Here is a 57671-nt window from a genome sequence, read left to right on the forward strand (position 1 = left end):
TTGCTCTCTGTTAATTTAGATGAAAGTATCAAGATGGCTAACGGTTGACGATTACGCCCTGACATCAGACAATCAGCACCTCCTGTTAACAACCCGGATAACCAAGACAGCCGGAGCCGTGAAAGATCGACCTATTTTTGCCGAACCTACACTTTGCGAATCGGTATTGACCCGCATTCGCCAGCATGGGCTGCGCGTTGTGGGAGACGTGCATGGTGATCTCAACGCCTTTCGGCACGCCATCGCAACCCAACGTTATGTCTTACAATTGGGCGATCTTGTGGATCACGGCCCCGATAGCGCTGGCGTGCTTGAAGTCATGCTGGATCTTATTGAGACTCAACGAGGGATGTTCGTCCTTGGGAACCATGACCGCAAACTCGGCCGTGCTTTAGAGGGACGACGACTGAGACGTGATCCACCGCTTGAGGAAACACTTAGGCAAATTAGCCTTTCTGCTCAAGATGATCTCGCTCAACGTGCACACGAAGCTATTCGTCATGCACCGGCCTGGCAGCGATTAAATAATATTATTTTTGTACATGGTGGCTTTCACACAACCATGCTGTCATCGCCCCCTCCTCCGACAGGGTTGGACGACATGTCCCCCCCTCTGTCTCGTGCGCTGTTTGGTGAAACCACCAGTCGTATGCAACCTGATGGATACCCCGAGCGCCGCCTAAGCTGGATTAACCGTATCCCTGCAGGTATCACCGTCTATGTCGGTCATGACCGCCGTTCTTATGATGGAAGGCCGTGGCACCGTACCGGACGTCTGGGTGGGAAAGCAGTCTTTATGGATCTTGGTGCCGGAAAAGGTGGCCATTTAGCATGGATTGACCTCAATGACTTCTGAGACAGCTGACCTTGCTCTTCAGCAACTCCGCAATACGATTGATAATATCGACACAGCTCTTGTGTGCTTGTTGGCAGAGCGTTTTAAGACAACACAAACAGTTGGCGAGCTAAAAGCGCAGTACCAGCTTCCTGCATCTGATCCCGAGCGTGAGGCTCAACAAGTTGCCCGTCTTCGTCAGCTTGCTGAAAATGCCCAGCTTGATCCCGATTTTGCAGAACGTTTCTTTTCCTTTGTCGTGTCAGAAGTCATTGCTCACCATAAGCGCATCGCCAGCTCTTTAGAGACTGATTGATATGCTCATATTTTTGTGATCGTTCCTTCACGTAAACGTGTTGGATGATGGGTTTTTTTACTTTGTGACGCTCCCCTAATTGAAAGAATATTCTTCCAGTTAGGAGATTGTCTGTGATTTCTTCTTCTCCCTCCTCCCGATCCCGATGGAAGGTAGCTCCTGTTCTCATCGGAATACTTGCAGCCATTATTTTGGTCTTTGGCCTTTATTTCGTCATATTAGGGTCAGAACTCGCTTGGCTCGGCGGCTCTTGGTATTATGTGCTGTGCGGCATTCTCCTCACAGCTTCGGGTATTCTCATGCTCCGTCAACAAGCAATGGGCGGCTGGCTTTATCTGCTGGCATGGTTCTTAACGATCCCTTGGACAATTTACGAAGTTGGGTTCGATTTTTGGGGATGGCTCCCTCGCCTCTTAGGCCCCACTCTGATTGCCATCGCTGTCGCGTTCAGCCTTCTCGCACTATCTCGTATCCAGAAAGAAGCACGCCATGCGTAAGAACTTTTTTCTTGCAACACTTCTTGCAAGCAGCGCATCCATCTCCCTTTCAGCTTTTGCACAAATCCCACCGTCTTCTGAGCCCCCCAGCTTAGAACAGCAAGAATCTTCTCATAATCAGCCTTACCATTCCCTGTATCCTCCACCGTCTCCAACAACCCCCCAACCATTAAGCGTCAACCCCGCTCATCTACCTGATATCGGTGAAATACCCGCTAACCAACTGCCAACCATGGCTCCACAACAAGGAGCGCATCCCCAAGAAAGCGATTGGCCTGTTTACGGTCATGACGACCACCAAAGCCGGTTTTCGCCTCTTAAACAAATTACGCCTGAAAATGTCGCACAGCTGAAACGTGCTTTCGTCTATCATACAGGCAGTTTAGTGCCGAAGGGGAAAGCCAATAAATGGGCTCCCGAAACCACCCCAATTAAGGTTGGTTCCTCACTTTATTTATGCTCTGCTACAAATGACATGATGCGTGTTGACGCTACGAATGGGCAGGAAAAATGGCATTTTCATTCAGGCGAGAAATATGAAAGCATCCCTTACACAGCTGCCTGCAAAGGAGTAACCTATTTTACCTCCTCCCTCGTGCCCGAAGGTCAGCCCTGCCATAATCGTATTATGGAAGCGACACTTGATGAACGCTTGATTCAAGTTGATGCAGATACGGGGGCTCTCTGCCCAATGTTTGGCCATGACGGGCAAGTTAACCTCATGCAAGGCATCGGATGGTCTGTGCCCGGTTTTGTCGCCATGACAACACCACCTCCGGTGATCAATGGCGTTGCTGTCGTCAATCATGAAGTGCTTGACGGACAGCGCCGTTGGGCCCCGTCTGGTGTGATCCGCAGTTATGATGCAGAAAGCGGTCAGTTTGTCTGGGCATGGGATGTCAACAATCCCGACAATCATCACCAACCTGCACCCGGTAAGTTCTATAGTCGTGGCACACCCAACTCATGGGCCGCTATGACGGGTGATAATGAGCTTGGACTCGTTTACGTCCCCACCGGGAATTCAGCCGTTGATTATTACAGTGCCTTACGCACCGATGCTGAAAATAAGGTATCGTCCTCCATCGTTGCCCTTGATGTCAAAACGGGTTCCCCACGCTGGGTCTTCCAGACAGTTCATAAAGACGTATGGGACTATGACATTGGCTCTCAAGCAACACTTTTTGATGCACATGCGCCAGATGGCAGCATCATTCCTGCGCTGATTATGCCAACCAAACGTGGCCAGACATTCATCTTAGACAGACGCACCGGTAAACCTCTACCTGACTTCCCTGTCGTTGAAAAAGCAGCGCCTTCACCTGGTTTTGTACCTGATGATACACGCGCCCCAACACAACCATGGTCTGTTGCTGTGCCACGGCTAGGCTTCCCAAAGCTTAGAGAAGCTGACATGTGGGGCATGTCACCTTTAGATCAACTTTTTTGCCGCATTAAGTTCCGTCGGGCTGCTTATACGGGTGAGTTCACTCCACCTCGTCTTGGTAAACCCTGGATCGAATATCCCGGTTATAATGGCGGGAGTGACTGGGGCAGTATGGCTTATGATCCACAAAGCGGTATTCTTCTCGCTAATTGGAACAATTTGCCTATGTATGATGCGCTGGTTACACGCAAACAAGCGGATCATCTTGGCTTAGTTTCTATTGATTCCCCAGACTACAAACCTGGCGGCGGCGGCGCTGAAGGAAACGGAGCTCAAGCGGATACACCCTACGGTATTATTGTTTCACCATTTTGGAACCAATTCACCAAAATGATGTGCAATCAGCCTCCTTACGGAATGATCACAGCGATCAATCTCAAAACGCATTCCGTGCTATGGCAGCGGCCATTAGGAACGGCACGTGCTAATGGTCCTTGGGGCTTACCCACTGGCCTGCCCCTCACCATTGGTACACCCAATAATGGTGGCCCTATCATTACCGCCGGAGGGGTCGCCTTTGTCGCTGCGACCACAGATAATCTTCTGCATGCTATTGATATGAAATCCGGCAAAGAACTCTGGCATGATGCTCTTCCTGGGGGTGGTCAAGCAACCCCAATGACGTATGCCGTTAATGGACGCCAGTATGTTGCTATCATGGCAGGAGGACATCATTTCATGGGAACACCGATCTCGGACTCGCTTGTTGTATATGCTCTTCCTGAAACCATTCACTAAATAAATTCACTTTTCTGATATATTATTACGGTGGAGAGGAGCATTCCTTTCCACCATTTTTATTTTGCTTAAAAAATGAAAACATTTCATAGGCTATATTGTTCTCAATAAAAAATAGGGTTAGCTTTTTCTCTGCAATAGATCACAGGGATACCCAAAAGATGACGCACCAACATCCCGAACTCTCTCTTTCTGTATCTCTACCGACTGTTCAATCAACCATCGGTCCTGCTGGTTTTGATCAGCGCCATCTCACATCTCACTCTTCAACACTGGCTTTTGACCCTGGTTTTTCTTCTACAGCCTCATGTTGCAGTGGGATTACATACATCGATGGAGAAAAAGGCATTCTGCTCCATCGTGGATATCCGATTGAAGAACTCGCACTTAAAGCAGACTTCACCGAGCTCACCTATCTTCTGCTTTCAGGGCATCTCCCCACACGGCTTGAATACGTGTCTTTTTGCCATGAAATGGCTGAGCTTCGTATTCTTAATGAGCAAATTCGTAATTTCTTTAATGGGTTCCGTCGTGATACTCACCCAATGGCCATTTTATGTGGAACAGTAGCAGCACTTTCGACATTTTATACAGACGAGCTTGATACGAACAATCGTGATCACCGTGAATTCGCGGCCCGTCAGTTGGTCGCAAAAGTGCCAACAATTGCTGCTTGGGCTTATAAATATACGATCGGTGAACCTTTTATATATCCAGAAGAGGAACTCTCTTTTTCTGAAAATATTCTACACATGCTTTTTGCGCGGCCTGGACGCCGCTACAATGTTAACCCCGTTCTCGCACGAGCAATTGATCGCATCCTCATGCTTCATGCCGACCATGAGCAGAATGCATCAACGACTGCCGTGCGTTTAGTTGGCTCCACGGGGGCCAATCCATTCGCCTGTGTTTCTGCTGGGATTGCCGCCCTATGGGGGCCAGCCCATGGTGGCGCTAATGAAGCCGCCCTTGATATGTTCCATCAGATTGGATCCAAGGAGAATATCCCAGCCTTTCTCACTAAGGTGAAAGACAAAACATCGGGCATTCGCCTTATGGGGTTTGGACATCGTATTTACCGCAATGTGGATCCTCGCTCTAAGTTGCTGCGGACAAGCTTCCACGAAGTGATTGAAACGCTGGGTTTAGAACGTGATCCTCTGCTTGATCTCGCCATGGAACTTGAGCGCATCGCTACAGAAGATGAGTATTTTATCAAAAGAAAGCTTTATCCAAATGTCGATTTTTACTCTGGCCTTATTTTGAAAGCCTTGGGTATTCCGACATCCATGTTCACAGCATTGTTTGCCATCGCTCGTACAACAGGCTGGGTCAGCCAGTGGCTTGAGATGACAAGTAATCCCAACAACCGCATCATGCGCCCGCGCCAAATCTACACAGGCGAAGAGGCTCGGCCCGTTCCTTCTATGGACGAGCGATAAAACCATATCCCTGTTGATAGGCCTTTCGAATACAATCACTTCGATGGGTAATATGCCATTGAAAGCACGGGGACACGCAAACGCTCATCCCCGATCACTCAAACAATACTGGAATCATCAGTGTCTTTCGTGTCTTTATGATCGCTCGCCTCTTCCAATATCTCCACCTGCGCTATAGCGGCCTTAGCAGTTGCAGCCTCGGGTCGCGCCACGATCACGGCGCACAATATGGTGGTCAATCCACTCGGACACTAAAAGCCGGGCTTCTGGGATGGACGATTCAGGATGATGAATGCGGTAGAGTGTCGTACACGCTGAGAAAATCTGCATCTCACTTTGCCCCATTCCATGAAGCTCCTGATACGCCGTGATAACAGCACGTTCGCATTTGCGACCGATATGGCTAATTTCGAGTTCCATCTCTGAGCCTTACTCTCTCAGGTTAACTGGGTATCTCACAGAGAATGTGAGCTAGGGCGTTTCACCATATAGAAAAACTTATAACTGAAACAAGGTTTCTTTAACAGAAAGAGATGATGAAACCATCTTTCCTCTACCCCTCTTGCTTTGTAACCGCTAGATGTCTCAAAAGGAACCTCTTTATTTGGAGAAGATAATGACCGCATCCGGCACCTCCTCTCATAGCAGCCGCCACACACAGTGGGACCGTGACGCCGCCTTAACAACAGCTCGTATTCTTCTGGAAATTAAAGCGATTAATTTCCGCCCAGATGAGCCCTACACGCTCACATCTGGATGGAAGTCGCCCGTCTATATTGATTGTCGAAAAATTATCTTCTTCCCCCGTGCACGCGCCAAGTTGATGGAACTTGCTGTCGAAAAAATTGGACGCCATATCGGCTATGAAAGTCTTGATGCTGTTGTCGGTGGGGAAACAGCAGGCATCCCCTTCGCCGCCTGGATTGCTGACCGACTCATGACCCCTATGGCGTATGTACGTAAAAAGCCAAAAGGATTTGGCCGTAACGCGCAGATTGAAGGGGATGTGCCTGAAAATATGCGCACCCTTCTTGTCGAAGATCTAACAACAGATGGTGCATCCAAAATCCGTTTTGCCAATGCTCTTCGCCAAGCTGGTGCGATTGTCGATCATACGTTCGTTGTCTTCTACTATGGCGTTTTCCCAGGCGCTCAGAAGACCCTTTCAGATATGGGAATCTCCCTCCATTCTCTCTGCACTTGGTGGGATGTGTTAGAAGCATGCGCCAATGGTCAATATTTCTCCGACCAAGACAGCGCTGAAGTGCGCCGTTTTCTAGAAGACCCTTGCGGTTGGTCACGCGCTCATGGCGGCGTCGGCAGCGCAGAAGAAGCACTCGCTTTTAAAAAGAGCTAATTCGTCCCTCTAATCACGAAGGCCCCCATGTCTAACCATAGTCCACATATTCTTGTCTTTGACTCTGGCATTGGTGGCATGGGGGTCGTTCAAGCGTTGCGTAGCCTCGCTCCCTCTGTGCATGTAGACTATCTCGCTGATACGGCTCTGTTCCCTTATGGGGAACAGCCCGATGCTCCTTTGACAGAACACATTGTCGCGCTTCTTAAAGAGGCATGCCAGAAGCTATCTCCTGACTTGCTCATCATCGCCTGTAATACAGCAAGCACCCTTGCTTTGCCCGCCGTTAGAGCAACGCTCAGCCTTCCTGTTGTCGGCTGCGTCCCACCCATTCGTTGGGCTGGCCGAGTGTCAGTCAGCCGCACTATTGGCCTTCTTGTCACCACGGCCACGGCTCGTCGACCCTATCTGCGTGATCTTCATCAACGTTTTGCTGCTGATTGTCGTCTCATCGTGCATGGGTCCGCTCATCTTGCTCAACTGGCAGAACAAGCGTTCCGAGGCGAAAACCCTTCCTCAGAAGACGTTGCCTTTGAGCTGACGCACCTTTTCTCTCAAGAAGGCGGGGAAAAAATTGATACAATCGGGCTGGGATGCACGCATTATACCTTTCTCATGCCTATCTTCCGTCGCCTTAATGCAGCGTCCTCCATCATGTGGCTAGATCCGGCACCTGCCGTCGCTCAACATGCGCTTTCTCGTCTTTCGGAGCATTTTGATCTTATGAGCCAACCGGCTCAGCACACGGCCCCGCAGCGTTGCTTTGTCACCGCGTTCCCGAAAGAAAACGACAGCCTGACACAACATATCACATGGTTAGGTTTTAGCGACTGTGTGCTTTTCCCTTTTCCACGAAAAGCACAATTTTCTTAGTTAACGCGATTCACTGTATAAAGCACCGTCTTCACCAAAAGTGCCTTTAATTCACTCTCTGGGAAGATCTCTAATGCTTCAACTGCTTTATGCGCATAACGCTCTGCCCGTTTCAGCGTTGTCTTAATCGCATCTGTTCGAGCGATCATGTCTAAAGCGCGCGGCAAGTCTGCGTCAGTCTGCTCGTTATCCTCTATGACGCGCTTCCAGAAGACACGTTCTTCCTCAGTTCCAGAATCATAGGCCGCTAAAACAGGTAGGGTAATTTTGCCTTCACGAAGATCATCACCCACTGTTTTCCCCAACACCTGCTGGTCAGCCGCATAATCTAGCGCATCATCAACTAACTGGAAGGCCATACCAAGATTAGTGCCATACGCTTCTAGCGCCAACTCTTCCTTCTCGGACCGCCCGGCAACTACGGCACCAACACGACAAGCCGCTGCAAATAAGGCCGCTGTCTTTCCGTGAATAACCTCTAAATACCGTTCAATAGGCGTAGAAAGGTCATTCTGCGTCGACATCTGCAACACTTCACCCTCAGCAATCGTTGCCGATGCCTCAGACAAAATCGCCATGACCTTAAGTGAACCATCTGCCGTCATAAGCTGGAACGAACGCGCGAAAAGGAAGTCGCCAACCAGCACAGAAGATTTATTTCCAAACAGCGCATTAGCCGACGCCATGCCACGCCTTAACGTGCTTTCATCCACGACGTCATCATGAAGAAGTGTTGCCGTATGGATAAATTCAACACACGCTGCCAAACCAACATGACGCTGATTCTCAGCACTTGGCTGATAACCACACAAACGAGCCGAAGCGAGCGTCAATAATGGACGCAGGCGCTTCCCCCCCGCCGCAACAAGATGTGCCCCTAATTGTGGGATCAGTGGAACCGAGCTTTGCATTCTATCAATGATAGCCTGATTACATGCTCGCATATCATCAGCAAGGTAGGCGGACAAAGCCTTCAAAGCATCCTCTTCCCTTACATTTTCACGACTAGCAGCGGTGGAATGGCGCGTAGCAAGGGGATCTGACGAGGAAGAAACCAAGGGTCACAACTCCACTCCCTAACCCTCGCAATGAGGGTATTAGGGCACATACAAGGAGCCGTCCCATGTCTTTAATGGAGAAAAGACACTAGACGGCCATTTTAACAAAGACTTACGTCTACCATATGAGCAGACGAATAGACGGGGTCAAGATCATAGCTCTTATTCCCCGCTCTATTCGTGCGATTTTACCAACAAAACGTTAGTTGAAAACATCACTTTCGAATGCTTCTTCCCAACTCCCTTGGGTTGAGGCACGTGAGTATTCTGTAGCGCGATTTTCAAAGAAATTCGTGTGCTCAACAGCATTCAGCATATCATCAACCCACGGAAGCGGATTCTTATCAATGCCATAGATCGGGTCCAAACCAAGCTGTGTGAGGCGTCGATCCGCAATAAAGCGGATATAACGCTCAACCAATGCGGGATCCAATCCTTCCACGGGGCCCATCTCAAAAGCCAGCTCAATGAAAGCATCTTCATGTTTGACGGTCTGACGGCAAATCTCAACGAGCTCATCGCGGAAATCCTGCGTCCATAGCTCAGGATTCTCACGAATAAAGGTCCTAAAGAGCCGAATCATGGACAGGCAGTGCAATGTTTCATCACGCACAGACCATGAAACAATCTGCCCCATTCCTTTAAGCTTATTAAAGCGTGGAAAATTCAACAGAATGGCGAAAGATGCGAAGAGCTGAAGCCCTTCCATAAAGGCCCCAAAAGCAGCCATCGTTTTCGCAATATCGCGCTTACTGTTGATATTGAAGGATTGCATGAAGTCATACTTATCCTTCATCTCCTTGTATTTCAGGAAAGCAGAATACTCAGTTTCCGGGATGCCAATAGTATCCAGAAGATGTGAATAGGCCGCAATATGAATGGTTTCAATGTTCGAAAAACATGAAAGCATCATCAAGACTTCAGTCGGCTTAAAAACCTGACTGTAGTATTTCATATATGCAGAATTTACTTCCACATCAGCTTGCGTAAAGAAGCGGAAAATTTGCGTGACCAGATTACGCTCTACGTCGCTTAGCGTACGATGCCAATCCTTGACGTCTTCCGCCATAGGGACTTCCTCGGGAAGCCAATGCAAACGCTGCTGCGTCAACCATGCATCATAAGCCCAAGGGTAACGAAATGGCTTATAAACGGGGTTTTCAACAAGCAAGTTCGCTTCAATTTCTGATTCTGGTGCAGACGGAAGAGGTGCTTGATCTACCATCATTTAGTTCCTTCGCATTCCTACTAACTAACACTTATCGCTTACAAAGACCGCCTTATTGGCAAGACAAGCATTCTTCATAGCTACCCGCCCCTGTTTCATTATGGCGCGGCGTTGTTTGTGGCAGATGATCGTCATCACCTTCCATGATGTCTTTCTTCGACGCCATATTAGAAACCGTATCAGCCCGTTGAATGGACAAAGAACGGCAGTAATACAGAGATTTTACGCCCTTCTTCCATGCCTCGTAATGAATACGAACGAGATCACGCTTATGGACATCAGCCGGCAAGAACAGATTGACAGACTGTGCCTGGCAGATGAATGGCGCACGATCCGCTGCATGTTCCACCACCCAACGCTGATCCAGCTCAAAGGCCGTTTTAAAGACGTCTTTTTCATCCTGAGACAAGAAGTCCAGATGCTGCACAGACCCCTTCGTTAACGTGATAGAAGACCACACTTCCTCGTTATCACGACCATGTTTTTTCAACAGTTGAGCTAAATGGCGATTACGCACGGTAAAAGAACCAGAAAGCGTCTTCTGCAGAAAAACATTCGCACTAATGGGATCAATCCCAGGACTTGCATTCCCAGCGATGATGGAAATAGACGCCGTCGGCGCTACAGCCATCTTGTGGGAGAAGCGCTCCATAAACCCATACTCTTCAGCATCGGGGCATGCTCCACGCGTTTGTGCAAGATCCTTAGAGGCTTGATTGGCCTGCTCAGAAATATGCTTGAAGATTTTCTTATTCCAAACCTTTGCCATCACACTGCCAAACGGCACCATCTTGCTTTGCAAGAAGGAGTGGAAGCCCATCGCCCCCAATCCAACAGAGCGCTCACGCATCGCAGCATAACGAGCATGATCCATATGGTTGGGTGCGTTATCAATGAAGTCCTGCAAGACATTATCAAGGAAGAGCATCACGTCAGCGATAAATTGCGGCTCATCCTTCCACTCATCCCAATATTCGAGATTAAGGGAAGATAAGCAGCACACCGCTGTTCGATTTTTCCCATGATGATCAATCCCTGTGGGCAGAGTGATTTCTGCACACAGATTGGAGGTTTTAACCTCAAGCCCTGCTAAACGGTGATGTTCCGGTCGGGCACGATTCACCGTATCTGAATAGATAATATATGGCTCGCCCTGCTCCATCCGCGCTGTTAGAAGACGGATCCACAAGGCTCGTGCTGAGACCTTGCGAATCACGCTGTGGTCTTTAGGAGAAATCAGAGGCCATTCTTCATCCTGCGCAACAGCACGCATGAAGTCATCAGTCACCAATACGCCATGATGAAGATTCATCGCCTTACGGTTCGGATCCCCACCTGTGGGACGACGCATCTCAATAAATTCTTCAATTTCAGGATGCCAAATTGGCAGATACACCGCTGCTGAGCCACGGCGCAAACTCCCTTGGCTGATAGCCAGTGTCAGACTATCCATCACCCGAATAAAAGGAATCACACCCGACGTACGCCCATTACGCCCGATGCTCTCACCAATAGAGCGCAGATTACCCCAATAAGAGCCAATCCCGCCACCTTTAGCAGCAAGCCATACATTCTCGTTCCAAAGCTCAACGATGCCTTCCAAGCTATCTTCTGATTCGTTGAGAAAGCACGAAATGGGCAAACCACGATTCGTCCCACCATTGGAAAGAATCGGCGTGGCCGGCATAAACCAATGACGCGACATATAGTCGTAAATCCGCTGGGTATGCTCAGCATCTGCTCCGTAACGAGACGCCACACGGGCGAAAAGCCCCTGATAGGTTTCCCCCTCAAGCAGATAGCGATCATCCAGCGTCGCCCGCCCAAAAGCCGTCAGACGCTCATCGCGCGACGGATCAATCTTTACAGGGTGACGACCAGGGAGCTGCACGACACTCTCAAACAGCTCTGGTTCAACAGTTGCGGACGTCGGTTGAGACATTGTCCGGGTATCGTGAAAACTCATGGTAACAAACCCCTGTCAGGCTCTTTTAATTGTCGGTAAGTGACCCCTTCATTCCCATGAGTTGAGGGGGCTTCGCAAGCAAACTCTTCGCTTGCAAATTTGAGCAAGCTATGCCTTGGGAAACCACATATATGGCTAATTAATTTATTATTGCACTATATATTGTGTGTTATCTTCTCCCCCCTCAAAAGGGGAGCGCCTTAAAAAGCTCGTTTTTCCAACTGGTTGGGAGGGCAGATAACCACCCTCACCACCCACATTGCGCATGATGACGCAGAAGATGATCCACGACTGTACAAGCCACCATAGCTTCTGCTACCGGTACTGCTCGCACACCGATACAAGGGTCGTGACGCCCTTTGGTTTGAACCTCCACAGGCTCTCCCGTCCGATCAACACTCGGAACAGGGATGAGAATCGAACTTGTCGGCTTCATAGCCATCCGCGCGACCAAAGGCTGACTCGTCGAAATGCCTCCAAGAATCCCACCGGCATGATTGCTCGCGAAAGTTGGTACTTTTGCATCACCGTCAGTAGGATACATCGGGTCAGCATTGTCCTCGCCTCGCAATTGAGCAGCGTGGAATCCTTCCCCAATCTCAACACCTTTGGCTCCATTAATGCCCATCAAGGCACTGGCCAGCTCAGCATCCAGCTTCCCGTAAACGGGTTCCCCTAAACCAGGCGGCACGCCTTCTGCCACAACCTCAAGCGTTGCCCCGATAGAAGAACCAGACTTACGAACACGGTCGAGCTCTGCACTCCATTGTGGAAGAATCTCCGCATCTGGACACCAAAATGGGTTGCGTTCAATCTCACTCCAGTCCCAACGCTCACGCTCAATGCTTAACGACCCGATAGACGTCAACGCACCACGTATCGTGAGATGTTTTCCAACAAGCTCACGCAGAACAACACGCGCCACCGCACCAGCGGCCACGCGCATGGCCGTTTCTCGTGCTGAAGACCGTCCGCCGCCACGATAATCGCGAATGCCATATTTCAGGTCATACGCGATGTCAGCGTGACCAGGGCGATAACGCTGCGCAATCTCACCATAATCACGCGACCGTTGATCGGTATTCTCGATCAGCAAAGAAATAGGCGTTCCGGTTGTCTGTCCTTCAAACACACCGGACAGAATCTTTACGCGGTCTGCTTCTCGCCGTTGTGTCGTAAAACGCGATTGCCCCGGCCGACGTCGGTCGAGCCAAGGCTGAATATCTTCCTCCGATAGCTTCAGGCGAGGAGGACAGCCATCAATGACACAACCAATGGCCGGACCATGACTCTCGCCCCAAGTGGTCACACGAAACAAACGCCCAAAGCTATTATCAGACACGTTTTATTCTCCAGATGGTGCCGCAATGTCAGGAGCGTGAGGGTTTTTCATCCCAACGGTGTTGTAACCACAATCGACATGATGAATTTCACCCGTCACACCGCTTGAAAGGTCTGAAAGGAAATACATGCCAGACCCGCCAACATCTTTCAGCGATACATTGCGTTCCATCGGAGCATTTAGCTGGTTCCACCGTAGAATATAGCGGAAAGCACCAATGCCATTAGCCGCAAGTGTCATAATAGGCCCAGCAGAAATCCCGTTTACACGGATATCATCACGCCCCAGATCGGCAGCCATATAACGCACAGAAGCTTCCAGCGCAGCTTTCGCCACACCCATCACGTTATAATGCGGCATCACACGCTCTGCTCCGAGATACGTCATCGTTAGCAATGACCCACCTGGATTCATCATCGCCGCCGCACGCCGTGCCACCGCCGTGAACGAGAAACAAGAAATATCCATCGCCTTTAAGAAGGCATCACGCGGCGTATCAACATAACGACCACGCAGATACTGCTTATCAGCCCACCCAATCGCGTGAAGAACGAAGTCAATTTTTCCCCATTCTTTCTCGATAGCGTCGAATGTCTCATTGATCGCTTCATCATCGCTCACATCACAAGGAAGAACCAGCGAAGATCCGACACTCTCAGCAAGGGGGCGTACCCGTTTACCCAGTGCATCACCTTGATAGGTGAAAGCCAGTTCAGCTCCCTGAGCGGCACAAGCACTCGCAATTGCCCAAGCTATTGAGCTTTTATTGGCAACACCCATGATCACACCGCGTTTCCCAGCCATTATGGTGCCTTTTGCTGGCTCCTTACTTGTATTGTCTTTCATTTCAGACATGTTCTACCATCCTCATGGTCATATATGATCATTTGCTGGAACAGGTGGTTGCACAAGCGTCGCCCCTGGACAAGAGTCGCTCTCTCTCGCAGGTGAGTTTTTTCGCTCTCTTTCGAGTTAGGGCACATTTATAGTGTCTTATTCGCATCACTCAAAAGGAGTTGAAAGATGACGGACTCTCCTTCTCACCATATTCCTAACCAGTCTCTTATTGATCTAAACGCTCATCCTTACCAGCTTTTTGCAGACTGGTTAGCAGAAGCTGAAATTCACGAACCCAACGATCCCAACGCCATGTCAGTTGCTACAGCAACGCCTGATGGGCGGCCTTCCGTTCGCATTTTGCTTCTCAAAGGTGTCGATGAACGCGGATTTGTTTTTTATACAAACAGCGAGAGTCGCAAGGGAGAGGAACTGCGTGATAACCCACATGCCGCTCTACTCTTCCACTGGAAATCACTGCGTCGGCAAATCCGCATCGAAGGGCCTGTTCAACCAGTCAGCGCTGACGAGACTGACCGTTATTTTGCAAGCCGGTCGCGTATGTCGCGTCTTGGCGCCCTAGCCTCTGACCAATCACGCCCCCTCGCTGACCGCTCCATTTTTGAAGAGCGCCTCACTAAAGTTTCCGAAACGTATGGCGAAGAAGGCCCTATTCCACGTCCTCCACATTGGCTCGGATATCGCGTCGTGCCAGAACAGTTCGAATTTTGGCAGGAACGTGCTTTCCGCCTTCATGATCGCGCAACCTGGACACGCCGTTCAACGTCCAGCGAGCCTCAATGGGAGGTCACACGCCTCTATCCTTAAATCCAAGGCACAGGTAGCGGCTTCATACGACATGCCGCTACCTCTTAATTTTACGCTATCTACCCAAATCTTTTTTTAAGCTTTAGAACACATCCCAAGAATACGTTTGACAGCGTTGAGCTTTGCATAGTGGCCTTTTTTTCTCTCTCTTCCGCCCTCCCTCTCTTATGGCAAGGGGTCGGTGCTTTTATGGCACCTGTCCTAAGGCTTTATCTTACGCGTATCCTCCGTAAAAAAGGGGACGATGCCAGCCGTATTCCCGAAAGATATGGTATCCCCTCTGACGTTCCGCGTGAATTTTACGCCAATCGCCATATCCTTTGGATTCATGCTGCAAGTGTCGGAGAGACACGCGCAAGCTTTCCCCTCATTGACGCACTCCTCTCTCAAAAAAGCGATTTATCTATTCTTTTTACAACAACGACCGCCACCGGTGCGCGTATCTGCGCACAACACCCAGCCTTTGGCGCGCGCCTCCAGCATCAATTTATTCCCTATGATACCCCTCTATGGGTGACGAAATTTCTTAATTTCTGGTCTCCTTCTGGCGCTGTTTTTATCGAAAGTGAGCTCTGGCCAGGAATCATTGCGGCATGTCAGCGCCGTGCCATTCCAACTATGGTGATTAATGCACGCCTTTCAGACCGTAGCTTTCAGCGCTGGCACCGCATTCCTTCTCTCTTCCAAGCACTCTTTCCCAGCCTCACTTGGGTTTCCCCACGAAGTTCTGAAGACAGGAAACGTTTTGAACAGCTTGGCTTTTCACGCTTCATGAAAGAGGGAGATATAAAGGAAGACTCTCCTGCTTTATCCTTTTGTCCAATCGAAGAACAGCGGCTCAGGCATATCATTGGATCACGTCGCGTTTTGGTCGCGGCCTCTACTCATGAAGGCGAAGAGGAAATAATTGCTCAAGCAGTTCAACAAGCCACCGTCCACCATCCTGACATACTCGCGATTATCGTGCCAAGACACCCCGAGCGTGGCCCTTTACTAGCGCAAAAACTCGGTGCCCCCTGCCGTTCTTCCGGGCAAGATCCGTCGCCTTACTGCTCTTTATGGATTGCCGATACACTTGATGAACTTGGGCTTTTTTTCCAGCTCGCCACCCACGCTTTTGTCGGTCATTCCTTGTGCGCTCCGGGAGGGGGGCATAACCCCTTAGAGCCGTTACGCCAACACTGCCGCACTGCTACCGGCCCATATATGGGGAATTGGCGGGAAACCTGCCAAAAACTCACTTCCTTTCTCAGTATTGTTCACGATTCTACAGCCCTTGCCCAATGGCTTGCATCAGAAAGCCCCTTACCTTTCCCCCCTCAACATAATAAGAACTTCTCGCGAGAGCTTGCCGCCCGTATTATAGACACAATTTCCACGCACCCTGCTCCACTATGAAAATGCGTCCGCCCTCTTTTTGGCAACAGCCACCAAGTCTTGCGACAACATTACTAACGCCGCTGGCCGGAGCCGTGCGTCTTCAAGGACAGAGGCGGTTGAAAAAACCCGCCTCACATGTAGCTGTACCCGTCTTATGCTGCGGGAATATTACAGTCGGCGGCACTGGGAAAACCCCTCTTACCCTCCATCTAGCACACCACCTACAAGCGAACGGTTATAACCCGCATATTCTTACAAAAGGGTATAGTGGGCGTTCAAAACAGCAGCGCCTTGTCCTCCCCTCCGATGACCCTATCGATTGCGGAGATGAGACAATTCTCCTCGCTCGCCAAGCCCCTACGTGGCGAGGAAAAAACAGAGTACAAAGCGCGCAAGACGCTATTGCTCATGGAGCAGATTGTCTCATTTTAGATGATGGCCTCCAAGACCCATCGCTCTATAAAGACGTATCTATTCTCGTTATTGACGGCCCTGCAGGCTTGGGAAATGGCCTTATCCTCCCCGCCGGCCCTCTACGCGAAACACTCGACAGTGCGCTTTCACGTATTAAGGCGGCTGTCATGATCGGCAAAGACTGCCATTCTCTCTCTAAACACTTTCCTTCCCATATACCGCTCTTCAAGGCTGAGTTTTCACCCGGCCCAGAAATCCGTGATCTAGTAGGCAAGCAGTGCATTGCCTTTAGTGGGATTGGCCGACCCGAAAAATTTTTCACGATGCTCAAAGAAATGGGCGTGACAGTTATCCGCACGCTCTCTTTTCCTGACCATCATCTCTATACGCCGCGTGACCTTCACCGTCTGTCACAACTTGCTTCTCTCCCCGGTGTGACCCTTGTGACAACGGAAAAGGACGCCGTTAAGCTTCCTCAGGATTTCATTAAAAATATTAAAATCATTACCGTTGATCTTCTATGGCATGATGATACAGCAACGCCCTACATTGTAGATCAACTCTTTCCAAAGACCTTATGACATGAAGACACTCTCTCAAAAGGTAGAATTTTATGCATTATTCCTATGCATGAAATTACTAAGCCTCTTCAAACCAGAACATGCCTCCACAATAATGGGGACTCTATTACGTATATTTGGCCCATTAGCGCCATTATCTTCTATTGGAAAAACCAATCTCGACCTAGCGTTTCCCCATCTTTCAAAACAGCAAAAAAAAGTAATCCTAAGAGATTGTTGGGAAAACCTTGGTCGCACATTTGCAGAGCTCCCCCACATACCAACATTACCTTATAACTCATCATCAGGAGCGGGATGGTCTGTCGAAGGAACATGTTGGCTGGAAGAAGCCAAACTCAGCAAACGACCCATCATCTTCTTTTCAGGCCATCTAGGTAATTGGGAGATTATGCCAACTGCTGTTGCGTATTTTGGACTTCCATTTGCCTCTTTCTATCGGGCGCCTAACAATCCTTATGTTGACCGCCTTCTTTCTCAACTTCGCAAAAAAAATATTGGCCGTTCAGATATTCCCTCATTCCCAAAAGGAGCAAAAGGTGCGCGCGCTTCTATGCGCTACCTTTCCCAAGGAAATCATTTAGGCATTTTAGGCGATCAGAAAATGAATGATGGAATATGCGCTGGTTTTTTTGGCCGTCCAACCATGACCGCACCAGCTGCCGCCGCCTTAGCCCTTAAATTTAATGCACTCATTGTCACTGGGTATGTCCGCCGAGAAGGCCCTGCCCGTCTGGTTTTGGAAGTATTTCCTCCATTCGACCCGCACTCATATACCCATCCTTCCCAAAAACGTCGTGATACCATTCAAAAAGTGACACAAATTCTTAATGATCGTTTGCAAGAATGGATTACCAACCGCCCGGGCGAATGGCTTTGGTTGCATCGTCGATGGGATAAAAAGACTTACCGATAGGACAATCCTGCCATGCACAAAAAACATGGTAGATTTGCAACACCTAGAATTCTTCGTCGCGAAGATCGCTTTTTACAATTGAGAAAGCCTTCATCCTCCTCCAAGCTCATAACAGATGTCAGCCATAAACGGAGTGAATAGCTCACTCTCTGTTCGGAAGAGGATATCCTGATGGCACAGAAGGCTTTTCTTAAAACGCGCTCTCTAACCACGTCGCATCAGATGAGCAGCTGTGAAGTAATCCCTCTTCGGCAGCGCATTCTTCCTCGCCATAAAGACTATCTCATGCGTTGGCTTGAAGCCGGTGAAACCATGGGGTTACTTGACGCTGCTGTTGATACCCTTTCCTCCTCTCCCGTGTCCTATGAAGTCGCCGAGCAGGTGCTTATCTGGGTTCGAGAAAACGCAGAACCAGCCTATATCGTTCGTCCTGAAGGGCGAGGTTGGGTACTGATTGACCACCTGCGTGACCGTGAAATTGGACGCTACGTTAATTTTACGACAGCACTTCGCACCATTCGTCCTGTTCTGCCAATTAACGACCAAGCGTAGAGCGATTTAGCGTTTCATGCTGAGAAGAAAAACGACCCTTAGAGGCCGTTTTTCTTTTGTCTCCCTATGCCTCCTCTTATGGAGTAAAGGATGTTTGTGTCAGCCCATCGGTCATCTTAGGAGTCATCTTTCCTTGCGTTGGAGCGGGTAAAGTCTGCGCGGGTGCACTGACTTGAAAATGTTGCGACGCAGGGATAACGAGCTGTCCTCCACCTCCGGGAAGAATTTGATAAATCCCAAGATCACGCAGCACACGCCCATCAGTTTTTAACCGGAACACGCCATTCACGCCCATAAAGCCATCTGGACGTGTCAAACTCGCTGTATTCAGTGCATTCTGACGGGTTAATGCTGCTGCTAACGCCACCGAATCGTAAGCAAAGTCCGTCACTGGTGACGGCGCATGTCGATACACCGCTTGATAACGCTGCACATAACCACTTCTCTGCTTTGGATCGAATGCTACGTACCAAGCCCCTCGTAAATCTCCCAGCTTTCCGTCAAATGAGCGCCAAAGCATAGGCCCTAAAATACGCACGGCTGATAGCGAATCGATTTGGTCATTTTTAAGAGACGTAATCACACGTGCCAAATTCAGGCCCGTATCTCCCAACAATAAAGCATCGAACGGAGGCGGTGCAATTACTCCCCCGTGAGGCGTAGGTGGCACAGTGGCATCACTCGTCGAATCGGGAACAGGATTGATCGCTGAAGGCTGGTTGTCGTCTCCATTAGAAGAAGCAGATGTTTGCTGCGGTGCCCTACGTGCTGAAATGGCCGATAGATCTGCCATTTTCGTTGCAATATCCTCAGGCTGATCAGTATGGAAAACAATCTTAGGAGGCTCCAAATTGGCCTCCTGACAGGCTGCGGCCAGCCCCTCTCCCATCGCATGCCCTAATGCTGTATCGGGAAGGAAAGCAGCAAAATGTTTGCGTCCATCAGCAATCGACGCATCTACAAGGCGATGCACCTGTTGCTCTGGTGTTAGACCCATCGCCCATACCCCTGGGCGAGCTTGCTGCACGTCACTCGTAAACGCTAATTCAGGCACATGAGCAGGCTGGACAATGTCTGCAACCTGAGCCGTTTCCCCCGCTGTCAGAGGCCCTGTCACGACACGATCTTTTGCGGCCAACGCGGCTTGTGCGGCTTTAAGTGCTCCACCGGGTTGAGCACTATCAAAAATATCAAGCTCAGGCTTTTGTCCTTCAGGCAGCGCCAGACGCGCCGCTTCCCGCATACGTAGTCCAATCCCAGCCCTTGGCCCCGTTAACGGAAGGATCAAACCAATGCGCTGTTCTCCTGTGGAAGCCTGGTTTTGGCTATTCATCGAGACAGGGGATTGAGAAAATGGCCTCTCATGCTCACCCGAACACGCATTTAATGTCATCAAAACACCGGCCATCAGGGCCAGTTTCCAATTCTGCCCCTTGCCGTGTGATCGTCTATCACGGCAATAAGGAGCAGAGCGGCTCACCGAGGATACCGATGTCTGAAAAACCATATAATACTCCTAGAAATGAACACTCTTCTTGCGGACAACTTATGTTAGTCGCGACGCCTATTGGCAATCTTGCTGATATATCGGCGCGCGCTTTAGATAGTTTACGAGAAGCTGATGCAATTTTGTGTGAAGATACACGCGTTACAACGAAACTTATCCGCCATTATGGTATTATCAATACACTGATTCCGGTTCATGACCATAATGAGCAAGATAGAATCCCTTCTCTTATAGCGCGTTTACATAATGGGGAACGGCTCGCTTTTGTCTCAGATGCAGGCACACCTATTGTTTCAGACCCCGGCTACCGCCTTGTACGAGCAGCTCTGCAAGCTGGCCTAGCCGTTACGTCTCTTCCGGGTGCTAATGCTGCTATCACAGCACTGACACTTTCTGGCCTGCCTCCGATTCCCTTTATGTTTCTTGGGTTTCCCGCACGAGGGGAAGCACGCAAGCATCATTTCGCGTCCCTACGCGCACAGGAACAAGCTGGACTGGCCGCAACATTGATTTGGTACGAATCGCCTCATCGTTTATGCGACACGCTCGACACCTTAAAGGATGTTTTCGGTGAAAAACGCGAGGCGGCCGTTGGGCGTGAACTCTCTAAACGCTTTGAAGAAATGGTTCGTGGATCTCTTGCTGAGGTCGCTGCCCACTTCCGACAAAACGCCCCTCGCGGAGAGATTACACTCTTACTTGGCCCCCCACCCGCTGATGACACGGGCGCGCAAGATCTGGATCAGGCACTCACTGAAGCTTTGCGTACTCATTCCGTCAAAGACGCAGCGACCCTCGTCGCAGGAATGGTCAACCTCCCTAAACGCACAGTCTATAGCCGCGCCCTTGAACTTTCACGTAAGTAAGGGGTTAATCATCATCTTTAGGCAGAGCAAATTCCTTGGCATCAATCGGGACACCCGTCTTCACCTCTGAAAGACGGATGCGCGTTTGTCTCCCTTGTGCATCAACAACGTTCCAGCCCTGTAGCGCAAGAGGATGAGCTGTAAAGAATAAGGTTAGCTCTCCTTCGCTAGGGCTTTCCGTTCTAACCACATGCAGCTCAATCTGCCCTTTTTGTTGATGATATCCTATGATTGTCACATCGCCAGAAAAGTGCGGATGGGGACGTAGTAACAACCCTAGCGGTGTACGATCCAAAGGCATGGTCGTCACTTGATCAATGCTAGTATCTTGGAAGACCATCCGTCCGTCATTAGCGACAACGGACAAAGGACTCGGGGCGTCATAGGTAAAGCGCATCCGTCCCGGGCGCGCCACAAGCACGGTTCCGCGGCTCGTCTGTCTATCCGCAGAACTCACCTGCTCAAAGCGTGCTTGAAAACTCTCTGTCTGGGATAGCGTATCTTCAATATGATGAACGATCGTTTGCTGCGAGGCCGTCAAAGCGACTTCAGCATGAGCTTGTGGTACGGTAATAGCACCGCTTAAAAAGCTCAGTGCAGACGCTAAGAACACGCGTTTCATCATATGATCATTTCCCCCACGAGAGATAAGCACTAAAGAAGAACTAACCGCATGACCGGTATTCTCTTCTCATTCTATTAGATCTGCGCCTCTTTAAAGATAGGACGAACATCGCCCTGCCACGCCGTTTGATAACGATTCAGCCAGTGCTCCGCTTGCGTTGGAGCCCCCTCCGCTATGGCATGAAGCGGTGCTAAGAGCGACTGCTCATCCAACTGACGCGCGACCAAACCCTGCTCCGCCAAAGCCAAAACACGCCGCGCCAAAGCCCGCAACCCGCCAGAAGGGAATGGTGCATCCATCGCTAAGCGCGGCGCATCATGCTGTAACGTATGGTACACATCCCACGGCTGTTCACGCACCAAGGCCTCAGCAGCCTCTAATGTTGCAGAATCATACAACAAACCGACCCAAAACGCGGACTGTGCCACCATCATATCGGGTCGTCCCGCATCAGCTCCGCGCATCTCCAAAAACTGCTTTAATCTCACATCTGGGAAGGCCGTCGTTAGATGGTCTTCAAAATCCCCAACCGTTGGCGTCAACCCTGCGAGAGGAGCCTGCGGTTCTCCCGCAAGCCAGCGGCGGAACGAACAACCTGCCACGTCGATATTACGCCCATCACGTTGGACGAAATACATCGGAACGTCGAGCAACCAATCAACATAGCGCTCAAATCCGAACCCTTCCTCAAAGAAGAGAGGCGGCTGGCCACTACGCTGATTGTCTGTATCCAACCATGTCCGACCACGATTAGAGAGCCACCCCGTCGGCTTCCCTTCAATGAACGGTGAATTCGCCATAAGGGCGGTGATAAGAGGCTGCAACGCTAAAGAGACACGCATCTTACGTGCCATGTCGGCCTCATCGCTAAAATCCAGATTAACTTGAACGGTGCACGTGCGTTGCATCATGTCTAAGCCACGTTGCCCCACTTTCGGCATATACCGACGCATAATCGCATAACGGCTTTTAGGCATCCATGGCAGCTCATCGCGTGACCATAAAGGCTGAAAACCCAACGGGGCAAAACCTAAACCAAGCTGCTCCATCGGTTCTTTCAACGCAGTGAAATGATCCATCATTTCACGCTGGGTATCATGCACTGTTTTTAAAGGCGCACCAGAGAGTTCAAATTGGCCTGCAGGCTCCAACGAAACCGACGCGCCCTTATGCGCATCTAGGCCCTTCAAACCAATAAGAGCATCGCCGTCATAAATAGGCTGCCAAGGCCCAGTTGCTAAGTTTTCCAGCAGAGCCTGAATACCTTTGGGGGTATAGGGTGGAGCCGAAAAAGCAGGACGCCCCTTACCAGCATCATCAGGCTGCACAAAACCAAACTTTTCATGCTCCGTTCCGATGCGCCAATCCTGCTTGGGTTTACAGCCTTGCGCCAGGACTTCAACAAGTTGAGTGCGATGATCAATCGGTGTCGTGTCGTTCTGGCCAGGATTGGACATTCTTTATGCAACCTTAAATAGCGTAACGTGGTGAGCTGGGATTCAAATGACAGCTCTTTGTTCGACCGAGGTCAAACTATCTCATACGGCCTTATCAGCTTCGTTTGTATAATCCTATACCTCTATCGTTCATTTAACGCAGACAGAAGCCAGGATAAATCAAACAACACTCTTTATTACTGTGCCGTCCCCCGACGTCTGACGTCAAGCTGAGAAAGTCCTGCACAAACAGCCGTTTCGGCACGTAACACGAGAGTCCCAAGGGAAAAACATCGTACCGCTTCATGCGTTGTAAGGCGACGTACCTCTTCCTCAGAAAAGCCCCCTTCTGGCCCAATAAGTAAGGCTTCACTATCGCTAGAGGCGAGCCCTTCCCCCTGTCGTTCCAACGCAACTGAGAGCGGGCGCCTAGCTGGCCAACGTGCGAGAAGGGCCGCTAGCGGCTCCATCGGCATAATATCCGGCACGTCTAAACGCTCACATTGTTCGGCAGCTTCCTGCGCGATGAGGGACAATCGCTCATAATTAAGGCGGTGCGTGTTGGTTCTAGCGGTCACAACAGGACGAAAACGCGTTACGCCAAGCTCCGTTCCCATACGAATGATAAGTTCTGTCGCATCACGCTTAAGTGGGGAAAACAGGAGCTCGACCCCATCCGTTTCTTGCTGTGACCGTTCTTGCGTCAAGAGACGCACTGCGCCGCTATGACGTTTTAGCTCCTTGATCTGAGCAGACCATTCCCCATCCCGGCCATTAAAGAGCTTTACCAGATGGTCAGGCTGAAGACGCATCACTTTACCCAGATAGTGCGCTTGCCCACCGGTGAGAGAAACATCATGGCCTGCCTGCCAAGCGGGGCCATCTGCAACACAATAAAGACGAGGATCCATACGAGTCATACGTTGAGGCATACCGCCTTCCCCGCTGTGAGGCCAGCCTCTTATGGTAAGAACGTTACCTCTTTTCGTTGACGCGCCGCTTATTCTGACAGATGACGTAAGAATGCCTGATCATTCTTCCCATACTGATATACGTCGTGACGGCTTGATCGCACATCTTGCTGAACCATGGCAGTCTTACGCTCTTCTCGCCCGGCTTGATCGTCCTGTTGGGAGCTGGTTACTTTTTCTCCCCGGCGTGTTTGGCATTTTTCTGCCAGCAGAAGGGGCCTCTCTCAAAATACGTTTCTTCTACACAGCGCTTTTTGCCATAGGCTCCATTGCCATGCGCTCTGCAGGCTGTGTCGTGAATGACATCTGGGATCGTGATATTGACCGCCATGTATCACGCACAGCTGGCCGCCCGCTTGCGAGCGGAGCCCTGACCCTCCGTCAGGCCTTTTCCCTTCTCGCATGTCTTTTGCTCATTGGGCTTGCAGTTTTACTCGCTCTACCACCAATCTGTTGGGCCTTAGCACCGATTGCCCTGCTCCTCGTTGCCCTCTACCCCGCCGCTAAACGTGTTACCTGGTGGCCTCAACTGGTTATGGGCTTTACGTTCGGATTTGGAGCGCCAATGGGCTATGTCGCCAGCCACGGTACGTTTGATTCTCGCGGCTGGGCCCTCTACATAGGCGTCGTCATTTGGCAGCTTGGCTTCGACACAATTTATGGCTTCCAAGATATGGAGGACGATGCACGAATCGGTGTTAAATCGACCTCACAACGTATGTTGACTATTGCTAAACCATTTATATGTGGTTGTTATATCCTCACACTCATTCTCTTTGGCTGGAGCGCTTCCACCGCATCTCTCAGCCCTTATTTCTGGATTGGTTTTGCCCCTGCTGCTCTATGGATGCTCTATCAAGGCATCACATTAACACCATACGATGCTCCGGCCTGCCTAAAAGACTTCCGACAAAATATCCCCATCGGCATTCTTTTAGCGATCGGCTTTATCATGGGGCGTCTCATATAAAAACGCCCCATGATCATTCCTTAAGAAGCCTTACTGACCTTAAACCAGGCTCGAGCAGCACTCAGCAGTGCGCCACTTGCTGCGACACAAGCCGCCGCGCCTAGGCAGATAAAGGCAGGATGAGGAAAGATCGTAAACAGTCCCGCTACCAGAAGTGCGCCCGTTGTTTGGCCAGACAAGCGAGAGACTGACAGCATCCCGCTCGCACCCCCTTCACGTCCCGGAGGCGCTGTCACCATGATCGCGCGATTATTGGGTGGTTGAAACAGGCCGAACCCTAACCCAGCCACTAAAGTTCGCCAGGCAATAGCGCTATTGCTCGCTTCCGGTGATAGTGTCCACAGCAAAACAAAACCCATCGCCGTTACAAGCAACCCTAAGGACGACAGCATTGAGGCCGGGAAGCGGTCTGCCACGCGTCCAACAATGAAGGACATAGACGCGACACCAACCGCCCAAGGTGCAATCAGCAAACCAACGGTCGCTGGGTTACGGTGGAAGGCTTCAGTAAGGGTAAAAGGCATCGCAACGATATAAAGGTTGGACGCTACAAAACCAGAAAATGCCACAAGGCAGGCAATGAGGAATGGCCCTCTTTTAAGAAGATCCAACGGCACAATCGGTTCGACATGATGTCTTTGCCAACGAAGCAATAAAGCCCAGCACACAATACTACCGACTGTTAAACCAATGCCTGGCACAACATCGCCATGCATTAAACTATCTAAGCCAATTCCAGTCAGTGCAAAGGAAGCGACTGTAAGCAACGATCCTGGAATATCAACTTTCAACGCACTCTGTGGCGTTTTTGGCAAAGCCATGCTGGAAAGAATAAATGCCACCCCACCTAGCGGCAAATTCACCCAGAAAATCCACGGCCATGACGAAACTGACAGAATGAAAGAGCCAATCGTTGGGCCAAGCGCCACCCCTAAGCCAACGAAAAGACCATTAATCGCAATACCGCGCCCAAGGAGTTTGTGTGGATAGATAAAGCGCACCAAGGCAATATTGACGCTCATGACGCAAGAACCACCAATACCCTGCAGCGCACGTGCGAGCGTGATTTCCAGCATCGTATGAGACAGAGCGCAGGCAGCAGAAGCAACTAGGAACAATAATATCCCTATTTGGCTCATACGCCCAAAACCAATACGTGCCCCCAAAGCAGCTAATGGGAGCAGGCAGGATAAATTGGCGAGCTGATACGCGTTCACAACCCAAATCGCTTGAGAAGGGTCTGAATGGAGGTCTGTCGCAATGCTCGGCAAGGCAACATTGGCAACAGAATAATCAAGAATGGATAAAAGAAGAGCCAGCAAGACAGCCGTCATCGCCTTAATACGCTGCGCTCCATAAAGCCCAGCATGGCGTTCCGGATCGTATTCCCCTTCCAGACTAGGGTCTGCCTTACTGGCTACCATGACACATTATTCTCCTAATTGACGCAGGGGCTTGCCTGCAAAAAGATTAGTCTCGATTTTTTCCAATGACGCGCCACGTGTTTCAGGCACAAACCCCAGCGTGACCAAAAGGAATACACCATTAAACGCGGCAAAGAGAACAAACGTCCAAGAGGCTCCTGCCGCAACCATTAAAAGCGGGAAAAGACTAGAGATAACCCAGTTCGCAGCCCAGTTCGTCACTGTTGAACAACCGATCCCGAAATCACGTCCACGTGTTGGTTGCACTTCCGAGCACAAAGCCCAAACAAGCGGCCCTTCCCCAATGGCAAAACCCGCAACAAAGAGCAAAATAAGACCGCAGAGCACGATAGCCGTCATAGTATCCTGATGGCCTAAAGCCAGAATCCCAGCGACCCCTAAAAGCGATACCGCCACAACAATACAACTTGTCAGTAGCAACGGACGGCGCCCCCAACGGTCAGCAAACATAATCGCCACCGCCGTAAAGGCCATATTCGTCAAACCAACGAGCGTTGTCGCCCAGACCGACGCATTCGTGCCAAAATGAGCGGCTTGGAAAACCCGCGGTGCATAATAGAGAAGTGCATTAATACCGCTTAATTGCTGCATAATCTGCAAGATCACGCCTAGAAACACGGAGCGTTTGAAGTTTCGATTGCTCCGAAAAAGGCCAAATCCAGAATCGCTGCTTTTTGCCAAGCGGCCCTGAATATCCTGTAATTCTGCTTCTGCGACTTCTTCATCAGACCTCAACACATGCAGCACTTTACGGGCGCGATCATGCTCACCCCGCATCATGAGCCAGCGCGGGCTATGAGGAAGAATGAGCACAACCAAAATAAATAAAACGGCTGGAACGGCCATAACACCGAGCATCCAACGCCAATGCCCACCTGCTGAGAGAAGACTATCGGAGATAAAAGCGAGAAAAATCCCTAAAGCGACCATCAGCTGATAGAGAGAAATCATCGCTCCACGAGCCGATTCAACGGTAATCTCAGAAATATACAGCGGAGCAGCAAAAGCGGCGACCCCGACGGCAAGCCCCAAAAAGATGCGCCCTATGACAAGCATGCTCACCCCAGGAGCAAGAGCGCATAATAACGTCCCCGCTAAGAAGAGGACACCCGCTCCAAACATGGCGCCTGTCCGTCCAAATGTCACCGAGATACGTCCAGCAAACGCAGATCCGAAGGCTGCCCCAGCCATCATGGAAGAGACAATCCAACCCTGCATTGCGGTGCTCGCGTGGAAGTCAACCGCAATAAAAGGCAAAGCCCCCGCGACAACCCCAGTATCAAGACCAAACATCAGTCCCGATAGAGCCGCCAAAATGCCCAAAACCGTTGCACGCGCTGTACTTCTTTGCGCTGCTCCCTCTCCCTCATGACGGGGAGTTGGCGTTACCCCTACCATACTCTCTCTCTTTCCTTAGCAAGCTCTCCCCCGTATCATTTATACAGAACTTGCCATCACGGCCTTTAGGGCCGGAAGACTTCTCCCGGCCCTGTAACCTTCCTCATCCATATATTCTGCAGCTACTTGCCATCCTGCTGCACAAAAGGATTCCGGCTTCCTCGTAGCTGCAACCGAATCGGCGTTCCCGGTAAATGGAAGGTTTCACGCAGTCCATTTACCAAATAGCGCTTATAACTATCGGGCACCTGCTCAGCACGCGTTCCAAACACCACAAAGGTTGGTGGGCGTGACTTCACCTGCGTAATGTAACGCAGCTTCAAACGCCGCCCATCAACCAAGGGTGGCTGATGCCGCTCAAGCGCTTCTTCAAACCAGCGATTAAGATCACTCGTCCCAACACGCGCATTCCACACTTCGCTCGCACGGCGCACAGTTGGAAGAAGACGACGCAACCCTTCACCCGTCAGTGCAGAGAACGTCACAACCGGGATCCCGCGCATCTGCGCTAATGAAATCTCGATCCGGTCAGAAATAGCCCGACGTGTTGCCTGACGGTCTGTCACCGTATCCCACTTATTCAAAGCAAGAACACAGGCCCGACCTTCACGTTCAATCAAACGAGCAATCTGCAAATCTTGCTCGTCAATGCCACGCTCTGCATCCAACACGAGAACGACCACTTCTGCCATCTTCATCGCTTCAATCGACGCAGACACTGAAACACGCTCAAGGCCCGCTTTCACACGCGCACGTTTGCGCATACCCGCCGTATCAACGATCTCAATCGGGCCATCTTCGTCTTCAAGCCACGCACTAACAGCATCGCGTGTCAAACCGGCCTCGGGGCCTGTAATCATGCGTTCTTCACCCAGCAAGGCATTCAATAGCGTTGACTTGCCAGCATTGGGGCGGCCGATAATTGCCATCCGTAAAGGCTTAACAGCCTCTTCATCCTCTGCATCATCATGCTTGGGAAGATGTTCAGCAATCACCGACATAAGATCGGCCATACCTTCCCCATGCTCTGCGGAGACAGCAAGGGGCGTTCCCAACCCTAACGAATAGGCATCATACGCCCCTTGCACACCTGCACGCCCCTCAGCCTTGTTGGCAACCAACAGGACAGGACGATTTTGACGGCGCAGCCAGTTCGCAAAATGCGCATCTGCCGGTGCGATACCGGAACGCGCATCCACGCAGAACAAGACGAGATCTGCCTGTGCAATACCTTGCTCGGACGATGCTCGCATTCGCCCAAAGAGCGTTTCTGGCGCAGCTTCTTCCAGCCCAGCCGTATCAATTAAACGAACACGATGACCGCGTAACAAGGCTTCGCCTTCTTTACGATCACGCGTAACGCCGGGTTCATCGGACACAATCGCCCGACGACGCCCAATTAACCGATTAAATAACGTCGATTTCCCAACATTTGGCCGCCCAACGACAGCCACGACAGGCAGTTTCCCTGCCTTATTTTTCTCAACCATATGCGCGCAGCACACCATCTTGCGTCAGTGCCAGTACTTTCCCATCGCATACAATAGGCTGCACCTGACAGGAGGCCGGAATGGAAGAAGAACCTTCCACCTTCCCCGTTATTGCATCAACCACCACCATGCCATTTTCCGGCAAGGAGGAGAAACAAACGATCTTATTTTCAACAAGCAATGGCCCAACCCATTGCACACTCCCTTTCTGGGCTTGTTCATTTTCAAAACGCCGAAGCTGCGTCACCCAACGCACTTGCCCCGTCAAACGATCCAAACAAGCAACTTGCTGATCTAACGACACAACGTAGAGCCAGTCTCCACACACGCAAAGCGGGTTTTGGCTACTGACTTCACGCTCCCATAGGCGACGGCCAGAACGCATATCAATCGCCACCATCACCTGAGACATGGAAACGGCATAGGCCGTACCCTCAACAATCACAGGAGCTCCACGCACACAGGCAAAATCGAGCATAGCCCCTAGACCATTACCACCGCCTAAGCTATCGCTCCATACGACTTCACCCGACGTGGCACGCAGTGCGACAAGATCGCCACTACCAAATCCTGCCAACACGATGCCATTTACAATTGCAGGTGTCGCCTGCCCAAGAATACCTGTGCTGACTTCAGTCGCTTGGTATGTCCATGCTTGACGCCCCGTAGCCGTCTCTAGAGCATAAAGACGTTCATCAATCGTACTAAAGACCATCAAACCGTTTGCTATAGCAGGGGCTGAACGACCGGGAGTGATGAGATCAACACTCCATTTTTGGCGTCCCGTTGCTGCATCAACAGCCAACGCTTGAGAGACACCATCCACGATATAAAGCGTGTTGCCGTCTAACGCTAAGCCGCCACCGATATTCGTCGAACGTGTATGGCGTGCCGGTTGCAAATGCCATTGTAAGGAAAGTTGGGGCCAACTCCATGCTCGTACATGGCCTTGCGCATCAATGGTAAAAATGCGCTGGTTTCCAATAACCGGCGGAGATTGCAACGCGCCATGTTCATTAGGAATAATCGCGACTAAAGCAAGAAGACTCATTGGGTCTACCTGCGCCCCAATTGAATGCGTCCATGCCTTCTGAACGCCTGTCCACCGCGCATTGACCGCTTCATGCGATGGCGTACGGCCATCTTGAGACCATTGTGTGACGTTCTCAACGGCAGGAAGCGTAATGGATGCGGTGTCCTTCTGGCTCACACTCAACCCTGCCCCGGTGGACAGAACATCAGAACGCCGTCCAGGCAAAGCTGGCTTGCGAGGGTCATCCTCAAACATGCCACAACCACCAAGAGATGCGAGCGCCCCGCTAGCACACGCCGCCTTTAGAAGGGCACGACGAGGCACTCTCCTCACCTTTTCCTGCTCTTTATGTGGAGAACAAAAGCGACGAATCATCCAGCATCTCCCAATGTCTGCAACAACAAACCAGCCCGATCGCGTAAAGCTTCACTGCTATCTGGTGACATCTTTACTTCCACTAACAAACGACGCGCTTCATTTTTCTGAGCTTTTGTCGCATCAGCGCGCATATCCAAAACAGCCAACCCTTCTCGGGCGAGCGAGGCCCAACTTCCCCCTTCTTGCACGAGATTTTGATAACCTTGTCTTAACGTCTCAGTAGAAGCCGTATCCATCTGTGCATTCAAGCTAAGATAGCGTGCCATCTTCCTTAATGCAGGTTCAGCCTTTGTGTCATCTGAGACCTGCTTCCAAAGTGATAAAGCTTCAGACGTGTCGTGACTTTTTTGTTTGAGATCAGCCAAGGCCATCGCAGCATAGCCCCGCACACCTTGAGGGGCATGAGCGGCGAGGTCTGCCAATGTGCCAACAGCCTTTGGCTCCTCCTCTGGGCTGTTGCGCATTTGCATCGCGTCCATATAGGCAACAGAAGCCTTGTTTTGTGCGAGATGAAGCGTGTGTTGTTGCCATTCCCAAACACCAACGCCTACACCACAGGCGAGGATCACTCCAAGAGCCACAATTCCCACACGGCCTGCAATGGTTCGGATACGTTCAGCTTGCAGATCATCGTTGATCTCTTGGATAAATTCGTCTGCCACGGTATTTCCCTGCTGGATCAGTCAGTTAACTGTGGGCAACCATACAGTGCCGCACCGCTGGCAGCAAACAGGCTAAACATGAAAGAGTTATAAAAAGGACGGAATAAATCATGCCAGTCGTTAAAGTCCTCATGATGCAGAAAGATGAAGGCCCTCGTCTTGCGCGATGGCTGACACATTACGGGCAAATTTTCGGCATGAAAAATCTTATTCTTTTTGACAATGGCTCCCAAGATCCCTTTACGCTTGCCCTTCTAAAAGAAGCAGAACGCCATGGGTGTCATGTGCGCTATGATCTTACGTCAACAGGAGATTTCCGGGAAAAAGGTCAGCATTTCACCAATGTTATTGCCTCTCTTGACCACGACGTGCATTACGATTTCGCGCTGCCTGTCGATTGTGATGAACTGCTCTGTGCTTTTACTGAAGACGGTCTCTCCCTTCAAAAAGAAGCTATCTATGAAGAACTCGAACGTCTGAAACCCTGCCGTGGCCCTTTGACCATCAATTTGTCTCTCTTCAACGTTCCACAGCAAGAAGGCTGGTACGCTCCGCGTCGTCTCTTCCCCAAAGGCTTTGTGCCAGCTCGCTGTGGAGCTCGAATCGACAATGGTCATCATTTCCCGACGTCACAAGAGGAGCCCAACTCTACCCTGACACGTTTTACCTACCTCCATAATCATCACCGCCCCTATCAAGAGATGATCAACCGCGCCAAGGCAAAGCTTGCTCTGGAGGTCAATGATATTTCTGATCTTGAAGAATTACGCGAGCATGAGAGCAAAGGGCTACCCGGCGGGCATCTTGTCCGAACAATTTTACAGAACCGCAGACAATATAACGCGACATATAACAATGAAGTGCAGCTCTATTTCCGCGGGAACGGCATTTTACTCCGCCGCCCTCGCGAAAAAGAAGTGCATATCTGGGATTCTCAACGCTATCTGGAACGTCATCCTGACACGGCGAGTTACGTGCCAGGGCCCCTCAGCCATTACCTGACATACGGGGCCCCAGAAGGACGCGAACTTCCTTAACCCTCCATTAAGGCTGGAATGTTACCGTCTGTCCGACCTTTTCTTCACATATCTCATCATCTTTCATGACGATGTGACCACGAACGATCGTTGCGATAGGCCAGCCTGTTACGGTTGTGCCATTGAAAGGTGTCCAGCCGGCAGGTGACGCGATCCAGTCATTGGTGATTTCCCGCTTCTTCTTCATATCCACTAGCGTGAAGTCAGCATCAAACCCAACGGCCAATCGGCCCTTATTCGGCACGCCATAAACGCGTGCAGGCCCAGCGGCCATCACATCAGCAAGACGGGAAAGGCTCAGGCGTCCTGCATTCACATGGTCAAGCATGACCGGCACGATCGTTTGCACGCCTGTCAAACCAGAGGGGCATTCCAACCAAGGCTTTTGCTTTTCGCCCAAAGGATGGGGAGCATGATCTGAAGACACGACGTCCACACGACCATCACGAAGAGCCGCCCAGCTTTCCAAATAATGACGCTCATCATTGCGGATAGGCGGGTTCATGACCGACATCCCCCCCAAACGCTCGTATGATTCCGGCCCTTGTTGGGTCAGATGGTTCGCTAATAACTCAACCGTGGCAATGTCACGATGCTCTTTCAGGTAGAGAAGTTCCTCTTGGGTTGAAACATGCAGGATATGAACGGGGCGATTAACTTTATGACCGAGCGCAACAATACGCTTTGTGCCACGGAACGCGCATTCTTCATCGCGCCACTCTGCATGCATCCGATGAGGCTGCCCAACATGAAAATGAGGCCTACGCTCCTGAAGGCGATATTCATCTTCTGAATGAAAGGCGACACGACGATGGCCTGAGCGTAACACCGCTTCAATCCCCTCATCGTCCTCAATCATCAGGTTCCCTGTTGAAGACCCTGCAAAGACTTTGACCGCGCAAACGCCGGGTTCAGCTTCCATTTTAGCAAGCAAAGGCGTGTTCTCACGCGTCGCACCGATATACATCGCCACATCAATATGAGCGTTTCTCTCAATATGCTGGCGCTTCCAGTCCAGCATGTCGATGCTGGTTACTGCAGGGTTAGTGTTGGGCATGTCAAAGACAGAGGTTATCCCGCCTAAAGCCGCAGCTTTTGTCCCTGTTTCAATCGTTTCTACTTCTGGACGACCGGGGTCACGCAGATGCACATGGGCATCAATCAAACCGGGCAGAACATGCAGCCCTGTTGCATCAATCTCCTGCTCCGCTTCATCTGACGCTGTCACCGAAAAAGACGCTATGCGCTTGTCTTTCACACCGATATCAGCCTGCGCCTCTCCCCATGGGAACACGCAGGTTCCATTACGGATAATCACATCATAGCGCATCATTTCTCTCCCTCTGCGAGGCACCATCTTCTGTTAACTGAAAAAGACGGAAAGCCGCCTCTTTCACATCATCGACCTTTAATTGCTCCATCTTCCCCTCGCCTTCAATGCCTGGCGCACAAACTGTCATGGTATAAGGGCCAACCGGTGCATATTGAGACACGCAGCTCGGCCCAAAAAGCCCAAGAGTTGGCACAGAAGCCGCCGCTGCTAAATGCATTAAGCCAGAATCATTCCCCACAAACAGCCGACACTGCCCCAGCAGACACGCAACATCTTCAATAGGATAACGTCCCCCTAGGTCATAGGCGTTAGGCAAAGCTTCTAAAACAGGGCGTGCTTGCTCATATTCCGCAGCACCTGGCCCATAAAAAATCACGGGGTGTAGCCCTAACGTTTCCAACGCTCGCGCTAAGGCAACAAAAGAAGCCGCTGACCAAGCCTTAACCGGACTCCCCGCCGTTGGTGCCAGCGCAACCAGTTGGTGTTGCTTAGGTAATATAGAGCGCCGTTTTGCTACTCTCTCTTGGCTAAGCCAAAGACGCGGCTCTGGGATGTCGGCCCATCCTAGAGCATGTGCATGTTGCGTAATTTTATGGCCGGGCCGACGTCCGCCTTTTACGAGCACACGATGGCGCGCCCAGAGACCAAAACCAACAAGTGAAGACCGCAGATCCACCACCATAAACCAACGCTGGGTAACGCATTGCCTCCATAACGACAGCCAATGTCGGTTATAGCTGCGCTTGTTAAGCGCAATAACGGCCTCACAACGGGGGACAGTCTGGAACAACCCCGTCACCGTTGGGCCACATGCAATTGTAAAACGCGCCTGCGGATAACGCTCCACAAGCGCGGACAACACAGCCATTGACAAAACAGAATCACCAAGCCTGTGAGCCGTAATGAAAAGGATCTTCATCCTTCCCGCAGCCATAATGGATCGTTCAGCTCGGCAATAAAAGCCTTATGGCGCTCCAACTCCTCACCCTCAGGAGGCGCCATCGGTCGCGGAGTACGGCCCGTCACCACATGCCGTTTAGGGCGGCCCGTCTCTGCATCATTCGCACGCTCAGGCCCTGCAAGCCCGAGCCCGCGCTGCCGCCCACCAATCAGCTCCACATACACGTCAGAGAGAAGACGACAGTCAAGCAACGCGTTGTGGGTGCCACGCTCGGAGAGATCAATACCAAAACGTCGGCACAGCGCATCCAAGCTCGCAGGCATTCCGGGATATTTTTTGCGTGCCATAACGACTGTATCAATCGCACGGCTGTCATAATCCAATTCAGCCCGACCGCAATTTTTGAGCTCCGCATTGATAAATTTAAAGTCAAACGGCGCATTATGCGCGATCATCCGACTATCACCGACAAATGCTAGAAAATCATCGGCAATTTTCGCAAAAACCGGCTTATCTTTGAGGTCATCTAACGTGAAACCATGCACACGCGTGGCTTCAGCAGGAATATCCCGCTCTGGATTGATCAAAACATGGTAATAATTCTCTGTACGTAGATCATTCACCAACTCCAGCGCCGCAATCTCGATCACTCGATCTCCCTGCGCTGGATCTAGACCTGTTGTTTCTGTATCAAAAAGGATCGTGCGGGACATGGTTTCCTCACATTGATGAGAGCTCGCCTGTTTCAAGGCGATGAATCAGCGCATGGATCTGTCGCGCTAGATGCCCGCGCGACAACCCTGTTTGTAGCACAATATCAGCACGTTTCTTCCGTTCATGGTCAGACATTTGCCGTGCAATCAGCTGCCGCGCCTCAGCTTCGCTCATCTTCCCCCCTTCACGAGAACGCTTGCGAATACGCGCAACCCTAACAGAGAGCGGTGCGTGAACCAGAACAACAAGGTCACAGTCTTTATCGGCCCCCGTTTCCCACAATAATGGAATATCCAGCACACAGAAACGCACGTTTTTCTGCCGACAAATGTGCAAAAAAGTCTGACGCTCCTGCCTAACAAGAGGGTGCATAATCCCTTCAAGGACAGGGAGCACTTTTTCATCTCGCGCGACTAACTCACGCAGTTTCCCACGATGAAGGACACCATCATGCACAATATCAGGGAAAGCCTGTGCAAGAGCCGCAATAGCGCGGCCATGCGGCCTTTGCAGCGCCTTAACACAGGCATCTGCATCAAAAACCGGGACGCCAGCACGCTGAAAAAGATCAGAAGCTGTGCTCTTTCCCGCCGCCATCCCGCCTGTCAGGCCTAAAACCAGCATAGATTTACTCTATTATTTCTAGGTTTAAATCATGCGCAAGCAGATCAAAGACCGTTTTATCCACGTCAGGTAGCACACCAAACCAACGCTCAAACCCAGCACGCGCTTGATAGATCAGCATGCCCAGACCATCGACAGTTTGCCATCCACGCTTTTGAGCCGCTTTGAGTAAAGGTGTTTGGCGGGGTGTATAGACAATATCGGCAACACGAAGCCCCTCATGACCATCGGCAAGAGCCGCATTCCAATCGAAGTCTGGCTGCCCGTTCATCCCCAGTGACGTTGCATTAACGAGTATTGAAGCCCCTGCGAGCTGTTCAGGCCACTCTTCCCAGGCAATGACCTCGCCAGCGCCTAATGCGTTCACAAGAGCACGTGCCCGCTCAAGAGACCTGTTTGTAATAAGAACCTCACAGCCATGATCCAACAAAGATGCCGCAACCGCACGGGCCGCACCGCCCGCTCCAAGGATCAAGACTTTTCCCATGACACTCACACCATGGGCGGCAAGATTATCGCAAAAGCCAACACCATCTGTACAGTCCCCAACAATCTCTCCTTGATGGAAAGATAAGGTATTCACCGCACCAGCCCGTCGCGCCACAGTTGTCAGACGATCACACACATGAAATGCTACCTCTTTATGAGGAATCGTCACATTAGCCCCACGAAAGCCCGCTGCAACAAGCCCATGAACGGCTGTTTTAAGCTGCTTGGGCGGTACAGGAAGCGGTACATAGGCCCCATTAACCTGATAGGTGCGACACCAATAGTTATGCAGCAGCGGAGAGCGTGAATGACTCACCGGCCAGCCAATCACACCGGCCAGACGTGTTTCCCCATTAATCATGTGCTTTGTCCTTTCCGTTTATCCCAAAAACGCGGCAACAAGCGTGCAAGACGCTCAATCCACTGCTCTTGTCCTTCTCTGTGAGCGATCTGGTCTTGTCGAATTTCAATTTCCAGCGCTGCCAATTGCCGCGTCGCACCATGCTGGGGCACCGTATATTCGTTTAAAGGGTTAAGTACGTAAGGCTGATTGTCCCCCACGCATAGCCCACCTTCCTCTTCTAAAAGCTGGCGCATGATCTGAGCACTTTTGGGGTCATGATCGTGCAATAGTCCGACATGCCATGGCCGCTCCTTGGCCTCTGGCCCCTTCATATGCGGTGTAAAACTATGCAAAGAAACAAAAACTGTTTCTTTTTCCCCTTGCTGATCTAACAAACGATCAATCTGGTCATGATAAGCGTGCAAAATAGCCTCTTCTCGCGCTTTTCTCTCATGAGCCGACAAAGAGTTATTAGCGGGAATCAGCGTTCCATCACTGATAGCAGGGATAGAGGTGGCATGCCCAGCTGCGCGATTACAGTCGATAACCAAGCGTGAATACACCTGTTCGATCAGTGCACACCCCAGACAATCCCGCAGCCCGTATCCAACCTCCCGAATACCAATGTCATAAGCAATATGGCGCTCCCACTGTTCATCCGACAATCCCATATCCCCTAGTCGTTGGGGAACCTGACGCCCCGCGTGATCACTGACGAGTAAAAACGGCGAACGTTGGCGTGCTGGCCACACATGATAAGGGGCCGGGTCATGAATGCTTAAGAAAGAAGGCTCTGTCATTTCGCCTCACGTAAAAGCTGTTGAAGACTCTGCTGAGAATCGGGAGAATCCCACGCGATCCCACCATCTGAAACCGCGCGAATGCGTCCTTGGCTATCAACAAGAACTGTCATGGGCAGCCCTGTATCTTTCAGGTGGGAAAGTGCCGATTGAATGGCCGATTGCTCCCCTACCCAAATGGGAAGGCCTTGCAGAGAAAGACGTTGTGTAAAAGCAGAAACCCGCTCCGGTGCCCCACTCTCTACAGCAACCGGCACAATCGGTAGGTCTGGATGCGCTTGTATAAAATGAGACAGTTTCGGTAGCTCTAAACGGCATGGGCCGCACCACGTTGCCCATAAATGCAATATATACGGTTTCCCACTTGGCGTTAAGCGCTGAGTATGGTCGGGGCCCTGCAACTGTAACGTAAAAGGCGCAGAAAGAGGCGCCTGTACCGTCAGTTCCTGAAGTTTCTGCATCTCTTCAGCCGTTGCGCAATTGTGTAACACGGCCCCGGTCGCTAGGATTGCGGCACCAATAGTACGGATCAACCGTCTTTTTTTCTTCCAGAATGTCAACATAACGGCCATCATGACACAGCTTACTCCCGGAAATACAGAACAACACACGTCATCATCTTCTGACGCGGCCAACCCACAATGGGGTGGACGCTTCGCAAGCGGCCCCGCTGCGATTATGGAAGAGATTAATGCCTCTGTTGGATTTGACCATATTTTATGGCGTCAAGATATCCGTGGGTCACTCGCACACGCCGCTATGCTCCGCAAAGTTGGCCTCCTAACGGAGGAAGAAGAAAACGACATCCGCCGTGGCCTTGCTGATATTGCACGGGATATTGAAGAAGGGCGCTTTGATTTTTCTCCAGCGCTTGAAGATATTCATATGAATATCGAATCACGCCTGTCTGAACGAATTGGAGAAGCAGGTAAACGTCTGCATACAGCGCGCTCCCGCAACGACCAGATTGCAACGGATTTCCGCCTATGGGTGCGGGATTCGATTGATGGCATTTTAAAGCAAACAGAAGCGCTCATGGCCGGTCTCGCAACTCAGGCATTGCGTTATCATGACGTGCCTATGCCAGGGTTTACCCATCTTCAAGTCGCTCAGCCTGTCACCTTTGGCCACCATTTGCTGGCTTATGTCGAAATGCTCAGTCGCGATGCCTCACGGTTAAGCGATGCTCGCGCGCGCCTCAATGAATGCCCTCTTGGGTCTGCCGCCCTTGCTGGTACATCATTCCCCATTGATCGTTCCATGACCGCTCAAGAGCTCGGTTTTGACCGCCCCACAGCAAATTCTCTTGATGCTGTGTCTGACCGTGACTTTGCTCTGGAATACCTCTCTGTTCTGTCAATGGAAGCCATGCATCTCTCCCGTCTTTCAGAAGAGATTGTGCAATGGGCTTCAGCAGCCTTTAACTTTGTCCATCTCTCTGATGCTTTTACAACCGGCTCTTCTATCATGCCGCAAAAGCGTAACCCCGATGCCGCCGAGTTGGTGCGTGCTAAAGTAGGCCGTATCACCGGAGACCTCGTAGGGCTGCTCACCGTTATGAAGGGCCTCCCCCTCGCCTACGCGAAGGACACACAAGAGGACAAAGAGCCTGTCTTTGACGCAACAACAGCCATCACGCTTTCTCTCGCCGCTATGGACGGGATGATCCGCGATCTGAAACCTAACAAAGAACGGATGCGCGAGTTGGCCGGTGCAGGTTTTTCCACAGCGACTGATCTTGCTGATTGGCTCGTGCGTGAGCTACGCCTTCCTTTCCGCACGGCTCACCACGTGACAGGGCGTCTTGTCAGCATGGCTGAACAAAAGACGTGCGATCTTGCTGATCTTTCACTTGAAGAAATGACATCTGTTGAGCCCAACATCAATGAGTCTGTTTATGATGTACTCACCGTTGACGCCTCCCTCGCCTCTCGTACAAGCGTAGGCGGCACAGCCCCTGCTAATGTCAAGAAACAAGCTGAAGCTTGGCTAGAACGTCTTTCCAAATAAGGAACGCTCTCATGATGTCTTTTGCAGCCTTCAATCAACGCAGAATAAAGGCGCTGGCTGTGCTAGCGCTCTGCGTAACATGCCTTGGCCTAAGCGCATGTGGGCGCAAAGGGGCCCCAACGCCACCGGGCCCTGAGAATAAGGTCATCTACCCACACACTTATCCAGCCGATTAATCAGCTGGATATTTTTGAAGAGGTGAAAATGTCAATTACACCTCTTCAAACAGCATCTAGTCGTCAGTCAGTAGGAATATCCGCTATTTCCACACTCTTCAAACAGGAATCTGGTGTTCCCTCTCGCTGTTTCGTCAACACGAGAAACGCACCACCATTAGTCCCAAAGGAAAAAGAAACTGGGATACCTGCTAAGTACGATATGTATAACCCTCGGGACGGACTAGGAGCTTCAAAGGCATTTTCATCGTCTCCCAATTGCTGAAGACTTTCTTCCTCTGAAATTCCTCCTCTTCCACCTTCTTTCACATCAATAGAAACTTCTCCACCCACGAATACCGAAGCCAGCTCGGCTTGCTCGGATGGTGTAATGGTGTAAACTTTCTCATGGCGACCATAAAAGAGTTCAGCTTGAAAGCAGCCACGCCGATAAATAGTAACCGCAGCCGCCCCATCAACAAAAACCATCGGCGCTTTTACAGGCACGGCTGATAGAACACCCGGCCCCTCGGGCGAGATAAGCCAATCTTTAAACTCTTCTAGTGTTTCAAAAGAAGGTTCGCTCATTGTATATCTCCCCATTAGCCAATGATCATTCCATCCCAGGCTGGCTCCACGCCATCAGGAAGCGTTTCCCGTAAGGTAGGGTAATCCATATCAGGCCCCATATGTGTCAAAATTGTATGCTTTGGTTGGATGATATCACGCCACTCCAGCACACGCTCAAGCCACGCATGGGATGGGTGCGGTGTTTCCTGAAGGCAACCAACAATCCATACATCCAACCCTTTGAGCGCATCCAATCCAGGCTCGGGAAAACTCTCAACGTCCGTGCAATAAGCTACTTTTCCAAAGCGTATGCCAAGGCTAGCCATAAAACCGTGGTTTTGCGCAATCCCAAGACCATTTAAAGGCCCCACAGAAAACGGGAATCCCGCCTCAATAGCCTGCACCTCAAAAGCCGCTCGATAGAAAGCTCCCCCCTTCCATGGATGGAACACATAATCAAAACGCGCTCTGAGTTCAGCTAATGTTTCCTCAGTGGCAAGCAAGGGAAGAGGCCGGCCGATCACACGATTCACGGCCCTCAGTTCGTCAAGCCCAGCGATATGGTCACTATGTGCATGAGTATAAAGCACAGCATCCACATGACTGAGATCAGCCACTAACATTTGATGGCGGAAATCCGGCCCGCTATCAACGAGGAGCCGGAACCCTTCATGCTCAATCACAATAGATGAACGCGTTCGCCGATTACGCGGATGCTGAGGATCACATTTCCCCCAAATACCCGCAGGTCCCTCGCCTTCATTCCCTCCGATCATGGGAATTCCAGCAGAACCACCACAGCCGAGGATTGTGATTTTCATGAAGACGCCTTTGAAAAGAGACGATACGCATTGGCCGTTGTCTGAGCGATGACATCATCCAACGGCACCTCACGTTCTTGCGCCAAACGCGTCGCTGTATGGACGACATAACCGGGCATATTGGGTTTCCCGCGCTTAGGAACGGGCGCCAAGAAGGGGCTGTCTGTTTCAACGAGCATCCGCTCTTTCGGCACCATCTTAGCTACAGCGCGAATTTCATCGCATTTGGGGAACGTAAGGAGGCCAGAAAAGCTAATATATCCGCCTAACTCCAGCGCTGTTTCAGCCAACGCCTGTCCTGATGCAAAGCAATGCAACAAAAACGGAAATACCCCTTTGGCATGTTCATCCCGCAGGATGGCAGCAACATCTTCATCAGCCTGACGAGCATGAATAACAAGCGGCAAACCCGTCACACGCGCGGCTTCAATGTGCCGTCTGAACGTCGCTTTCTGTGCAGGACGCACCTCTTCCGTTCCGTGGAAATAATCCAACCCAGCTTCACCAACGGCCACAATACCCGGTGCTGACAAGGCTTCGACCATCTCATCCAATTCAGGAAGACGTTCTTCATGTGCATAGTCAGGATGGGTGCCAATCGCCCCCCAAATACGCAGTTCAGGCGTATCACGCTGGACAAGGTCACTTTGCTCATGACGACGAGACCAGCGCGTGCCAATGGTCACCATCCCCTCTATCCCGTTCTCACGGGCAAACTGTAAAGCGTCATCAAGTGCGTCGAGCTTATCAAGGTGGCAATGGGTATCAATTAGACCACTCATATTTTACCCTTCCTCAACAAAGCGCGGGAATAGACCTTGTGGTTTCGGTAATTGACGACCGCCCGGTGTTGGCGTTTTCAGCGCGTCAATCGTGCGCTCATCAGCCTGTACACCAAGTTGATTCAGCATCTTATCCATCGTGTCCGGCATATAAGGCTGAAGTAGCGTCGCCACTGTGCGGATCACATCCACCAAAACACGCAAAACATCAGCCATACGCGCTTTATCAGTCTTCTTCAGAACCCATGGAGCTTGACGGTCGATATAGGCATTCGCCGCACGGATCAGTTTCCAAATTTCTTCTAACGCATCGCTAATCGCTAAACGCTCAATGTAATCTGAAACAATACTCGGCAGCAGCTCTGCCTGTGCCAAAATAGCTTGGTCTTCCTGCGTTAACGCCCCACGTTCTGGTAAAATACCATCAAAATTGCGTGCCACTTGGCTTAACGTGCGTTGCGCTAAATTACCGAGATCATTCGCCAGTTCAACATTCATGCGCGTGATCATAGAGCGACGGCTAAAGTTGGAATCGCCTCCAAAAGGCACTTCACGCATCAAGAAGAAGCGCAACTGATCCAGTCCAAACTCATCGGAGAGCGCTTTAGGATCCAGCACATTTCCCAAAGATTTGCTCATCTTCTCGCCTTCAACCGTCCACCAACCATGGGCAAACACACGCTTTGGCAGCGGCAAATTGGCGGCCATCAAGAAAGCAGGCCAATAAATGCAATGGAAGCGAATAATCTCTTTACCCACAACATGCACATCAGCCGGCCAATATGCCCATTTCTCACTGTTTAAATCAGGATAACCAGCTGCTGTCAGATAGTTTGCCAAAGCGTCAAACCAGACATACATGACATGGTCAGGGTCGCCCGGTACCTCAATCCCCCAGCGGAAACTTGTGCGACTGATCGACAAATCACGGAGTCCTTGCTTCACAAAGCTCTCAATCTCACGCTTTGGGCCAGCAGGGCCGATAAAGTCAGGATTCTCTTCGTAGAACTTAAGCAAACGATCCTGAAAGTCTGTCAAACGGAAGAAGTAAGAAGGCTCCCGCACACGTTCCACGGGCGCTCCTGAAGGGGCTGTCCGGCTTCCATCAGGATGGACGGTTATTTCATCTTCCCCAATAAAAGCTTCATCACGTGTAGAGTACCATCCCTCATACGCATCGAGGTAAATATGGCCGTTTTCAGCAACCTTTTCCCACAAAGCCCGTGCGGACTTTTTATGACGTTCTTCGGTCGTGCGCACAAAATCATCAGCGGTAATGTTCATCTCACGCTGCATTTGACGGAATTGCGCAGAAACACGATCGGCAAATTCTTGCGGTGGCACCCCTTGGGCAAGAGCACTCTGCTCCACCTTTTGTCCGTGCTCGTCCGTCCCGCTCACAAATAGAACATCATTTCCCATCAGGCGATGGAAACGCGCGAGCACATCGCACGCGATAGATGTGTAGGCATGACCGATATGCGGTGCGCCATTCACATAGAAAATGGGAGTTGTGATGGTGAAGCGCCGGGTCATGTCATTATCCTGCATTTGATCTTACATTTATAAAAGACGAGAGGCCTCCAAGCTGGAAACCATATCAAAGGCCTGCCTCATCGCCTGCCCTTTGTCTAGACTAAAGGATTCTGTCTGAGAACGCAGGGTCTCAAGAGCACTTTTTTTCTCAGCAAAGCGCGCAGCCCCAGCAAGATCGCCATATTGTGCGGCGTGTCTTGCACGTTGTGCGATACCTTCACCTAACAAATCACACAACAAAGCGAAACCGTCTGCCTCACGGGCAAGCTGGCCAATCTCTTGCCATAAAGCGCTTTCCATTAGCTGACCTTCCAAGGCATGCTGTGCCAAGGCAGCAATGCGCCCATCTTTGTCACGTGCCAGAAAAAGAGCTCGCCCCGGTGAACCATGCGCGCGTTTAATAACGTCCATAGGTACATGAGGCAATACAGCGCGCATAGCGTCATCCGACAATGGAGAAAGCGCAAGGCGGCGGCACCGACTGCGTAATGTCGGTAACAAAGCCCCAGGGGCCGTCGTTGTCAGCAGCAGTACGGTTTGGGCGGGCGGTTCTTCCAAAATTTTCAAAAGCGCATTGGCTGCAAAACGATTAAGAAACTCCACTCCATCAACAATCACAACACGCCAGCCGCCCTCTGTTGCCGTGTGATGAAGGAAGTTTTGGATAGGCTGCACATCGGACACAGTGATTTCCCCACGTAGCCGCCCTTTACGTGGGTCTATCTGACGTGAGATTTCCAACAAATCACCGTGCGTTCCCGCTCGGACACGCCGTCCCGTCGGACTCATAGGGTCATCCCCCTTGAGGAGATGACGTGCCAATCGGAAAGCAAGTGTCGCTTTCCCGATTCCCGCGGGGCCGGAAATAAGCCAAGCGTGATGAAGGCGTTCCGTTTGAAACGCATCCAGAAAACACTGCTCAGCCTCATGATGACCAAAGAGCTCTTCTGTTTGCCGAGGAGACGGCATCGTCATAAAAGGCCACGCGCGCTTAAACGCTCTTTCACGAGCGCATAAAGAGCATGATGCACCTCTTCTTCAGAACGTGCCGCATCAACACGAATCATTCGGTCTGTTTGCTGCTGATAGGCTTGAGAAAACCCCTCGCGCACGCGCTGGTGGAATGCTTCGGCCTGTCCTTCATAACGATCTGTTGGGCCTTGACGTTGAACCACCCTGCGTTGCGCAACCTCCAAAGGCACATCAAGCCAAAACGTCAGATCTGGCTCATGTCCGACAAGCTGACGAAGTGAGCGAATGAAAGAGAGCTTATCCGCTTCTCCGCAGCCAATGCCATATCCTTGATAAGCCCATGTCGAATCGTGAAAACGATCGCACACCACCACATGACCAGCCGCCAACGCGGGAAGAATTTGATGATCCAAATGGTCACAGCGCGCAGCCATATGCGTCATGACTTCAGCTTTCCACGACAAAGCTTCCTCACCAAAAAGAAGCTGCCGGCGCAGTGCCTCAGCCCCAGGGGTGCCGCCTGGCTCTCGCGTTTGACAGACAGGCAGTCCATCCGCCTTTAGAGATTCAGAAAGATGACGAAGTTGGGTGGATTTCCCAGCCCCTTCGCCCCCTTCTAGAGAAATAAAGAAACCGTTTTTAGTGTGAAGAACCATAACCCAACCGAGATAGTGCACGCCCAACAAGCCCTAAAGCTTCTACCGACTGTCCCACAAGAAGGGACTGTGTCTGTGTGAAATGCCCTGGAACAGTCACCGACACACGCCCCCATTCCTGCCCCGCTCTTACAGGCGCTCGTATAGGCGATGGATAATCGACACTAATCTGCACAAGCTGGCGCCACCCAACTGGGATCGTCATACTCACATCCGAGGGGGCGATCAGAGGAACAGTGCGCTCTTGCCCCATCCAGACAGGTGCGCGTGCCTCCAGAACCTGACCTTTTTTAACAAAAGTCACCGTTTCAAAGGTTTCAAAAGCCCACGACATGAGGCGCTCGCCTTCATGCGCCCGCTCATTGGACGATGGCGTGCCATTCAGAACCACAATCACCCGGGTACCATTACGCAATGAACTCGCACATAACCCGAACCCACCTGCGTCCGTATGACCTGTTTTTAACCCATCTGCGAGACCTTTATCCACCAACACATTCCGATTACCTTGGCGGATATGGTTAAAGGTAAATTCTTTTTCCCCAAAAAATGGATAATATTGCGGGAAATCACGGATAAGATGCTGCGCAACGCGTCCAACATCACGTGCCGTCATGTAGTGATTATCGTCTGGCCAGCCTGTCACATTCATAAAATGCGACCCTGTTAACCCCAGACGCCCAGCTTCTTGGTTCATCATCTCAACAAAGCGCGCTTCTGACCCAGCAATCCCTTCTGCCAGAACGATACAGGCATCATTCCCAGACTGAATGAGCATTCCCTGAATCAGCTCACGCACGGACACATTTTCACCATGGGGGACAAACATCTTTGACCCCTGCATACGCCACGCTTTGTCACTCACAGGGAAATGCTGATCAAGCTGAATGCGACCGGAGGCTAAAAAGGCGAAAACAACATAAGCCGTCATCATCTTCGTCAGCGATGATGGCGGCATTCTCTGGTCTGCGTCTTTTTCAAGCAACACGGTACCGGTCGTGCTGTTGAGAACATACGCCCAGCGTGCAGAGGTCATAAAAGATCCTGCAGGTGTCGTCGCAACACCTTCAGCGGGCGCTTCGGCACCCTCTGCACGCGCAGACTTTGAGCCTTTTTGAGTATGCGCTTTCGCACGAGCCGCAGCCGAGGCCTCCCCTAATGACCACCCTGAAAGGACTGACACGGCCGAGATGCCGGCTATTCCACTCATAAGAGAACGTCTTGTCTGCACGCTTATCCCCGCATCTATCTTGACCGAACGCACTATCGTAGCCGTTCCCATCGTGATGTTCTTCTTTCTTTTACTAACGCTCCGACCCTCTACGGTCTAGATCGTTCCTTAAACCGTACAACGATCCCCAAGCAGACCAACTGCCAAGGCATAATAATCGGACGGATTATAGGCACGTAGCACCCGAAAATTACGATACACTAAAAAGGCTTGCCCACCGGGCCCATCAGGCTGCACAAGTTTAGCCAACCGTTGCGACGGCTCAAGAGCACGGCCATTGAGCCCACGCACACCCGCACTGACCCAGTCCGCTACCGTACGCTGGGAAGCATGACGGGACGTTGACGCGCCTTTGCTCCCATCATTTAGCGTTTCCCCTAAAGGAACTGTGACTTCTTCGCCCCAAGGCTCTCCAAACACCCACCCACTTTTAGCAAGATAGTTCGCTGCTGAGGCGAAAATATCCGCTTGCGTATTCCAAATATCTTTACGTCCATCACCATTACCATCGGCAGCAAAGCGTAGATACGCGCTCGGCATAAACTGTACCTGCCCCATCGCCCCCGCATAGCTCCCCAGCATACGCGTTGGGGCAATTTGCCCTTGGCCTAAAATAATCAACGCCTTGATAAGTTCTTGACGGAAAAATGCCGCTCGCCGTCCGTCAAAGCCCAGCGTCGCGAGAGCATCAATCACGTTGAAACTCCCCTGACTCGCACCAAAACCTGATTCCAGCCCCCATATTCCCATCACAGCCGCTGGATCACACCCAAAACGCTGGCAAATACTGTCCATATTTTGGCGCATATCTTGGTATAAACGTTGCCCTTGCTGGCACCGCTCATCGCGCACAACACGCGCTCTATACTGGCTCCAGCTCAACGTAAATTCTGGCTGATGTCGGTCTCTTTTCAGGACTTTTTGATTAGGCTGCCTTGTACACGCAAAAGCCTCATCTAATATTTGGCTTGCAACACCCTGCTCTAAAGCATCACGACGAACGGATGCACAAAAAGCCTGATAACTCTTAGCCTTATGGGCTGTCATAGAACGTGCCCAGCCGCTCTGCGATGCCGCCACACTGCCCACCAAAGCGCCCAGAAAATATCGCCGCTCCATTAAAAGCCCTCCAACTACGCTTATGTCGTTATATGTTCAGAAAATCAAAATGGGTTCTTTTCAACATTTCGGTAATTGTCGAACCTTCCCCAACATGGCACAATCACTGGCCATGTTCACAATATTGTCTCTCTCATGATCCGTCTTGGCCCTATTCTGGCATCCCAGCCTCTTTGGTTAAAGGCACTCAGTATCATTGCTGGCACCTTTATTTTAGAAGATGTCGCAACGGTTCTCTCAGCCATTGCAACGCAAGCTCATCAGATCAACCTTTTTGCAGCGCTTTGTGCGCTTTATGTTGGTGTTGTCCTCGGTGACCTCGGGCTCTACCTGCTCGGGCTCGGTGGCGCTCATTGGCCATTTCTAAAACGCTTTTTGACCCTCCCTAGTGAGAAACAAGCCCAGCGTTGGTTTTCGCGCAATATCATCAAGGTCGTTGCCATTTCTCGTTTTGTCCCTGGGGCACGCCTTCCTTTGTACACAGCCTGTGGCTTCTTTAAGGCGCCTTTCCTTTCTTTTGCTTTAACCGCCATTGTCGCAACACTCGTCTGGACAAGCTTGCTGTTTTTGCTGTCGCTGCGTATTGGAGGGTGGCTTCTGGCCCATCAGGGCGGATGGCGTTGGGCCGGCATTATCGGCTTTGTTTTATGTATCGTTCTCATGGGCCGTTTTATTGCCCATATCCAACGTGTGAGTTCAGTAGATTCATGACCGATAAGACCAAAGAACAGAACCCTCTCTCCCTGTTCGAATTCTGGCCAGGATCGGTCTTCTACACGCCTATTGTCCTGTACTGGATCATCATGGGCCTGCGCTATCGTGATCTCAGCGTTGCTACAGCTGCAAACCCTCGTATTGAAACGGGTGGCCTATGCGGGGAAAGTAAAAGCTCTATCTTGGATATGGCCGGCCCTATCGCACGGGAAGCCATCGCTCCTTATCGCGTTTTTTACAACGGCCCTACAGCGTTACAGGAAGTACTTGATGCCATGGATGATATGGGCACCACATTTCCTGTCGTTGTTAAGCCTGATATTGGCTGCAATGGCACGGGAGTGCGCCTTGTTGCAGACCGGGCCATGCTTGAACATGTTCTGCCACTCTTCCCAACAGGTGTGGCTCTGTTGGTGCAAGAACTTATTACAGCCCCAATTGAAGTTGGCATTTTCTACATTCGTCACCCGCATGAAGAAAACGGCCACATCACGTCCCTTACGTATAAAGAGGCCCCTCTCCTGATAGGCGATGGTACGTCAACGCTTCATGAGCTTGTGATGCAAGACCCACGCATGAGCCAAGTACCTCAGCTTTATCTTCCACGCCTTGAAGGGCAAGAGCAGTCGGTTCTTGCAAAAGGAGAAAAATTCCCGCTCGTTTTCGCAGGAAACCACTGCAAAGGTTCTATCTTCCGCGATGGGCGCAATGACATTACAGAATCCCTCACGCAGCGCATTAACGCGATCATGACCGATATTCCGGACTTTCACTTCGGCCGTATTGACGTAAAAGCTACCTCTGTTGAGGCCTTACGTCGCGGAGAAGGATTTTCCATTATTGAAATTAACGGGGTCGGATCTGAAGCGATTCATATATGGGATCGTCGCACTACTCTATGGGAAGCGTATAAAACGCAATTCTACCATTATCGTCAGACCTTTCTCATTGGAGCCGCCAAAAAGAAAGAGGGTTGGAAGAGCTCTGGCGCTTTCTCCATGCTGTTTTCATGGCTCAAGCAACGGCGCCTTCTCTCTTCCTATCCTACGAATGATTGATTCTTAGAAATCGAAGGAGAATTCCCCTCTCCTTCGGCCCTTACAGCTTGCCGGCATTGAAGATATAATTGCTAATTTGCTGTTCAAGCGACAGCAACGGCCGGGCATCTATGATCGTGCTGCCCTCTGCCAAAAAAGACGCACTCTTCCCCGGTAGAATTTTCAAAACATTGTCACCCGACATCGTTGGGGCCCCAATGGTCACCGCTGTGTCTGAAGGCAGGCGGATGGATTTTTCAACATCAAAGCGCACATCTGCAATCGCAAGCTCTGAGTTCAGCGTAATCGCTTCAACATGCCCAACACTCACTCCGCCCAGCTCAACACCCGCCCCTTTAGCCAAACCGTTGGCTGAGGGAAAAGACGCATGATACGTTGCTAAGTCACCAACTGGCCCTTGTGATAGGCGCGCTCCATACAGCAAAAAACCACCAGCTAAGCACAGCACTGCGGCACTTGCTAAGAAAGCTCCCCCACGTCCCTTGATCATGCTGCGCATTCTCTTGGCCCTCACATTAACACTCAATATCTCACACGATGCTTCGTTCCGTGGAGAGTAACCATCATCTGACACGGTCAAGCTTTTGACACCCTACCATGTCCCGTCAATAATAGCATGAGCAAAGATGGAGTATGCGACCCTTATGACTTTATTACAGGCTCTTATTCTCGCCATTACCCAAGGGATTACCGAACCCTTCCCTGTCAGTAGCCTTGGGCATGCTGTTCTTTTACCGAGCCTGCTTCATTGGTCACTTGACCAACATAGCCCATTTTTCCTCCCATTCCTGACAATGCTCCATGTTGGTACGCTTGTCGCGCTCGCACACGTCTTTTGGAGTGACTGGGTGGGGATCATACGCGGGATTTGCGGCCTTGATGGCACCCGTGGACGCACACAAGCGCTCCATCTCTGTATTCGGCTCGTCGTTGCAACCATCCCTGCCGTTATCATTGGCGGATTATTCGAGCATCATCTGCGCGCTATTTTTGCAACGCCTCTCGCCGTAGCGAGTTTTCTAACGCTGAATGGTGTGTTGCTCCTCGCAACAGAATGGCGTTTAAAACGCACATCCTCTCCCACCCTTCGTGATATTGCTCAACTTAGTCTGAAAGATGCCTTTATCATTGGTTGCTGGCAATGTTTGGCTCTTCTCCCTGGCCTCTCTCGCTCAGGAGCCACGATTAATGGGGGACTAACACGGGGCCTCAGTGCCCTCGCTGCAACGCGTTTTTCACTCCTCCTCGCACAGCCCATTATTCTCGCAGCAACTGCGAAAGAAACTTGGCAGATGCGTCATCTTTCACTCAGCACTTCAATCATTGAACAGTCCCTTATCGGTGCTGTCGTAGCAGGCCTCACAGCGCTTATTTGCTCTCGCTTATTGCTCCGCTTTTTTAACGAAGAAGACAATAAGGCTCTAACCCCTTTCGGCATCTATTGCATCATCGCAGGTATCGGATCCGGTCTTTGGTTGGTGCTTTAACAACGCCCTAGCTTTCTCTTTACACCTGTATTCTTCCTCGGCATGAGTGTCTTATACCTTTCGATTCCGAATTATTTTATCGTAAAGCGATGCCCCAATGACTGCTCCCCAAAGCTCCTCTCGCTCTTCATCCTCACGCCGCAAAACGATGGAGCAAATCGCAGGCACGACTGCCTCACAAGGGCTTAAACGTAACCTCACTGCCTTACAATTACTGGTCATGGGGGTCGGAACCACGGTTGGGGCTGGCGTTTATGTCATGACAGGCACAGCCGCTGCCGAATATGCTGGGCCCGCCGTTCTTCTTTCATTTCTCATTGCCGCTGCAGCCTGTCTATTTGCAGCCTTTTGTTATGGAGAGCTGGCCTCCTCCTTTCCTGTCTCTGGATCGGCCTATTCCTACGCATATCTTTCCATGGGTGAAAAAGCAGCTTGGGCTGTCGGATGGCTTATTTTACTAGAATATAGCGTCGCAGGGACGGCGGTTGCCTCCGGCCTATCAGGATATCTCGTCTCCTTATTAGAAACCTGTCACATCCATCTCTCCCCTATCGTCACGCAATCCACCCTTCAACCTCGCCCCGGCTCTCATGGCAGTGCCCTTACAGTCCATCATGGGTTCAATCTTGTCGGCTTTATGGTGGTTATGATTATGGGGATGCTTCTCGCTCGTGGGAATGAGGGGTCATCGCGTTTTAATAACCTACTCGTCGCGCTCAAAGTCGGTGTATTAGGTCTCTTTTTCATCATAGGCCTAAGCGCTATTCATCCTGCTTATTGGCACCCTTTCATTCCCCCGTCCCAAGGAAATTTTCACTTCGGCATTGCTGGGGTTTTTCGCGCGGCGTCGATTATCTTTTTCGCCTATGGTGGTTTTGAAATCGTCTCAACAGCCTCAGCAGAAGCACGCAATCCCACACGAGACGTTCCGATTGGCATTATTGGCAGCCTTATTATCTGCACACTCATTTACTGTGCCATCGCTGCTGTGTTGCTCGGGATTGTCCCTTATCATGATCTTGATGTTGCTGACCCGCTTGCTGTTGCTACCAAAGTCATGGGCAAACCTTGGCTCGCTCTCTTCGTGAACACAGGAGCAACCATCGGCCTCTGCTCTGTTTTGCTCGGACTGCTCTATGCTGCATCACGCGTTCTGCTGACCATTGGGAATGATGGGCTTATTCCGCGCCTATTTTGCCATATTCATCCACGCTTCAAAACGCCATGGCGCGGCACAATGGTACTCAGCCTCATCATGGGAAGCATGACCGCAACCCTCCCCATCGCCCTGATTGGGGATCTCCTCTGTATCGGCACGACACTTGCTTTTGCGATGGTCTGTTTTACCGTGATCTGGCAACGTAATTACGCACCTAATACCCCACGTCCCTTCCGTGTTCCCTTAGGTGGAATCCGCATCAAAGGTTTCTGGCTTGGCACCGTCCCATCCTTAGGAATCTTCTGCTGTTTTGTGATGATTGCCCCTTTGTTTTTAAACATGGCTCATGCCATTTTAACCGGAAACCCTATCCCTCTTCTGATCTTACTGATCTACCTCGCTTTAGGGGCCGGAACCTACATCTTTTACGGAAGGAAGCATTCTCTCATGGCTTCACAACACCGCTCTGAGAAACGTGATCGATAGGGTCTCTCGCGCATAGAAGCGCCTGCTCAATACCCTCTAGGCCATTTACAGAACGACAAGACTGCGCCATGAGACAAGGCTTTCTACGCCTTTGTGGCTCACCGCTTTATGAGACAGCATCTAAAATCCATGACCAGCCCTGCCCCTTCCCAGAACAGTCGCCGGAAAACTCTGGAACATATTGCGGCGGAAAACAACAACCACCCTCTCAAGCGCAGCCTTACCGCCACGCAACTTCTCTTTATGGGCGTCGGCACGACCGTGGGGGCTGGTGTTTACGTCATGACGGGGACAGCAGCAGCCAATTATGCTGGCCCCTCTATTCTACTATCGTTTTTAATTGCAGCAGCCGCCTGCCTCTTTACCGCCCTATGTTATGGCGAGCTTGCTTCCTCTTTCCCTGTTTCTGGCTCGGCCTATTCCTACGCCTATATCTCCATGGGAGAAAAAGCTGCTTGGACTGTTGGCTGGCTTCTGTTGTTGGAATACGGCATTTCCTGCACAGGGGTCGCCTCGGGTTTGTCAGGCTATCTCACGTCGCTGCTTGATACATTCAACCTCCATATCCCTGCTTTTCTTACCCACTCAACACTCCAGCCTCTCCCCGGTGGAGACGATACCGTTCTTACCTACCATTGGCAGATAGACCTGGTTGGTCTCCTTGCGGTATGTGCCGTCACAGCCCTTCTTGTACGAGGCGTGGAAGAATCAGCCCGCTTTAATACCGTCGTCGTTGGTTTAAAAGTGGGAGTATTGCTGCTGTTTCTCATCATGGGCATCAGCTTCGTTAATCCTGCTAACTGGCACCCCTTTATCCCCCCTTCTGAGGGAAACTTTCATTACGGCATCACCGGTATTTTCCGTGCGGCTTCTATTATGTTTTTTGCTTATGCCGGGTTTGAAGCCGTCTCCACCGCCTCTGCCGAGGCACGTAATCCAACACGTGATATTCCTATCGGAATTATCGGCAGTCTTGTTATATGCACCATTATTTATGTTGCCGTTGCTGCTGTTCTTCTTGGTATCGTCCCCTATCGTAGCCTCAACGTAGCAGACCCTTTGGCCATAGCCACAAAAACCATGCACAAACCGTGGCTAGCTCTTCTTGTTAATTCAGGTGCTACGATTGGCCTTTGCTCCGTTCTTCTTGGCCTCATGTATGGGCAAACACGCGTTCTTCTTACAGTGGGACGAGACCGCCTTATCCCTGAAATATTCAGCCGTATTCATCCCAAATTCCGCACGCCTTGGCTAGGTACACTCATCATTGGGGCTCTCGTCGGCTTCATGACGGCAACCATGCCGATTGACATTATCAGCGATCTTGTCTCGATCGGCACCGCTCTGGCTTTTGCAATTGTCTGCTTCACCGTTATCTGGCAGCGTAATCAAGCACCAGATGCAACACGCCCCTTTAAAGTCCCTCTCGGTGGTTTGACGATTAAGGGCATATGGATTGGTATTGTGCCAACATTAGGTATTGTTTTTTGTATTCTGATGGCTCTACCACTCACCATCAATATGTTTCACGCTGTTATAATGGGAAACCCAGTTCCCCTTATCCTGATCATCACATATGTGGCGCTGGGTGTACTGACCTATCAATGTTACGGTAAAAAAAATTCAGTTATGGCCCAGAACAAAGGGCCATAATTGACATTTCGTCACCACAGCGTCTCTTAGAAAGAAGAAGGCCCCGTGTAGCTCCCCGGTGGAGGACGCTTGATGGGTGGAGATAGAATATCATCATCCGTTTCTTGAGCAGGAGCTGGAACCATTCTCTCCCCTGCTTTCACGAGAGACATGCGGGTTCGTGGTAGAGCTTGCGGAAATTCTTCGCGAATACGTGCGATCGCTTTTTCACGAATATCACAGCGCAAGTCCCAGCTCTGCATCGCATTACGGGCACTCGCTGTGATCCGGATTTTCATCGCGCTATGGTCAAAGTCCGACACTTGAACGTCGAAGATTTTCCCGTCCCAGAGAGGACAAGCACGGACAATTTCTCGCAGCGCTTCTCGTATTTCCTCCATAGGTGCATCAAAATCGAGCCACATCACGACGAGCCCTGTAATAGCTTCAGAATTATGTGTCCAATTTTCAAAACGATTTTCCAGAAAATACGAAATAGGAACAATATAGCGCCGCCAATCCCACACACGGAGCACCACATAGGTTGCTGTAATTTCCTCGACCCAGCACCAATCACCGTTAATAATGATGAGATCTTCCATGCGAATTGGCTGGGTTATAGCAATTTGTACCCCAGCAATAAGATTCGTCAAAAGCCCACGAGCAGACAAACCCACAACCAGCGATGCTGCACCAGCAGACGCAAAGAGCGACACCCCATATTGTTTCACAGACGGGAAAAGCATCAAAGCTGATGCCACAGTGATGATCCCGATTAAAATTTCACCAAGCCGTCTGAGAACCTTAATCTGCGTTTGATGAGCACGCACCATAATGTCATCTGCATAATCACGCTTTGCTAAACGAGCGAGATAAGCTTCTGTCATCAAACGCAAACTGATGATCACCGATGTTCCGACAACCAAAATCAACGCAAAAAGAAAGCCAAGCTGAAGCGTTTGCTCTGTCTCAAAAGACAAACCCGTTGCTGCAGGTAGAGCCGCCAACAATGCAAGCAACGTGACGATAATCCGTGATGGACGACGCAGCGCATGCACAACATTCCGAAGCATCGCAACGCTACGCGTGCCGGGGATCTTTAGAAGTAGGCTGATCGTTCCCTGACCAAAGTAGTATGCCGCCAGCCCCACAATGACCAGCATAACCACAGAGACAACCGACCCCGGAAGCCACGATAACGCATTGCTAAACGCAAACAAAATTCCGGTAAAATGCTGCGACAACGACAAAGTTCTCCAGTTGGCGGGATTTTTAGGGGTGCAGAGTGACAGGGTATCTAGGAAAAATAAACCAAAAATAGAAATATTCTTCTTACTTCCTTGGTTGACACCCCCTCAAAGATATCATAAAAACCCACTCAACGACGGACTTCAACAGGTTCGTTACCTTAAAGATGGCGGCGTAGCTCAGTGGTAGAGCAGGGGAATCATAATCCCTTGGTCGGCGGTTCAAATCCGTCCGCCGCTACCATCTTTATATTCCCCTAAAAATGGTTTTGATATGAAGTATTCCTACTCAGTTGTAGGAATGTCTGTATTTCTATCTCTATCATAGAAGAAGGGAGAAGCTAAACTTCTCTCCTCCTTCACAACCAATCACATTACTCAACTGGCGGTTCTACAACATTTTTAGGGCGACGACCACGCGGCGGACGTGGTGCTTCTTGCACTGGTGGCTGCGCTTCTCTGTCAGCTGCCCCATGCTCTTCCACATCCCCAGATCCCGGCTCTTCACGGCGCTCACGACGCTCTTGCCGGCCTTGCTCGTATGCACGCTGGCGCTCTGCACGTTCTTGCTGTGCTGTCTGGGCTGCTTGATTCATCGCATTTAGAATACGAAAATAATGTTCAGCATGCTGAAAGTAAGCTTCCGCCTGCACACGGTCACCTGTACCTGTCGCATCCCGTCCGAGCTGAAGATATTTTTCCGAGAGTTGCTGAGCCGTTCCGCGTACGCGTATATCCGGACCATTACTTTCAAAAACATGATTCCGGTTCAGAGGAATCTGACCGTTATTACCACGCGATGCTCCCCCACCGCCTCCAGAACGGTGATGGCGGCTTCTCATACGCTTCATAGTCTTCTAACCTGTAATTTGCGTTCCGATGGCTTCTCAAAACAATAACCCATCCCCGATCTCTTCCATCAGTTCAAAAGAATATTTTCTACGTAGGGATGAGGATACTCACACGTGCTGGGACATTTTTCTTCTGAGCTCACGCCCTGCTCCCGCCTCATGCAAACAAGTTCTACCAATTCTACTCTCACAAGCCAACCTGTTTTCTAAGATCGCGCTAAAACCAGAGCACGCGGAACCCCGCCTAAGTCAGTATGGCACCGCAACTTGTGCAATCCCTGAGATTCAGCCAGCTGCGTTACAGCCTCTTCCTGCCTGAGCCCTAGCTCAAAAATCGCTATCCCTGTTGCGCTTAATAAACGTGGCAGTTCTTGGCACAAAAGCCGATAAGCCTCCAAGCCATCATTCCCGCCATCAAGCGCACGATGAGGTTCGTAATGCTCTACTTCTGGCATAAGCTGCGCGACAACATCACGCTCAATATAAGGTGGGTTAGACAAAATCACATCAAAAGGCCCTGTGATCCCCTCAGCCCAAGAGCCAACTTTAAAGCGCGCACGCTCACCCAGCCCATTACGCTGCGCATTATGACGAGCGAGACGAACGGCACCCTCCGCAATATCAACACCGACCCCCGTTGCCCGAGGATATTCAGCAAGAGCAGCTAACAACAAACATCCCGTCCCAGTCCCTAAATCTAAGAACGAAAGCTCCTTATTCCGCTCAGGGCCACAGGCAAGAAGCGCTTCAATCAAAGCCTCGCTATCCCCTCTTGGAATTAACGTTTCTGGAGAAACTGACAGATCAAGCGTCCAAAAGCCTTGTTCCCCTGTAATAAACGCAAAAGGCTCTCGTTTGGCTCGTCGCTGGACAACCTGACGATAACGAGCAGCATCCTCAGCTCCCACCTCTAAGAGACTTAGCATCGCCAAACGGTCTTTTTTTAATACCCATTCCAAGAGCAAATGCGCTTCTCTTGAAGGATCTTCCACGCCCGCTTGCTGCAAGACAGATCGAGCCTCCCGCACAAGAAGCTCCTTGCGCTGTGACAAAGATGCGCTCATTGTATCTCCGATTGTTTGGGATGAACCATAATGAGACGACTCCATCATTTATCTCTTCTTTGCATGATCATGCTCACCATAGCGCCTTCACGTGCGCAAAATAGCTCTCCCCCAGATGGACTGGTTGGAGGCAGCTTTACCGTCACAGACGGTCGTGCTCATGACGAGATTTCTGAAATTTCCCATCTTTACATTAATGATCATCTAGCCGCGACTTTTCGTCTTGATCTGAACCATTCCATCGAACACGCCACAATTGCTTTGCCCGTTGGCCGCGAGAATGTCTCCTATAGTCTCTGCGGAACCATCACAATTACGCGTCATGGTCATCCTGAAACACACATCGTCAGCAGCGACGGTGTACTACACCATCCCGATGGGCATCATTATGAAGCCGTAGGGACACGCAATTTCACTGACTTCTTCCTCGTTGATGAAGACGAGAGCGACCCTTCTGCTGACCACAGAAATGGCCACTCCAACCGTTGTACAGTG

At 50.8% G+C, this 57671-nt stretch carries 58 protein-coding genes and 1 tRNA gene (2 of these 59 running past the window's edge); 25 read left to right on the forward strand and 34 right to left on the reverse strand.

Going from position 1 to position 57671, the window contains the following annotated elements; all coding sequences use genetic code 11:
- From GS535_RS02035 to GS535_RS02060, 6 genes are all read left to right on the forward strand, one after another.
- Positions 1-48 carry the end of an AAA family ATPase gene (locus GS535_RS02035; protein WP_160792020.1) on the forward strand. The gene continues 4491 nt to the left of window position 1, outside the view, so the window shows 48 of its 4539 coding nt (coding positions 4492-4539); its start codon lies off the left edge, out of view; its stop codon occupies positions 46-48.
- Between the two features lie 118 nt (positions 49-166).
- A complete protein-coding gene (locus GS535_RS02040) occupies positions 167-856 on the forward strand; it encodes a metallophosphoesterase (RefSeq protein ID WP_026294109.1) in 690 nt (229 codons plus the stop codon).
- Positions 846-1151 carry a chorismate mutase gene (locus GS535_RS02045; protein WP_160792019.1) on the forward strand — a complete coding sequence of 102 codons (306 nt, stop codon included), beginning with the start codon at positions 846-848 and terminating at the stop codon, positions 1149-1151. The genes GS535_RS02040 and GS535_RS02045 overlap by 11 nt, the downstream gene beginning before the upstream one ends.
- A gap of 113 nt (positions 1152-1264) precedes the next feature.
- Positions 1265-1648: a glycerol dehydrogenase gene (locus tag GS535_RS02050; RefSeq protein WP_160792018.1), complete on the forward strand. Its 384-nt coding sequence runs from the start codon at positions 1265-1267 to the stop codon at positions 1646-1648.
- Positions 1641-3833: a pyrroloquinoline quinone-dependent dehydrogenase gene (locus GS535_RS02055; RefSeq protein ID WP_160792017.1), complete on the forward strand. Its 2193-nt coding sequence runs from the start codon at positions 1641-1643 to the stop codon at positions 3831-3833. Before GS535_RS02050 ends, GS535_RS02055 begins: the two co-directional genes overlap by 8 nt.
- A gap of 161 nt (positions 3834-3994) precedes the next feature.
- A complete protein-coding gene (locus GS535_RS02060; protein WP_160792016.1) occupies positions 3995-5275 on the forward strand; it encodes a citrate synthase in 1281 nt (426 codons plus the stop codon).
- 183 nt (positions 5276-5458) lie between these two features.
- Here GS535_RS02060 and GS535_RS02065 read toward each other — a convergent pair whose 3' ends face one another.
- Positions 5459-5695 (reverse strand): hypothetical protein, encoded by a 237-nt coding sequence (locus GS535_RS02065; RefSeq protein WP_160792015.1) that lies wholly within the window; start codon positions 5693-5695, stop codon positions 5459-5461.
- A 196-nt stretch (positions 5696-5891) separates the two neighbouring features.
- Between GS535_RS02065 and GS535_RS02070 the strand changes: the two genes are divergently transcribed.
- Entirely contained in the window at positions 5892-6632 is a 741-nt protein-coding gene (locus GS535_RS02070) for an orotate phosphoribosyltransferase (RefSeq protein ID WP_160792014.1), read from the forward strand.
- Positions 6633-6659: 27 nt separating this feature from the next.
- The gene (locus tag GS535_RS02075; protein WP_160792013.1) at positions 6660-7505 is read left to right on the forward strand and encodes a glutamate racemase; all 846 of its coding nucleotides are present in this window, start codon (positions 6660-6662) and stop codon (positions 7503-7505) included.
- Here GS535_RS02075 and GS535_RS02080 read toward each other — a convergent pair.
- The 5 genes from GS535_RS02080 to GS535_RS02100 form a co-directional block, all read right to left on the reverse strand.
- Positions 7502-8449 (reverse strand): polyprenyl synthetase family protein, encoded by a 948-nt coding sequence (locus GS535_RS02080; RefSeq protein ID WP_160792249.1) that lies wholly within the window; start codon positions 8447-8449, stop codon positions 7502-7504. The two genes, GS535_RS02075 and GS535_RS02080, sit on opposite strands and share 4 nt — an antisense overlap.
- 316 nt (positions 8450-8765) lie before the next feature.
- On the reverse strand, positions 8766-9788 hold the full coding sequence (locus GS535_RS02085) for a ribonucleotide-diphosphate reductase subunit beta (RefSeq protein ID WP_160792248.1): 1023 nt from the start codon (positions 9786-9788) through the stop codon (positions 8766-8768).
- Positions 9789-9843: 55 nt separating this feature from the next.
- The gene (locus GS535_RS02090) at positions 9844-11757 is read right to left on the reverse strand and encodes a ribonucleoside-diphosphate reductase subunit alpha (protein ID WP_160792012.1); all 1914 of its coding nucleotides are present in this window, start codon (positions 11755-11757) and stop codon (positions 9844-9846) included.
- Positions 11758-12004: 247 nt separating this feature from the next.
- Positions 12005-13099, reverse strand: a complete 1095-nt coding sequence (gene aroC, locus GS535_RS02095; RefSeq protein WP_160792011.1) for a chorismate synthase — start codon at positions 13097-13099, stop codon at positions 12005-12007.
- Between the two features lie 3 nt (positions 13100-13102).
- Positions 13103-13954: an SDR family oxidoreductase gene (locus tag GS535_RS02100; RefSeq protein WP_370518155.1), complete on the reverse strand. Its 852-nt coding sequence runs from the start codon at positions 13952-13954 to the stop codon at positions 13103-13105.
- A gap of 168 nt (positions 13955-14122) precedes the next feature.
- Here GS535_RS02100 and pdxH point away from each other — a divergent pair, with 168 nt between their 5' ends.
- From pdxH to GS535_RS02125, 5 genes are all read left to right on the forward strand, one after another.
- Positions 14123-14764, forward strand: a complete 642-nt coding sequence (gene pdxH, locus GS535_RS02105) for a pyridoxamine 5'-phosphate oxidase (protein ID WP_160792010.1) — start codon at positions 14123-14125, stop codon at positions 14762-14764.
- 189 nt (positions 14765-14953) lie between these two features.
- The gene (locus GS535_RS02110) at positions 14954-16162 is read left to right on the forward strand and encodes a 3-deoxy-D-manno-octulosonic acid transferase (RefSeq protein ID WP_160792009.1); all 1209 of its coding nucleotides are present in this window, start codon (positions 14954-14956) and stop codon (positions 16160-16162) included.
- Between the two features lie 2 nt (positions 16163-16164).
- Positions 16165-17139, forward strand: a complete 975-nt coding sequence (gene lpxK / locus GS535_RS02115; RefSeq protein ID WP_237442170.1) for a tetraacyldisaccharide 4'-kinase — start codon at positions 16165-16167, stop codon at positions 17137-17139.
- A 1-nt stretch (position 17140) separates the two neighbouring features.
- On the forward strand, positions 17141-18052 hold the full coding sequence (locus tag GS535_RS02120) for a lauroyl acyltransferase (RefSeq protein ID WP_160792007.1): 912 nt from the start codon (positions 17141-17143) through the stop codon (positions 18050-18052).
- A gap of 171 nt (positions 18053-18223) precedes the next feature.
- The gene (locus GS535_RS02125; RefSeq protein ID WP_160792006.1) at positions 18224-18604 is read left to right on the forward strand and encodes a hypothetical protein; all 381 of its coding nucleotides are present in this window, start codon (positions 18224-18226) and stop codon (positions 18602-18604) included.
- Positions 18605-18680: 76 nt separating this feature from the next.
- Here the strand turns inward: GS535_RS02125 and GS535_RS02130 are convergent, their stop codons facing one another.
- Entirely contained in the window at positions 18681-20111 is a 1431-nt protein-coding gene (locus tag GS535_RS02130) for a penicillin-binding protein activator (RefSeq protein WP_370518154.1), read from the reverse strand.
- A 41-nt stretch (positions 20112-20152) separates the two neighbouring features.
- Here GS535_RS02130 and rsmI point away from each other — a divergent pair, with 41 nt between their 5' ends.
- Positions 20153-20977 (forward strand): 16S rRNA (cytidine(1402)-2'-O)-methyltransferase, encoded by an 825-nt coding sequence (rsmI, locus tag GS535_RS02135; RefSeq protein ID WP_160792005.1) that lies wholly within the window; start codon positions 20153-20155, stop codon positions 20975-20977.
- Between the two features lie 4 nt (positions 20978-20981).
- Here rsmI and GS535_RS02140 read toward each other — a convergent pair whose 3' ends face one another.
- From GS535_RS02140 to GS535_RS02150, 3 genes are all read right to left on the reverse strand, one after another.
- Positions 20982-21602 (reverse strand): outer membrane lipoprotein carrier protein LolA, encoded by a 621-nt coding sequence (locus GS535_RS02140; protein ID WP_160792004.1) that lies wholly within the window; start codon positions 21600-21602, stop codon positions 20982-20984.
- A 74-nt stretch (positions 21603-21676) separates the two neighbouring features.
- Complete coding sequence (locus GS535_RS02145; RefSeq protein ID WP_160792003.1) at positions 21677-23059, reverse strand: glutamate--cysteine ligase; 1383 nt, start codon at positions 23057-23059, stop codon at positions 21677-21679.
- Positions 23060-23235: 176 nt separating this feature from the next.
- On the reverse strand, positions 23236-23970 hold the full coding sequence (locus GS535_RS02150; RefSeq protein ID WP_160792002.1) for a 16S rRNA (uracil(1498)-N(3))-methyltransferase: 735 nt from the start codon (positions 23968-23970) through the stop codon (positions 23236-23238).
- Between the two features lie 91 nt (positions 23971-24061).
- On the opposite strand from GS535_RS02150, the gene ubiA reads away from it, so the two are divergent.
- The gene (gene ubiA / locus GS535_RS02155; protein WP_160792245.1) at positions 24062-24979 is read left to right on the forward strand and encodes a 4-hydroxybenzoate octaprenyltransferase; all 918 of its coding nucleotides are present in this window, start codon (positions 24062-24064) and stop codon (positions 24977-24979) included.
- 20 nt (positions 24980-24999) lie between these two features.
- On the opposite strand, the gene GS535_RS02160 is transcribed toward ubiA, so the two are convergent.
- The 5 genes from GS535_RS02160 to GS535_RS02180 form a co-directional block, all read right to left on the reverse strand.
- Entirely contained in the window at positions 25000-26403 is a 1404-nt protein-coding gene (locus tag GS535_RS02160) for an MFS transporter (RefSeq protein ID WP_160792001.1), read from the reverse strand.
- A gap of 6 nt (positions 26404-26409) precedes the next feature.
- Entirely contained in the window at positions 26410-27822 is a 1413-nt protein-coding gene (locus GS535_RS02165; RefSeq protein WP_160792000.1) for a sugar porter family MFS transporter, read from the reverse strand.
- A 122-nt stretch (positions 27823-27944) separates the two neighbouring features.
- Positions 27945-29312: a ribosome biogenesis GTPase Der gene (gene der, locus GS535_RS02170; protein ID WP_160791999.1), complete on the reverse strand. Its 1368-nt coding sequence runs from the start codon at positions 29310-29312 to the stop codon at positions 27945-27947.
- On the reverse strand, positions 29305-30720 hold the full coding sequence (locus GS535_RS02175) for a PQQ-like beta-propeller repeat protein (protein WP_160791998.1): 1416 nt from the start codon (positions 30718-30720) through the stop codon (positions 29305-29307). Before GS535_RS02175 ends, der begins: the two co-directional genes overlap by 8 nt.
- Positions 30717-31385, reverse strand: coding sequence for a tetratricopeptide repeat protein (locus GS535_RS02180; RefSeq protein WP_160791997.1), 669 nt, complete (start codon positions 31383-31385; stop codon positions 30717-30719). The genes GS535_RS02175 and GS535_RS02180 overlap by 4 nt, the downstream gene beginning before the upstream one ends.
- Before the next feature lie 110 nt (positions 31386-31495).
- Here GS535_RS02180 and GS535_RS02185 point away from each other — a divergent pair, with 110 nt between their 5' ends.
- Positions 31496-32422: a glycosyltransferase family 2 protein gene (locus tag GS535_RS02185; RefSeq protein ID WP_160791996.1), complete on the forward strand. Its 927-nt coding sequence runs from the start codon at positions 31496-31498 to the stop codon at positions 32420-32422.
- A gap of 7 nt (positions 32423-32429) precedes the next feature.
- Here GS535_RS02185 and GS535_RS02190 read toward each other — a convergent pair whose 3' ends face one another.
- Genes GS535_RS02190 through GS535_RS02220 form a run of 7 tightly spaced genes read right to left on the reverse strand, consistent with a single transcriptional unit; the run spans position 32430 to position 38201 of the window.
- Positions 32430-33752: a dihydroorotase gene (locus tag GS535_RS02190; RefSeq protein WP_160792244.1), complete on the reverse strand. Its 1323-nt coding sequence runs from the start codon at positions 33750-33752 to the stop codon at positions 32430-32432.
- Positions 33742-34674: a glycosyltransferase family 9 protein gene (locus tag GS535_RS02195; RefSeq protein ID WP_160791995.1), complete on the reverse strand. Its 933-nt coding sequence runs from the start codon at positions 34672-34674 to the stop codon at positions 33742-33744. The genes GS535_RS02190 and GS535_RS02195 overlap by 11 nt, the downstream gene beginning before the upstream one ends.
- Positions 34671-35369 (reverse strand): DNA polymerase III subunit epsilon, encoded by a 699-nt coding sequence (gene dnaQ, locus GS535_RS02200; RefSeq protein ID WP_160791994.1) that lies wholly within the window; start codon positions 35367-35369, stop codon positions 34671-34673. Before dnaQ ends, GS535_RS02195 begins: the two co-directional genes overlap by 4 nt.
- A 7-nt stretch (positions 35370-35376) precedes the next feature.
- Complete coding sequence (gene coaE / locus GS535_RS02205; RefSeq protein ID WP_160791993.1) at positions 35377-35994, reverse strand: dephospho-CoA kinase; 618 nt, start codon at positions 35992-35994, stop codon at positions 35377-35379.
- A gap of 4 nt (positions 35995-35998) precedes the next feature.
- Positions 35999-36844: a shikimate dehydrogenase gene (locus GS535_RS02210; RefSeq protein ID WP_160791992.1), complete on the reverse strand. Its 846-nt coding sequence runs from the start codon at positions 36842-36844 to the stop codon at positions 35999-36001.
- Entirely contained in the window at positions 36841-37626 is a 786-nt protein-coding gene (locus tag GS535_RS02215; RefSeq protein WP_160791991.1) for an N-formylglutamate amidohydrolase, read from the reverse strand. The genes GS535_RS02210 and GS535_RS02215 overlap by 4 nt, the downstream gene beginning before the upstream one ends.
- A complete protein-coding gene (locus tag GS535_RS02220) occupies positions 37623-38201 on the reverse strand; it encodes a TlpA disulfide reductase family protein (protein WP_160791990.1) in 579 nt (192 codons plus the stop codon). The genes GS535_RS02215 and GS535_RS02220 overlap by 4 nt, the downstream gene beginning before the upstream one ends.
- Here GS535_RS02220 and argH point away from each other — a divergent pair.
- On the forward strand, positions 38200-39636 hold the full coding sequence (gene argH / locus GS535_RS02225) for an argininosuccinate lyase (protein ID WP_160791989.1): 1437 nt from the start codon (positions 38200-38202) through the stop codon (positions 39634-39636). The genes GS535_RS02220 and argH overlap by 2 nt on opposite strands.
- An 11-nt stretch (positions 39637-39647) precedes the next feature.
- Positions 39648-39812 carry an LPS translocon maturation chaperone LptM gene (gene lptM / locus GS535_RS11000; protein WP_202401619.1) on the forward strand — a complete coding sequence of 55 codons (165 nt, stop codon included), beginning with the start codon at positions 39648-39650 and terminating at the stop codon, positions 39810-39812.
- A gap of 63 nt (positions 39813-39875) precedes the next feature.
- On the opposite strand, the gene GS535_RS02230 is transcribed toward lptM, so the two are convergent.
- The 8 genes from GS535_RS02230 to GS535_RS02265 all read right to left on the reverse strand — a co-directional run bounded on the left by GS535_RS02230 (position 39876) and on the right by GS535_RS02265 (position 47478).
- The gene (locus GS535_RS02230; protein ID WP_160791988.1) at positions 39876-40379 is read right to left on the reverse strand and encodes a hypothetical protein; all 504 of its coding nucleotides are present in this window, start codon (positions 40377-40379) and stop codon (positions 39876-39878) included.
- A 14-nt stretch (positions 40380-40393) separates the two neighbouring features.
- Positions 40394-41182: an MBL fold metallo-hydrolase gene (locus tag GS535_RS02235; RefSeq protein WP_160791987.1), complete on the reverse strand. Its 789-nt coding sequence runs from the start codon at positions 41180-41182 to the stop codon at positions 40394-40396.
- Positions 41179-41964 (reverse strand): TatD family hydrolase, encoded by a 786-nt coding sequence (locus GS535_RS02240; protein WP_160791986.1) that lies wholly within the window; start codon positions 41962-41964, stop codon positions 41179-41181. Before GS535_RS02240 ends, GS535_RS02235 begins: the two co-directional genes overlap by 4 nt.
- Positions 41965-41967: 3 nt before the next feature.
- On the reverse strand, positions 41968-43500 hold the full coding sequence (gene metG, locus GS535_RS02245; RefSeq protein WP_160791985.1) for a methionine--tRNA ligase: 1533 nt from the start codon (positions 43498-43500) through the stop codon (positions 41968-41970).
- 27 nt (positions 43501-43527) lie between these two features.
- Positions 43528-44469, reverse strand: coding sequence for a DNA polymerase III subunit delta' (locus GS535_RS02250; RefSeq protein WP_160792243.1), 942 nt, complete (start codon positions 44467-44469; stop codon positions 43528-43530).
- 2 nt (positions 44470-44471) lie between these two features.
- Complete coding sequence (gene tmk, locus GS535_RS02255; protein ID WP_160791984.1) at positions 44472-45128, reverse strand: dTMP kinase; 657 nt, start codon at positions 45126-45128, stop codon at positions 44472-44474.
- Complete coding sequence (locus tag GS535_RS02260; protein WP_237442172.1) at positions 45112-46338, reverse strand: D-alanyl-D-alanine carboxypeptidase family protein; 1227 nt, start codon at positions 46336-46338, stop codon at positions 45112-45114. The genes tmk and GS535_RS02260 overlap by 17 nt, the downstream gene beginning before the upstream one ends.
- Before the next feature lie 129 nt (positions 46339-46467).
- Positions 46468-47478, reverse strand: a complete 1011-nt coding sequence (locus GS535_RS02265; RefSeq protein WP_160791982.1) for a lytic transglycosylase domain-containing protein — start codon at positions 47476-47478, stop codon at positions 46468-46470.
- A 135-nt stretch (positions 47479-47613) separates the two neighbouring features.
- Here GS535_RS02265 and GS535_RS02270 point away from each other — a divergent pair, with 135 nt between their 5' ends.
- Both GS535_RS02270 and GS535_RS02275 read left to right on the forward strand, forming a co-directional pair.
- On the forward strand, positions 47614-48189 hold the full coding sequence (locus GS535_RS02270; protein ID WP_160792242.1) for a DedA family protein: 576 nt from the start codon (positions 47614-47616) through the stop codon (positions 48187-48189).
- Positions 48186-49250, forward strand: coding sequence for a D-alanine--D-alanine ligase (locus tag GS535_RS02275; RefSeq protein ID WP_160791981.1), 1065 nt, complete (start codon positions 48186-48188; stop codon positions 49248-49250). Before GS535_RS02270 ends, GS535_RS02275 begins: the two co-directional genes overlap by 4 nt.
- A gap of 40 nt (positions 49251-49290) precedes the next feature.
- Here GS535_RS02275 and GS535_RS02280 read toward each other — a convergent pair whose 3' ends face one another.
- Positions 49291-49749: an MlaD family protein gene (locus tag GS535_RS02280; RefSeq protein WP_018979599.1), complete on the reverse strand. Its 459-nt coding sequence runs from the start codon at positions 49747-49749 to the stop codon at positions 49291-49293.
- A 145-nt stretch (positions 49750-49894) separates the two neighbouring features.
- Between GS535_RS02280 and GS535_RS02285 the strand changes: the two genes are divergently transcribed.
- The 3 genes from GS535_RS02285 (at position 49895) to GS535_RS02295 (ending at position 54035) form a co-directional block, all read left to right on the forward strand.
- The gene (locus GS535_RS02285) at positions 49895-50737 is read left to right on the forward strand and encodes an undecaprenyl-diphosphate phosphatase (protein ID WP_160791980.1); all 843 of its coding nucleotides are present in this window, start codon (positions 49895-49897) and stop codon (positions 50735-50737) included.
- A 97-nt stretch (positions 50738-50834) separates the two neighbouring features.
- Positions 50835-52382, forward strand: a complete 1548-nt coding sequence (locus GS535_RS02290) for an APC family permease (protein WP_160791979.1) — start codon at positions 50835-50837, stop codon at positions 52380-52382.
- A gap of 129 nt (positions 52383-52511) precedes the next feature.
- Positions 52512-54035: an APC family permease gene (locus GS535_RS02295; protein WP_160792393.1), complete on the forward strand. Its 1524-nt coding sequence runs from the start codon at positions 52512-52514 to the stop codon at positions 54033-54035.
- 26 nt (positions 54036-54061) lie between these two features.
- Here GS535_RS02295 and GS535_RS02300 read toward each other — a convergent pair whose 3' ends face one another.
- Positions 54062-55258, reverse strand: coding sequence for a mechanosensitive ion channel family protein (locus GS535_RS02300; RefSeq protein ID WP_160792268.1), 1197 nt, complete (start codon positions 55256-55258; stop codon positions 54062-54064).
- Positions 55259-55430: 172 nt separating this feature from the next.
- On the opposite strand from GS535_RS02300, the gene GS535_RS02305 reads away from it, so the two are divergent.
- Positions 55431-55505: transfer RNA gene (locus GS535_RS02305), tRNA-Met, on the forward strand.
- A gap of 130 nt (positions 55506-55635) precedes the next feature.
- Here GS535_RS02305 and GS535_RS02310 read toward each other — a convergent pair.
- Together GS535_RS02310 and prmC are read right to left on the reverse strand one after the other, a co-directional pair.
- Entirely contained in the window at positions 55636-56112 is a 477-nt protein-coding gene (locus GS535_RS02310) for a DUF4167 domain-containing protein (protein ID WP_160792269.1), read from the reverse strand.
- A 206-nt stretch (positions 56113-56318) separates the two neighbouring features.
- Positions 56319-57221, reverse strand: a complete 903-nt coding sequence (prmC, locus tag GS535_RS02315; protein WP_202401630.1) for a peptide chain release factor N(5)-glutamine methyltransferase — start codon at positions 57219-57221, stop codon at positions 56319-56321.
- On the opposite strand from prmC, the gene GS535_RS02320 reads away from it, so the two are divergent.
- A protein-coding gene (locus GS535_RS02320) for a hypothetical protein (RefSeq protein ID WP_237442173.1) crosses the window boundary here: on the forward strand, positions 57207-57671 show its 5' portion. 12 nt of this gene lie beyond the right edge of the window; only the first 465 of its 477 coding nucleotides appear in the window; its start codon is at positions 57207-57209; its stop codon lies beyond the right edge, outside the window. The genes prmC and GS535_RS02320 overlap by 15 nt on opposite strands.

This window comes from Saccharibacter sp. EH611 (assembly GCF_009834765.1).
Taxonomy (GTDB): Bacteria; Pseudomonadota; Alphaproteobacteria; order Acetobacterales; family Acetobacteraceae; genus Saccharibacter.

Bases quoted from the DNA above. Each gene is read 5' to 3' on its own strand.
- GS535_RS02045 (WP_160792019.1), top strand. From the start codon at position 846: ATGACTTCTGAGACAGCTGACCTTGCTCTTCAGCAACTCCGCAATACG.
- GS535_RS02055 (WP_160792017.1), top strand. From the start codon at position 1,641: ATGCGTAAGAACTTTTTTCTTGCAACACTTCTTGCAAGCAGCGCATCC.
- GS535_RS02060 (WP_160792016.1), top strand. From the start codon at position 3,995: ATGACGCACCAACATCCCGAACTCTCTCTTTCTGTATCTCTACCGACT.
- GS535_RS02065 (WP_160792015.1), bottom strand. From the start codon at position 5,695: ATGGAACTCGAAATTAGCCATATCGGTCGCAAATGCGAACGTGCTGTT.
- GS535_RS02070 (WP_160792014.1), top strand. From the start codon at position 5,892: ATGACCGCATCCGGCACCTCCTCTCATAGCAGCCGCCACACACAGTGG.
- GS535_RS02075 (WP_160792013.1), top strand. From the start codon at position 6,660: ATGTCTAACCATAGTCCACATATTCTTGTCTTTGACTCTGGCATTGGT.
- GS535_RS02080 (WP_160792249.1), bottom strand. From the start codon at position 8,449: ATGCGAGCATGTAATCAGGCTATCATTGATAGAATGCAAAGCTCGGTT.
- GS535_RS02085 (WP_160792248.1), bottom strand. From the start codon at position 9,788: ATGGTAGATCAAGCACCTCTTCCGTCTGCACCAGAATCAGAAATTGAA.
- GS535_RS02090 (WP_160792012.1), bottom strand. From the start codon at position 11,757: ATGAGTTTTCACGATACCCGGACAATGTCTCAACCGACGTCCGCAACT.
- GS535_RS02100 (WP_370518155.1), bottom strand. From the start codon at position 13,954: ATGTCTGAAATGAAAGACAATACAAGTAAGGAGCCAGCAAAAGGCACC.
- pdxH (WP_160792010.1), top strand. From the start codon at position 14,123: ATGACGGACTCTCCTTCTCACCATATTCCTAACCAGTCTCTTATTGAT.
- GS535_RS02110 (WP_160792009.1), top strand. From the start codon at position 14,954: ATGGCACCTGTCCTAAGGCTTTATCTTACGCGTATCCTCCGTAAAAAA.
- lpxK (WP_237442170.1), top strand. From the start codon at position 16,165: ATGCGTCCGCCCTCTTTTTGGCAACAGCCACCAAGTCTTGCGACAACA.
- GS535_RS02120 (WP_160792007.1), top strand. From the start codon at position 17,141: ATGAAGACACTCTCTCAAAAGGTAGAATTTTATGCATTATTCCTATGC.
- GS535_RS02125 (WP_160792006.1), top strand. From the start codon at position 18,224: ATGGCACAGAAGGCTTTTCTTAAAACGCGCTCTCTAACCACGTCGCAT.
- GS535_RS02130 (WP_370518154.1), bottom strand. From the start codon at position 20,111: ATGGTTTTTCAGACATCGGTATCCTCGGTGAGCCGCTCTGCTCCTTAT.
- rsmI (WP_160792005.1), top strand. From the start codon at position 20,153: ATGTTAGTCGCGACGCCTATTGGCAATCTTGCTGATATATCGGCGCGC.
- GS535_RS02140 (WP_160792004.1), bottom strand. From the start codon at position 21,602: ATGATGAAACGCGTGTTCTTAGCGTCTGCACTGAGCTTTTTAAGCGGT.
- GS535_RS02145 (WP_160792003.1), bottom strand. From the start codon at position 23,059: ATGTCCAATCCTGGCCAGAACGACACGACACCGATTGATCATCGCACT.
- GS535_RS02150 (WP_160792002.1), bottom strand. From the start codon at position 23,970: ATGCCTCAACGTATGACTCGTATGGATCCTCGTCTTTATTGTGTTGCA.
- ubiA (WP_160792245.1), top strand. From the start codon at position 24,062: ATGCCTGATCATTCTTCCCATACTGATATACGTCGTGACGGCTTGATC.
- GS535_RS02160 (WP_160792001.1), bottom strand. From the start codon at position 26,403: ATGGTAGCCAGTAAGGCAGACCCTAGTCTGGAAGGGGAATACGATCCG.
- GS535_RS02165 (WP_160792000.1), bottom strand. From the start codon at position 27,822: ATGGTAGGGGTAACGCCAACTCCCCGTCATGAGGGAGAGGGAGCAGCG.
- der (WP_160791999.1), bottom strand. From the start codon at position 29,312: ATGGTTGAGAAAAATAAGGCAGGGAAACTGCCTGTCGTGGCTGTCGTT.
- GS535_RS02175 (WP_160791998.1), bottom strand. From the start codon at position 30,720: ATGATTCGTCGCTTTTGTTCTCCACATAAAGAGCAGGAAAAGGTGAGG.
- GS535_RS02185 (WP_160791996.1), top strand. From the start codon at position 31,496: ATGCCAGTCGTTAAAGTCCTCATGATGCAGAAAGATGAAGGCCCTCGT.
- GS535_RS02190 (WP_160792244.1), bottom strand. From the start codon at position 33,752: ATGCGCTATGATGTGATTATCCGTAATGGAACCTGCGTGTTCCCATGG.
- GS535_RS02195 (WP_160791995.1), bottom strand. From the start codon at position 34,674: ATGAAGATCCTTTTCATTACGGCTCACAGGCTTGGTGATTCTGTTTTG.
- dnaQ (WP_160791994.1), bottom strand. From the start codon at position 35,369: ATGTCCCGCACGATCCTTTTTGATACAGAAACAACAGGTCTAGATCCA.
- coaE (WP_160791993.1), bottom strand. From the start codon at position 35,994: ATGCTGGTTTTAGGCCTGACAGGCGGGATGGCGGCGGGAAAGAGCACA.
- GS535_RS02210 (WP_160791992.1), bottom strand. From the start codon at position 36,844: ATGATTAATGGGGAAACACGTCTGGCCGGTGTGATTGGCTGGCCGGTG.
- GS535_RS02215 (WP_160791991.1), bottom strand. From the start codon at position 37,626: ATGACAGAGCCTTCTTTCTTAAGCATTCATGACCCGGCCCCTTATCAT.
- argH (WP_160791989.1), top strand. From the start codon at position 38,200: ATGACACAGCTTACTCCCGGAAATACAGAACAACACACGTCATCATCT.
- GS535_RS02220 (WP_160791990.1), bottom strand. From the start codon at position 38,201: ATGATGGCCGTTATGTTGACATTCTGGAAGAAAAAAAGACGGTTGATC.
- lptM (WP_202401619.1), top strand. From the start codon at position 39,648: ATGATGTCTTTTGCAGCCTTCAATCAACGCAGAATAAAGGCGCTGGCT.
- GS535_RS02230 (WP_160791988.1), bottom strand. From the start codon at position 40,379: ATGAGCGAACCTTCTTTTGAAACACTAGAAGAGTTTAAAGATTGGCTT.
- GS535_RS02235 (WP_160791987.1), bottom strand. From the start codon at position 41,182: ATGAAAATCACAATCCTCGGCTGTGGTGGTTCTGCTGGAATTCCCATG.
- GS535_RS02240 (WP_160791986.1), bottom strand. From the start codon at position 41,964: ATGAGTGGTCTAATTGATACCCATTGCCACCTTGATAAGCTCGACGCA.
- metG (WP_160791985.1), bottom strand. From the start codon at position 43,500: ATGACCCGGCGCTTCACCATCACAACTCCCATTTTCTATGTGAATGGC.
- GS535_RS02250 (WP_160792243.1), bottom strand. From the start codon at position 44,469: ATGCCGTCTCCTCGGCAAACAGAAGAGCTCTTTGGTCATCATGAGGCT.
- tmk (WP_160791984.1), bottom strand. From the start codon at position 45,128: ATGGTTCTTCACACTAAAAACGGTTTCTTTATTTCTCTAGAAGGGGGC.
- GS535_RS02260 (WP_237442172.1), bottom strand. From the start codon at position 46,338: ATGAGTGGAATAGCCGGCATCTCGGCCGTGTCAGTCCTTTCAGGGTGG.
- GS535_RS02265 (WP_160791982.1), bottom strand. From the start codon at position 47,478: ATGGAGCGGCGATATTTTCTGGGCGCTTTGGTGGGCAGTGTGGCGGCA.
- GS535_RS02270 (WP_160792242.1), top strand. From the start codon at position 47,614: ATGATCCGTCTTGGCCCTATTCTGGCATCCCAGCCTCTTTGGTTAAAG.
- GS535_RS02275 (WP_160791981.1), top strand. From the start codon at position 48,186: ATGACCGATAAGACCAAAGAACAGAACCCTCTCTCCCTGTTCGAATTC.
- GS535_RS02280 (WP_018979599.1), bottom strand. From the start codon at position 49,749: ATGCGCAGCATGATCAAGGGACGTGGGGGAGCTTTCTTAGCAAGTGCC.
- GS535_RS02285 (WP_160791980.1), top strand. From the start codon at position 49,895: ATGACTTTATTACAGGCTCTTATTCTCGCCATTACCCAAGGGATTACC.
- GS535_RS02290 (WP_160791979.1), top strand. From the start codon at position 50,835: ATGACTGCTCCCCAAAGCTCCTCTCGCTCTTCATCCTCACGCCGCAAA.
- GS535_RS02295 (WP_160792393.1), top strand. From the start codon at position 52,512: ATGACCAGCCCTGCCCCTTCCCAGAACAGTCGCCGGAAAACTCTGGAA.
- GS535_RS02310 (WP_160792269.1), bottom strand. From the start codon at position 56,112: ATGAAGCGTATGAGAAGCCGCCATCACCGTTCTGGAGGCGGTGGGGGA.
- prmC (WP_202401630.1), bottom strand. From the start codon at position 57,221: ATGGAGTCGTCTCATTATGGTTCATCCCAAACAATCGGAGATACAATG.